At 70.4% G+C, this 51,825-nt stretch carries 45 protein-coding genes and 3 pseudogenes; 26 read left to right on the forward strand and 22 right to left on the reverse strand.

The window, feature by feature from the left end; translation table 11 throughout:
* Window positions 1-1,141, reverse strand: a 1,141-nt coding sequence (locus P1P75_RS09750) for an alpha/beta fold hydrolase (protein WP_319253593.1), incomplete at its 3' end; no start/stop codon positions are given.
* A 370-nt stretch (window positions 1,142-1,511) separates the two neighbouring features.
* On the opposite strand from P1P75_RS09750, the gene P1P75_RS09755 reads away from it, so the two are divergent.
* The 3 genes from P1P75_RS09755 (at window position 1,512) to P1P75_RS09765 (ending at window position 5,022) form a co-directional block, all read left to right on the forward strand.
* Window positions 1,512-2,801, forward strand: coding sequence for a histidine kinase (locus P1P75_RS09755; RefSeq protein WP_319253595.1), 1,290 nt, complete (start codon window positions 1,512-1,514; stop codon window positions 2,799-2,801).
* Window positions 2,798-3,490: a response regulator transcription factor gene (locus P1P75_RS09760; RefSeq protein WP_319253597.1), complete on the forward strand. Its 693-nt coding sequence runs from the start codon at window positions 2,798-2,800 to the stop codon at window positions 3,488-3,490. Before P1P75_RS09755 ends, P1P75_RS09760 begins: the two co-directional genes overlap by 4 nt.
* A 203-nt stretch (window positions 3,491-3,693) precedes the next feature.
* Complete coding sequence (locus P1P75_RS09765) at window positions 3,694-5,022, forward strand: PP2C family protein-serine/threonine phosphatase (protein WP_319253600.1); 1,329 nt, start codon at window positions 3,694-3,696, stop codon at window positions 5,020-5,022.
* A 51-nt stretch (window positions 5,023-5,073) separates the two neighbouring features.
* On the opposite strand, the gene P1P75_RS09770 is transcribed toward P1P75_RS09765, so the two are convergent.
* Window positions 5,074-5,667: a TetR/AcrR family transcriptional regulator gene (locus tag P1P75_RS09770; protein WP_319253602.1), complete on the reverse strand. Its 594-nt coding sequence runs from the start codon at window positions 5,665-5,667 to the stop codon at window positions 5,074-5,076.
* A gap of 155 nt (window positions 5,668-5,822) precedes the next feature.
* On the opposite strand from P1P75_RS09770, the gene P1P75_RS09775 reads away from it, so the two are divergent.
* On the forward strand, window positions 5,823-6,224 hold the full coding sequence (locus tag P1P75_RS09775) for a nuclear transport factor 2 family protein (RefSeq protein ID WP_319253604.1): 402 nt from the start codon (window positions 5,823-5,825) through the stop codon (window positions 6,222-6,224).
* A 981-nt stretch (window positions 6,225-7,205) separates the two neighbouring features.
* Here the strand turns inward: P1P75_RS09775 and P1P75_RS09780 are convergent.
* Window positions 7,206-7,445: pseudogene (locus P1P75_RS09780) on the reverse strand (leucine zipper domain-containing protein); the annotation flags it as partial.
* Window positions 7,446-7,542: 97 nt separating this feature from the next.
* Window positions 7,543-7,707, reverse strand: a complete 165-nt coding sequence (locus P1P75_RS09785) for a hypothetical protein (RefSeq protein ID WP_319253606.1) — start codon at window positions 7,705-7,707, stop codon at window positions 7,543-7,545.
* A 199-nt stretch (window positions 7,708-7,906) separates the two neighbouring features.
* Here P1P75_RS09785 and P1P75_RS09790 point away from each other — a divergent pair, with 199 nt between their 5' ends.
* The 3 genes from P1P75_RS09790 to P1P75_RS09800 all read left to right on the forward strand — a co-directional run bounded on the left by P1P75_RS09790 (window position 7,907) and on the right by P1P75_RS09800 (window position 14,797).
* On the forward strand, window positions 7,907-11,716 hold the full coding sequence (locus P1P75_RS09790) for a HEAT repeat domain-containing protein (RefSeq protein WP_319253608.1): 3,810 nt from the start codon (window positions 7,907-7,909) through the stop codon (window positions 11,714-11,716).
* Window positions 11,717-12,346: 630 nt separating this feature from the next.
* Entirely contained in the window at window positions 12,347-13,846 is a 1,500-nt protein-coding gene (locus P1P75_RS09795; protein ID WP_319253610.1) for an MFS transporter, read from the forward strand.
* A gap of 381 nt (window positions 13,847-14,227) precedes the next feature.
* Window positions 14,228-14,797: a TetR/AcrR family transcriptional regulator gene (locus P1P75_RS09800; RefSeq protein ID WP_319253612.1), complete on the forward strand. Its 570-nt coding sequence runs from the start codon at window positions 14,228-14,230 to the stop codon at window positions 14,795-14,797.
* 238 nt (window positions 14,798-15,035) lie between these two features.
* Here the strand turns inward: P1P75_RS09800 and P1P75_RS09805 are convergent, their stop codons facing one another.
* From P1P75_RS09805 to P1P75_RS09845, 9 genes are all read right to left on the reverse strand, one after another.
* A complete protein-coding gene (locus P1P75_RS09805; protein WP_319253613.1) occupies window positions 15,036-15,956 on the reverse strand; it encodes an SDR family oxidoreductase in 921 nt (306 codons plus the stop codon).
* Between the two features lie 163 nt (window positions 15,957-16,119).
* Window positions 16,120-16,587 carry a MarR family winged helix-turn-helix transcriptional regulator gene (locus P1P75_RS09810; RefSeq protein WP_319253615.1) on the reverse strand — a complete coding sequence of 156 codons (468 nt, stop codon included), beginning with the start codon at window positions 16,585-16,587 and terminating at the stop codon, window positions 16,120-16,122.
* A gap of 14 nt (window positions 16,588-16,601) precedes the next feature.
* Window positions 16,602-17,663 carry an alkene reductase gene (locus tag P1P75_RS09815; protein ID WP_319253617.1) on the reverse strand — a complete coding sequence of 354 codons (1,062 nt, stop codon included), beginning with the start codon at window positions 17,661-17,663 and terminating at the stop codon, window positions 16,602-16,604.
* Between the two features lie 82 nt (window positions 17,664-17,745).
* Window positions 17,746-18,651 carry an NADP-dependent oxidoreductase gene (locus tag P1P75_RS09820; protein WP_319253619.1) on the reverse strand — a complete coding sequence of 302 codons (906 nt, stop codon included), beginning with the start codon at window positions 18,649-18,651 and terminating at the stop codon, window positions 17,746-17,748.
* Between the two features lie 621 nt (window positions 18,652-19,272).
* Window positions 19,273-19,755, reverse strand: a complete 483-nt coding sequence (locus P1P75_RS09825; protein ID WP_319253621.1) for a hypothetical protein — start codon at window positions 19,753-19,755, stop codon at window positions 19,273-19,275.
* Between the two features lie 55 nt (window positions 19,756-19,810).
* Window positions 19,811-21,391, reverse strand: coding sequence for a DUF4157 domain-containing protein (locus P1P75_RS09830; protein WP_319253623.1), 1,581 nt, complete (start codon window positions 21,389-21,391; stop codon window positions 19,811-19,813).
* A 194-nt stretch (window positions 21,392-21,585) separates the two neighbouring features.
* Entirely contained in the window at window positions 21,586-22,080 is a 495-nt protein-coding gene (locus P1P75_RS09835) for a GNAT family N-acetyltransferase (RefSeq protein WP_319253625.1), read from the reverse strand.
* 404 nt (window positions 22,081-22,484) lie between these two features.
* Entirely contained in the window at window positions 22,485-23,201 is a 717-nt protein-coding gene (locus P1P75_RS09840) for a hypothetical protein (RefSeq protein WP_319253627.1), read from the reverse strand.
* Window positions 23,202-23,635: 434 nt separating this feature from the next.
* Window positions 23,636-24,028 carry an amphi-Trp domain-containing protein gene (locus tag P1P75_RS09845; RefSeq protein ID WP_319253629.1) on the reverse strand — a complete coding sequence of 131 codons (393 nt, stop codon included), beginning with the start codon at window positions 24,026-24,028 and terminating at the stop codon, window positions 23,636-23,638.
* A 474-nt stretch (window positions 24,029-24,502) separates the two neighbouring features.
* Between P1P75_RS09845 and P1P75_RS09850 the strand changes: the two genes are divergently transcribed.
* From P1P75_RS09850 to P1P75_RS09885, 8 genes are all read left to right on the forward strand, one after another.
* A complete protein-coding gene (locus P1P75_RS09850; RefSeq protein WP_319253631.1) occupies window positions 24,503-24,829 on the forward strand; it encodes a carboxymuconolactone decarboxylase family protein in 327 nt (108 codons plus the stop codon).
* Window positions 24,830-24,978: 149 nt separating this feature from the next.
* Complete coding sequence (locus P1P75_RS09855) at window positions 24,979-26,415, forward strand: DUF2252 domain-containing protein (protein WP_319253632.1); 1,437 nt, start codon at window positions 24,979-24,981, stop codon at window positions 26,413-26,415.
* 274 nt (window positions 26,416-26,689) lie between these two features.
* On the forward strand, window positions 26,690-29,335 hold the full coding sequence (locus P1P75_RS09860; RefSeq protein ID WP_319253680.1) for a LuxR C-terminal-related transcriptional regulator: 2,646 nt from the start codon (window positions 26,690-26,692) through the stop codon (window positions 29,333-29,335).
* A gap of 210 nt (window positions 29,336-29,545) precedes the next feature.
* Window positions 29,546-29,857 carry a hypothetical protein gene (locus P1P75_RS09865; protein ID WP_319253634.1) on the forward strand — a complete coding sequence of 104 codons (312 nt, stop codon included), beginning with the start codon at window positions 29,546-29,548 and terminating at the stop codon, window positions 29,855-29,857.
* Window positions 29,858-29,984: 127 nt separating this feature from the next.
* Entirely contained in the window at window positions 29,985-30,182 is a 198-nt protein-coding gene (locus tag P1P75_RS09870) for a hypothetical protein (RefSeq protein ID WP_319253636.1), read from the forward strand.
* 248 nt (window positions 30,183-30,430) lie between these two features.
* Window positions 30,431-31,090: a DUF308 domain-containing protein gene (locus tag P1P75_RS09875; protein ID WP_319253639.1), complete on the forward strand. Its 660-nt coding sequence runs from the start codon at window positions 30,431-30,433 to the stop codon at window positions 31,088-31,090.
* A 94-nt stretch (window positions 31,091-31,184) separates the two neighbouring features.
* On the forward strand, window positions 31,185-31,346 hold the full coding sequence (locus P1P75_RS09880) for a hypothetical protein (protein WP_319253641.1): 162 nt from the start codon (window positions 31,185-31,187) through the stop codon (window positions 31,344-31,346).
* Window positions 31,347-31,492: 146 nt separating this feature from the next.
* Complete coding sequence (locus P1P75_RS09885) at window positions 31,493-31,963, forward strand: SHOCT domain-containing protein (RefSeq protein ID WP_319253643.1); 471 nt, start codon at window positions 31,493-31,495, stop codon at window positions 31,961-31,963.
* A 195-nt stretch (window positions 31,964-32,158) separates the two neighbouring features.
* Here the strand turns inward: P1P75_RS09885 and P1P75_RS41980 are convergent, their stop codons facing one another.
* Window positions 32,159-32,302, reverse strand: a complete 144-nt coding sequence (locus tag P1P75_RS41980) for a hypothetical protein (RefSeq protein ID WP_369076332.1) — start codon at window positions 32,300-32,302, stop codon at window positions 32,159-32,161.
* Here P1P75_RS41980 and P1P75_RS41985 point away from each other — a divergent pair.
* On the forward strand, window positions 32,277-32,432 hold the full coding sequence (locus P1P75_RS41985; protein ID WP_369076333.1) for a hypothetical protein: 156 nt from the start codon (window positions 32,277-32,279) through the stop codon (window positions 32,430-32,432). The genes P1P75_RS41980 and P1P75_RS41985 overlap by 26 nt on opposite strands.
* A gap of 48 nt (window positions 32,433-32,480) precedes the next feature.
* A complete protein-coding gene (locus tag P1P75_RS09895; protein ID WP_319253647.1) occupies window positions 32,481-33,371 on the forward strand; it encodes an aldo/keto reductase in 891 nt (296 codons plus the stop codon).
* Window positions 33,372-33,915: 544 nt separating this feature from the next.
* Here P1P75_RS09895 and P1P75_RS09900 read toward each other — a convergent pair.
* Complete coding sequence (locus P1P75_RS09900) at window positions 33,916-34,929, reverse strand: LacI family DNA-binding transcriptional regulator (protein WP_319253649.1); 1,014 nt, start codon at window positions 34,927-34,929, stop codon at window positions 33,916-33,918.
* A 297-nt stretch (window positions 34,930-35,226) separates the two neighbouring features.
* On the opposite strand from P1P75_RS09900, the gene P1P75_RS09905 reads away from it, so the two are divergent.
* From P1P75_RS09905 to P1P75_RS09930, 6 genes are all read left to right on the forward strand, one after another.
* Window positions 35,227-36,540 (forward strand): extracellular solute-binding protein, encoded by a 1,314-nt coding sequence (locus P1P75_RS09905; RefSeq protein ID WP_319253651.1) that lies wholly within the window; start codon window positions 35,227-35,229, stop codon window positions 36,538-36,540.
* Window positions 36,541-36,629: 89 nt separating this feature from the next.
* On the forward strand, window positions 36,630-37,616 hold the full coding sequence (locus tag P1P75_RS09910) for a sugar ABC transporter permease (RefSeq protein ID WP_319253653.1): 987 nt from the start codon (window positions 36,630-36,632) through the stop codon (window positions 37,614-37,616).
* A 12-nt stretch (window positions 37,617-37,628) separates the two neighbouring features.
* Window positions 37,629-38,552, forward strand: a complete 924-nt coding sequence (locus P1P75_RS09915) for a carbohydrate ABC transporter permease (RefSeq protein ID WP_319253655.1) — start codon at window positions 37,629-37,631, stop codon at window positions 38,550-38,552.
* A 78-nt stretch (window positions 38,553-38,630) separates the two neighbouring features.
* Window positions 38,631-40,073, forward strand: a complete 1,443-nt coding sequence (locus P1P75_RS09920) for a GH1 family beta-glucosidase (RefSeq protein ID WP_319253657.1) — start codon at window positions 38,631-38,633, stop codon at window positions 40,071-40,073.
* Window positions 40,074-40,355: 282 nt separating this feature from the next.
* Window positions 40,356-40,751, forward strand: a complete 396-nt coding sequence (locus tag P1P75_RS09925) for a hypothetical protein (protein WP_319253660.1) — start codon at window positions 40,356-40,358, stop codon at window positions 40,749-40,751.
* 538 nt (window positions 40,752-41,289) lie between these two features.
* The gene (locus tag P1P75_RS09930) at window positions 41,290-42,204 is read left to right on the forward strand and encodes a hypothetical protein (RefSeq protein WP_319253662.1); all 915 of its coding nucleotides are present in this window, start codon (window positions 41,290-41,292) and stop codon (window positions 42,202-42,204) included.
* 478 nt (window positions 42,205-42,682) lie between these two features.
* Here the strand turns inward: P1P75_RS09930 and P1P75_RS09935 are convergent, their stop codons facing one another.
* From P1P75_RS09935 to P1P75_RS09955, 5 genes are all read right to left on the reverse strand, one after another.
* The gene (locus tag P1P75_RS09935; protein ID WP_319253664.1) at window positions 42,683-43,210 is read right to left on the reverse strand and encodes a peptidoglycan-binding domain-containing protein; all 528 of its coding nucleotides are present in this window, start codon (window positions 43,208-43,210) and stop codon (window positions 42,683-42,685) included.
* Window positions 43,211-43,378: 168 nt separating this feature from the next.
* Entirely contained in the window at window positions 43,379-44,071 is a 693-nt protein-coding gene (locus P1P75_RS09940) for a hypothetical protein (protein ID WP_319253666.1), read from the reverse strand.
* Window position 44,072: 1 nt separating this feature from the next.
* On the reverse strand, window positions 44,073-44,978 hold the full coding sequence (locus tag P1P75_RS09945) for a hypothetical protein (protein ID WP_319253668.1): 906 nt from the start codon (window positions 44,976-44,978) through the stop codon (window positions 44,073-44,075).
* A 38-nt stretch (window positions 44,979-45,016) separates the two neighbouring features.
* Window positions 45,017-45,562: a hypothetical protein gene (locus P1P75_RS09950; RefSeq protein WP_319253670.1), complete on the reverse strand. Its 546-nt coding sequence runs from the start codon at window positions 45,560-45,562 to the stop codon at window positions 45,017-45,019.
* Window positions 45,555-46,196: a hypothetical protein gene (locus P1P75_RS09955; protein WP_319253672.1), complete on the reverse strand. Its 642-nt coding sequence runs from the start codon at window positions 46,194-46,196 to the stop codon at window positions 45,555-45,557. Before P1P75_RS09955 ends, P1P75_RS09950 begins: the two co-directional genes overlap by 8 nt.
* Window positions 46,197-46,378: 182 nt before the next feature.
* Here P1P75_RS09955 and P1P75_RS09960 point away from each other — a divergent pair, with 182 nt between their 5' ends.
* The gene (locus tag P1P75_RS09960) at window positions 46,379-47,491 is read left to right on the forward strand and encodes a histidine kinase (protein WP_319253674.1); all 1,113 of its coding nucleotides are present in this window, start codon (window positions 46,379-46,381) and stop codon (window positions 47,489-47,491) included.
* Window positions 47,492-47,496: 5 nt separating this feature from the next.
* On the opposite strand, the pseudogene P1P75_RS09965 reads toward P1P75_RS09960, so the two are convergent.
* Window positions 47,497-48,698 (reverse strand): annotated as a pseudogene (locus tag P1P75_RS09965) (IS110 family transposase).
* Window positions 48,699-48,910: 212 nt separating this feature from the next.
* Here P1P75_RS09965 and P1P75_RS09970 point away from each other — a divergent pair.
* Both P1P75_RS09970 and P1P75_RS09975 read left to right on the forward strand, forming a co-directional pair.
* A complete protein-coding gene (locus P1P75_RS09970; protein ID WP_319253676.1) occupies window positions 48,911-49,591 on the forward strand; it encodes a response regulator transcription factor in 681 nt (226 codons plus the stop codon).
* A gap of 105 nt (window positions 49,592-49,696) precedes the next feature.
* Window positions 49,697-49,891: pseudogene (locus tag P1P75_RS09975) on the forward strand (DDE endonuclease); the annotation flags it as partial.
* Between the two features lie 35 nt (window positions 49,892-49,926).
* Here the strand turns inward: P1P75_RS09975 and P1P75_RS09980 are convergent.
* Window positions 49,927-50,514, reverse strand: a complete 588-nt coding sequence (locus tag P1P75_RS09980) for a DinB family protein (protein WP_319253678.1) — start codon at window positions 50,512-50,514, stop codon at window positions 49,927-49,929.
* Between the last annotated feature and the right edge of the window lie 1,311 nt (window positions 50,515-51,825).

Here is a 51,825-nt window from a genome sequence, read left to right on the forward strand (position 1 = left end):
AGGTGGGGCCGTGGGGGTAGCCGTCCAGATCGATGACGGCGTCGAACCGGCGGTCCCGCCGGGCTGCCTGGAGGGCGGCGGCACCCCCCATGGAGTGGCCGGCGACCGCGACCCGGCCGCCGTCCAGGCGTCCGGTCAGCGGGCCGGCGATCTCACCTCGGCCCAGACGGTCCAGCTGCGTGAGGACGAAGCTGAGGTCGGCCGCCCGAACGGCCGTCCAGTCGGCGGCCAGCGCGGAGTCCTTGTCCCGGTCCCCGGTGGAGGCGGTCCTGGAATGAATCGTTCGGCCGTCGGTGAGCACGACGGCGGCGGAGTCGTACGGGTGGTCGAGAGCGGCGACCAGATAGCCGTGACTGGCCAGTTCCTCCGCCCAGGCGGTGTTCTGGGTGCGTACTCCGCCCGATCCGGGCGAGAACAGCACGACCGGGAACCGTCCGCCGCTGTCGGCCACCGGGGCGTTGAAGACCGAATGGGTGCGGGCCCGGGGGAGGCCGTCGACCAGGAATTCGGGCAGGCCCACCCCGCGGGCGAGGGCGTCGGAAACGGTGCGCGCCTCGTGCTCCGTGCGTCCGAGGTACGGGGCCCGCTGCGTGCCCGCGGGGCTCTTCCGTGCGGGATACCAGAGCTGTACCACGACCGTGCGCCGGTCGTGCGGATCGGCGGTGAACGTCTCGGGGCGGCGAGCGTCGGTCCACTGCACCACCTGGGTGCCGACCGCGAAGCGGCCCGACGGTTCGGGGAACACCGGTACGGGGAAAGCCCAGGCGGCCACCGGGCCCGTGGCGATCAGGCCGACGCAGGCCACCGATCCCGGCAACGCCAGCCACCATCGGGCCCGCCACACCGGCCGGCCGGTCCGGCGTCGCAGGGGAGAGAGGGCGAACGGCAACGCGACGGCACCGCCTGCCAGTACCGGCAGCATCTGCCAGCGCATCCCCACCGCACTCAGCAGCATCGCGGACAGCGCGAGAGCCGTCCCCGCCGCGATCGTGACGCGTGGGCGGGCAGCGGGGGGAAGCCAGCGCGCCACCACCAGCGCGACGGCGCCCGGCAGGGCAAGCAATTCCAGAGGGGACATGTACAGTCCCGCGATGATCTCGTTCACCCGGCCATCCTCCGGGCGGGGCACGCGATGCCACATCGATCCGGAGTCGCCCTCGCATACGACCGGAGTCGCCGTCCGAGGCATGGCCGCTGTGCGGCCGCAGTCGTATCCAGGCAGGCCGGCTGTGCGACCTGAGTCGCCATCAAGCCCCCCAGGCGAACAGCCGCTTTGCGACCGCGGAAGTAGCGGGACTCCTCCTGCGGTCGTACCCCGGCGCGGTGCGATCAGACGGTGGGCTCATGTGCTTCGCGGGCCCGCGGCCTACCGTGACAGGGCCGCGTCCAGGCCGGGGGAGCACGCGGTGTGCGCTTCTTGTACCGGACCCGACCCGACCCGACCCGGCTCCGGAGTACGCGGTGGTGGTCCCGGCCCGGGCCACCATGACGCCTGACCGACAGGATGTGTGATGACCGAGGCCGCACCGGAGCCCGGCAACGCCCACCCGTCGCGCCACCGGTACCGCGTGCGGCGGGCGAGGACAGCCGTACGGCTGACGAGGCACGCCGGCCTGGCCTCCGTACGAGCGGCGCGACCGGTGAGAGCCGCCCGGCGCTGGGGCCACCGGCTGCCGCCAGTGGTGTGGGACTCGCTGTTGCCGGCGCTGCTCCTGCTCAACATCATGACCACGGGCGCGCCGGGAGAGCTCCCGGTGGCCGTGGCCCTCACCGCCGCCCTCGCGCTGCCGCTGGTGTGGCGGCGCCGGGCCCCGCTCACGGTGTTCGGCGCCGTGGCGGCCGCGGCCTTCGTCCAGTGGCTGATGGACGTCCCACTGCCGGCGGACGTCGCCCTGCTGGTGGCTCTCTACACGGCCGCGGCGCGCTCGGGCCGGCGCGGCGCGCTCGTCGCCGGTGCCGTCGTGGAGGTCGGGGCTCTGCTGGCCTGCCTGCGCTGGGCGACGGAGGGAGCGTTCCTGACCCCCTTCGTCGCGATGACCGCGATGGTCGTCGCCGCCGCGGTCCTGGGGGTGAACGTGCGGACCACGCGCGCCTACCTCGCGGCCCTGGAGGAACGGGCCGCACGCCTGGAGCAACAACAGGACCAGCAGGCGCGCCTGGCCGTCGCCGAGGAGAGGACGCGTATCACCCGGGAGATGCACGACATCGTCACCCACAACCTGTCCGTCATGGTCGCGCTCACCGACGCCGCCGTGTACGCGCAGCACCGGTCACCCGACAAGGCCACCACCGCGATGCTGCGGACCTCCGAGACGGGCCGGCAGGCCCTGACCGACATGCGGCGCTCGTTGGGCGTCCTGCGGACCGGCGAACCGGACGCGGAGCGCCACCCGTTGCCCGGCATCGCCCAACTCGAGACCCTCGCCGACCAGATGCGCGCCGCCGGGCTGCCGACCCGCGTCGAGGTACAGGGCGGCCACACCCACATACCCGCCAGCGCACAGCTGACCGTCCACCGCCTGGTGCAGGAAGCCTTGACCAACACCTTCAAGCACACACCCGCCGGCACACACGCGAACGTGCGGATACGGTGCTCGGCCGAGACCGTCACCGTGGACGTCACCGACGACGGCTCCTGCTCGTCCCTTCCCGGCGCCACCGCGTCCGGCCACGGCATCCCCGGCATGCGCGAGCGCTCCGCCGCCTACGGGGGGACGCTGGAGGCCGGACCGCTTCCGGGCGGCGGCTGGCGAGTGCGCACCCGCCTCCTCCTCGACAGCGGCGGGGCGGTGTCCCCATGACGATCCGCATCCTGATCGCCGACGACGAAGCACTGCTCCGTATGGCCTTCGGCACCATCCTGGACGCCCAGCCCGACATGGCCCCGGTCGGCGAAGCCGCGGACGGCATCCAGGCCGTACGCCTCGCCCGGGAGCTGCGCCCCGACGTCGTCCTCATGGACGTCCGGATGCCCGGGACGGACGGGATCGAGGCGACCCGGCAGGTCATCCGGATCTCCCCGCAGAGCAGAGTGCTCATCCTGACCACCTTCGACCTGGATGAGTACGCCTTCGCCGGACTCAACGCCGGAGCCTCGGGCTTCCTGCTGAAGAACACCAGGCCCGAGGAGTTGCTCACCGCGATACGCAGCGTGGACGCGGGCGACGCGGTGGTCTCCCCGCGCATCACCCGGCGCCTGCTGGAGAAGTTCCGCCCGCACATCCCCGACGGCAGCAGCGCCGACCGCGACGATCGGCTGAGCCGGCTCAGCGCCCGTGAGCGCGAGGTGCTCGTCCAGGTGGGCCGCGGGCGGTCCAACACCGAGATCGCGGCCACCCTGTACCTCGCGGAGGCGACCGTGAAATCCCATCTGGGGCGCATCCTGCACAAGCTGGAACTCCGCGACCGGATCCAGGCCGTGATCTTCGCCTACGAGAACCGCCTCGTCCACCCGTCGAGCCCGTCCGCCGCGACCCGGACACAATCCTGACCGCCGTCGGCGCCCGGCCCCCGCCCCTGCGGGACGTGCGTGGACACCCGCACGACGCTTCGGTGTGGATGTCCGCTAGGGGGATACCTGTGATGGCGAACGTCCGTTTTGGGCTTCTCGTTCTGTCCGTCGACGGCATGGGCCTCTCGGGGCGGTGGGTTCGCCGGGCGGCCGCGGGTGGTCCCCGTTGACAGGTTGACCGCATGGCTTCGCCAGAGGACTCCGCCCGTATGCTCCACGCCTTGCTGCGGGCCAGTCACCTGTCGGCGTTCGAGGAGACGCCGGCGCTGGTGGCCCGCCATGCCGGTGAGGCCGGGCTGCACCGGGCGCGCATCTATGTGGCGGACATCCAGGAACTGGTGCTGCGAGAGGCCACCGGGCAGGGCCTGGACTCCGGTGAGGGCGGGCGGGAGCTGCGGGTCGACGCCACGCTGGCGGGCCGGGCCTTCCGTGACGGGCAGCCGTACTCCACGCAGGTCGCCGACCGTACGGAGCACTGGTTGCCTGTGCTGGACGGCACCGAGCGCCTCGGTGTCCTGCGCATAGACACCGACGACGAACCGGACGAGCCCACCCGGGCGGCGATGGAGGACCTGGCGTCGCTGGTGGGTCTGCTGCTGGTCTCCAAGCGCCACCACAGCGACTCCTACGCCCGCCTCACCCGCGTCAACCCGATGTCGGTGTCCGCGGAGATGGAGTGGACACTGATGCCACCCCGGACGTTCGCGAACAGACGGGTGACCATCGCCGCGACGATGGAACCCGCCTACGCGACCGCCGGTGACGCCTTCGACTACGCCCTGGCCGGCCACACCGCTCACCTTGCGGTCTTCGACGCGATGGGACACGACACCTCGGCCGGACTGACCGCGAACCTCGCCATGGCCACCTGCCGCAACCAGCGACGCCAGGGCAACACCCTCGGGCAAGCCCGCGACGCCATCGAAGCCACCCTGCTCGAACAGTTCGCCCACAGCCGCTACGCGACCGCCGTCCTGGCCGACCTCGACCTCGACACCGGGCTCCTCACCTGGATCAACTGCGGCCACCACCCACCGGTCCTGATCCGCGGCCGACGCTGGACCACCCACCTGGCCTGCACCCCCACCCACCCGCTCGGCACCGACCTCGGCCTTCCCGCGACCCTGTGCCGCGAACAGCTGGAGCCCGGCGACCAGCTGCTGCTCTACACCGACGGCATCATCGAGGCCCGCGACGCACAGGGACGCGAGTTCGGCCGCGACCGCTTCGTCGACTTCGTCATCCGCCACCAGGCCGACGGCCTTCCGGCCCCGGAAACGCTGCGCCGCCTGGTGCGCGCGGTGCTCGAGCATCACGACGGCCATCTCAACGACGACGCCACCGTCCTGCTGTGCGAATGGCACGGCTCCCCGGAAGCCGCCGCACCCGCCGAGGACCAGGAGACGCCCGGCTCGGAGGCGGTACACCGGCCGGCTGAAGACGGCGTACGAGCGCGCGCGGGGGTCTGGGACGCGTCCGCAGACATGAAAGGGACGACCGATGGCGCGTAGCGCAAGGCGGGCAGCGGGGCAGGTGCCGACGTTGCCCCGGGCGGGGGAGGGTCAGTCGCCGGTCTCGCCGGGTGAGGTGAGCGCCGCGCGCGTCAGGCGCAGGAAGAGCGTCCTGCGCTCGTGCCGGACCGCTGGGTCCGGGCTCGTGTTCTTCAGTCCGTCCATGACGGAGAGGAGGAGGAGCGCGAGATCCTCGGCGGTGGTGTCGACGGCGGCGAACCGTACGTCCCCCGCTTCGGCGGCCTCCTCCAGCGCGACCGTCAGCCGGGCGACCAGGGCGGTCCGGGCTTCGCCGACGATGTCCTCGGTGATGGTGTGAGTGGCGTCGAAGAGTTCTCCGCCGTGGGCGCTCGAGGAGATCTGGGCTGTCAGCTCCGTGAAGTAGGCGGCGATCGCGGTGTCGATCATCGACAGCACGTCACCCTCCTCGGCGAGGGAGGCGTCCACGAGTTCCAGGGCGCGGGAATGGGCCCTTCGGGATCCCGCGCGGAAGAGTTCTTCCTTTCCGGCGAAATGCAGGTAGAGCGCGGCCCGGGACATTCCGGCGGCGCGGGCGATGTCCTGCATGGTGGTCTTGGCGTACCCGTACTGACGGAAAACGGTCAGAGCGCTGTCGAGAATGTGCCCGGCTCGGTCATCTGGCATGGCGATACGCTAGTCTCCTGGACTCATAGAGTCCAACTGGACAGTCTGCGACACTTTGTCAAGCAGAGCAGATGCGGGAGGGCACGGCCGCGCAAGGCGTCCCCTTCCCCGTCCGGCCGGAGGCTCGCCCGTCCGCAGGACCAGGAGTGAACTTCATGGCACAGACAGTCGACACCGCCGCCGACCGCGCGGTCGCCGAACGGATCCGCGAGGTGGAGCGGGCCCGGCTCCGCGCTCTCGTCGCGGCTGATGTCACCGAGGCGTTTGAGCTGCACGCATCGGACTTCCAGCTCGTCACCCCCGTCGGCGCGGTCCTCACCAGGGACGAGTACCTGGGAGCCATCGGCAGCGGCCACATCGACTACGTCGCCTGGGAGCCCGGCCCCATCGCCGTCCGAGTCCAGGGGAACGCCGCTGTCATCCGCTACCAGGCCGCGCTCGAGGTGGTCTTCGGCGGCCATCGGGTACCTGGCGCCCGCTACTGGCACACCGACACCTACGAGTGCGTGGAGGGCAGGTGGCAGGTCGTGTGGTCCCAGGCGACCGAGATCAGGTGAACCCGGACTGGTGGCCGGTGCCGGAGGCCGGCCCGCACCCTGAAGCGCGAACGCGGCGGACGTACCAGCGATGACGCCACCGTCCTCCTGATCGAATGGCGCGGCGGCGCCGACCACCTCACCATCCTGGAATGACAGCAGACCAGGGCCGGCCGTCGCGGACCGACCCACCTGAACCGACCGCCGGCTTCCATCCAGCCATGCGTGGCGGCTTCGCCGATCGGCTGCGGCCGACTGCCCGCGTGAGAACACACAAGCCCTGCGGCTACTGGTCCGAACCGCAGGACCCTGCGCGAGCGGCCGGCTCTCACGACCGACCGCTTGTCCACCGCCCGGGCGCCGGGTGCGCGAAGTGGGCGGTGAGCGGCATGCCCGTCAGCTCGCCCACATTGCCGCCCGCGAAGCCGTGGACCTCGGCGGCGTTGGCAGAGGTGGCATCCGAAGTCGTCCCGATCCGTGGGGGGTTGGGGGAGCCGCAAACTGGGTCTTTGGCGGTTTCACGGTCCTGGCCCGGGGCGCTTCGGCATGATGTGCGCCATGGGGCGGCGGCCGGTAAGGGTGGACGAGCTTGTCGAGTGCTGGACGATGCTCGATGACGAGCTGGAACCTGTGGCGGGGAAGCGGGGTGCGAGAGGGCCGGAGCGTGTGGCTACAGCAACGTCGTCCGCCCGAAGGGCAGGCTCGGCGGCGTCCGGTGCGTGTGACCGCAAAGAGAAGGGTCGTCCCGATGCTGGTCGTATCGGGGCGAGCCCGACAACGCGGCTTGGCGTGGCCCCTCTGGGGCAGTGCGTGACAGGTGTCGCCCGGCAGACGGTCGCCCGGCAGACGGGACTTCCGAAACACGCTCCAGGTGTGCCGTGCGGACAGGTTCGTGACGCGGCCGGCTGGTGTGTGGCCGCCGACGCCGGCGTGGACGGCCGTCCTGAGCGGGCCGAGGCGGTGTTCGCGGCGCAGCCGCACCACCTGTGCCGCGACGGCGGCCGGGGTGCGGGGGGTCGGTGGTGCGGGCGGCTGGAGCGGTCGCGCATCGCGGCCTCACCAAGTTGCCGGTAGCGGCCGGCCCGGCGTGCGGAGGTGGTGTGGCCGGCCTGGAAGCGTTCCGCGGCACGGCACAGTGGCCGGCCGTCGTACACGACGCACCGGGGCCGGACGCAGTCTGCCGGTCGGGGACAGCGGGGCATCACGGTGGGACGCGAGGGCCTCCTGCGGTCGGTCCTGGATGTCGAGATCCACACCGAGCCCAGAAGGCCCTCACCTGTTCAAGCACCCAGCACGCGTGTCACCGACGTCTCGGGACAGCACACCTGGGCCTGGGTCGTCATCGGCGTCCGTACAGTTCCCGCACGCATGCCGCGACGGCGCGCAGGATGCCGGCGCGGTCCCGAGAAGCGGTGTCCTTCAGTGCCAGACCGGTGACGGTCACCAGGGTGATCGCGAGGATCGCGAGCCCGGCCAAGGGCACCGCTGCCCACCAGATGTCCATGTGTCAGTCCTTCCCCAAGCAGCCTCGACCTCCCGGACGGGACGGCCACGAGCACCTTCTCCAGGACCTTCGACGGCCGGCCATGGACACCGGATCGCCGGATTTCCGGCCGCAAGCTGCCAGGTGGCAGGACCGTGACCCTGGGGCCGTCGGATCAGCCGGATCAGATCAGTACCGAGCGGAAAGGCCGGAAGCGAGCGTGAGGAAAGAGCACGCGGGAAGGCAAGCGCTGGCGCAGCACCTTGGGCAGCTCGGGGAAGCGCTGGACGAGAAGCGGAAGACGCAGAAGGCCGCGGTCGAGGAGGCGAACAGGCGCCGGCGCAAAGCCGCAGGCCGTCCAGAAGACGTGCCCTGGCCGCGCAGCGAAGGCGGCAAGGATCTGCCCCTCCAGACGGTCAACGGCTGGTTCCCCAAGCAGGAGCGCTTGAAGGAGCCCAGCCTGCCGCAGGACTTCGACGATGTGTGGTCCGTGGTCGCCGTGATGCTCGACTGGGTCACCCAGAAGGACAGTCGGTACGTGGAGGGCAGTCTGCGCCCCCGCTGGAAGAAGCTCTACGAGGACGCCCATCGCGGGACCGCCATGGACGAGGAGGTGCGCGGCTACCTCGCGGCCGCCCGGAAGGCCGCTGAGAAGCACCCGTATCCGAACCTCTCCGAACCACCTTCCCTGGCCGAGGTCTACGTGCGCCAGCGCAGCCGCGCTGCGGCACGGGACGGGCACGCCGGAGCCGGCGAGGGCTTCACCGCCGGAAGAAGCGGTACCGGCCTCGCCGTTCCTGGCGAGCCGGCCGAAGCGGTCTTCCGGAGGGCCGACCGGGTGTGTGTGCTCATCGCCGGTCCCGGAACCGGCAAGTCCACACTGCTGCGTGCGCGGCTGCGCGACACGGCCGGTGAATTGCTCGACGGTACGCACAACCCCGGGAAGTCCGGTCCGGCCGTCCCGGTATGGGTGAGCGCACGCGCCCTCGCCGGAGAGACGACGCAAGTACCCGATGTGCTCGCCGCCGCCACGGCAAGGCTCAGCCAGTTCGGGCGGCACCCGGAACTGACCCGAGACCGCTTCCTACAGCGGCCTTGGACCGGGGCGCACTGGCAGCTTCTCGTCGACGGCCTCGACGAACTCCCCAACGCGGACGAGCGCCGCGCCGTGTTGGAGAAGCTTGCCAACGCCGTCGCGGCAGAACCGCCGCTGTACCGGTGCGTCGTAGCGACCCGCCCTCTGGCCGAGGGCGAACTCAGCGTTCTTGACCAGGTCCTCGGCCTCAAGGCCCCGCACTATGAACTGCAGGCGTTCGCACCGCACGATCTGCACGACTACATGGAGAAATACTTCAGCACCCGCTGGCCGAGGCAAGAAGCCACCCACCGCGCCCGCCACTTCGCCGGTGCGCTGCGCAGGGCCTCCCTGGACGAACTGGCCCGTACCCCGCTGATGGCCTTCATGCTGTGCCAGCTCTACCTCGCCAAGCCCGAGCGCCCGCTGCCCGACGGCCGCGCCGCGGTGTACGAAGCGTTCACCGACCTGGTCTACGAGAACAACCACAGCAAGCGCGTCGCGGACAGCCACGAAGAATCGATCAAGCGCCTCGTGGAGAACGTCCAGAGCCCGCGGGCGCGCAAGGAAGCCGACGCCGCCGCACGGCGTGTCCACGAACGGCTGCCCGAGCTGATCGGTTACCTGGCGCACCGGAGGCTCTCGGACCACAGGACCCCGGTCACCGAGGCACTGGCCTCACACGAAGCCGTGCAACGCCCCGGCAGGATCCGTCCGGACCGTTGGGAGGCGTTCCTGGAGAACCTTCTCCGGCACACCGGACTGCTGGTCCACCACGCCGACGGCCTCGGCTTTCCGCACCAGACCTTCCTCGAATACCACGCCGCGGCGGAGATCCGGCACCGGCTGGCCGTCGAGCGGAGCCTGACCGGGGATGCCCTCATCCAGCAGGTATACGGCAAGCACTGGGCGGACCCCACGTGGCACGAGACCCTCGTCCTTGTCGCGGGAATGGTCGAACCGCGCCTCACAGGCCAGATCGTCGACCACCTCCTCGCCGTCGATCCGCTGTGGTTCGTCCGGCAGCCCGAGGCGTTCTCGGGCGAGACACCGCACCACATCGTGCTCGCCGCGCGCTGCCTCGGCGAGGTCCGTGACCCGGGCAAGCTCCGCGCCCAGTGTTGCGCCGTCGTCAACGCGGTGATTGCGCTGATCGAGCACATGGTCACGGACGAGACCTCCCCCTATTCGTCACTCACCCGTGCGGTCGAGGAGACGCTGCCGCCCGTACTCGGCCGGCTCGGCGCAGGCAACCCCGCCATCCGTCGGCGTTACCACGACTGGTACCAGGCACGCGGCCAGTTCCTGAACGTCACGAGGTTCGGGGAGGACTTCGTCTCGGTCCAGGTACCGCCGGCCGCGCGCGTCGGCGCGGCGCTGCTGCGCGACAACAGCGAGTTCCGCGAGAGCCTGGTCAGCAAGGCGGTCTTCGGCCCCGCTCCCGCCGACCGGGAGGAGGCGCTGCGCGCGCTCATCCAGGAATGGCCCGACGATCCCCAAGTCGCCGGGCTGCTCCGGGAGTTCGCCGAGACAGACCCTGACGGAAACGTCAGGAGAGGCTCGCTGCAGCTCTTCGCGATGACCCGTCACCAGGACCGGTCCACCAGCGACTGGCTGCGGACCTGTCTCACCGACCACGATCGGTACCTACGGCAGGGGGCGCTGGCCGCGCTTGCCGACGGCTGGAGCAACGAGCCCGAGACGTTCAACCTGGTACGCCGATTCGCGACCGATGACCGCGACGACTCGGTCCGCCTGACCGCGGTGGAATCCATCGCGGCCGGCTGGCCGCACGACCCGGACGCTGCGGCCGTCGTACGCGACCGCGCCGCCCGCGATCCGGACCCGCACCTGCGGTACAGGGTTTTCGGCATCCTCGTCCGGGGCTGGCCTGACGATCCGCAGACTGTGGCGCTGTTGCGTTCGGCCGCCGCCGACGCCGGAAGCGAGGGATGGGTGCGAGAGGCCGCGAAACGGGCGCTCGCCCGCGCCGAGCCGCGACCCGCCGACCCTGCCCCAGCCTGGTCGACGCCCTCGCCCGACGCGGAGGACGTGCTGCACGCCGCGCTGAAGTCCCTCGTCGTCGACCGGCGTACCGATGCGAAGACCCCCGTGCTGCTACGCGAACAGGCCCAGAACCACCCCGACGACACCGTCCGCGTGGCCACGGTGCGGGTACTGGCCACAGAATGGCACACCCATCCCGCAACGCTGCCGTGGCTGGGTGAGCTCGTCACCTCCGACGCAAGCGAGCCGGTGCGACAGGCCGCACTGCTGGCCGCCTACTTGGTCTGGCCGGACCATCCCGACGCCAGGGCACTGCTACGCGGCGTCGTCCAGGCCGAGGGCCCGTCGCGAGCCCGCGAACTGGCCGTCCTCGCCCTCGCCGCCGGATGGCGCAGCGACCCGGCAACCGGGTCGCTGCTTCGCAGGCTCGCAGTTGAGGGCAACGCCGAGTTCGTACGCGCGGCGGCGGTGCGGACGCTGGGAGCATGCTGGAGCGACCACCCCGGCACGGTCGAGCTGTTGCACGACAGGGCCGAGAACGATCCCGTACCCTACGTCCGTGGGACCGCCGTCCAGGCTCTCGTCACAAACTTTCGCACCCGGCAGACCGCCGTTCTGCTTCGCCGGCGCGCGATCGACGACCCGGACGACCACCTGCGCGCCACCGCCGTATACGACCTGGCGGCGGGCTGGCGCGACCCGGCGACCGGTGAGCTGCTCCGACGCATCGTCACCAGCGGAACCGGCCCGATCAGCCGAGGCGCGGCAGTCCAGGCACTGGCAGGCGGTTGGCGCGACGACCCCGTCACCGAGGAGCTGCTGCGCGAGCGGGCCGCCGACGACTCCGACTGGGACCTGCAGCGAGCGGCCGTGACGGCACTCGCCGCACGCTGGCCGCATGACCCGCAGATCCAGGCGCTCGCCGACAGCCTCTCCGACGAGTGGTAGCGCAGGAGCCATAGGTCTGCCGGTTCGGCACGGGGGCCGACATCGAATGCGCCGACCGGACCCACCCGAAAGCACCGCACTCGGGAGAACGGCCGTACGCCCCTGACACCGCACGGCATCCGCCACTGGTCCTGGGCATGTGATGCCGAGGACCGGGCCGCCGTCACCATCGCCCGGTGCCGAGACACCGAGTCGGCGCACATGGAGTGGCAGCGCCCAGATCCCCGCCGCGCTACGACGCCTCGGAGACAGCCACCTCGACCTCTACGAGCGGCTGCGCGCGACGGCCGTGTACGGCGCCGAGGAGCGGGGCCGCGATCTTGGATGGCATCGAAGCCCTCCACTGACGCTCCGCCCGTCGGCTCGCTCAACGCGGCTTCGCTGTCGTGCAACGACGGGCAACGTTTTGGGCGTTCGCGATCCGTACCGGCCTGTCGGCGCTGGCCGACACGGCGGTTTGCCTGTGTCGTGCGCCGAGACAGCACCGGTGGCCGGCGCGGGCGTCGATGTCCGATGGCCCACGGGCCGGAGCCCCTCCACTTGCACTGAGGAAACCGATCTGTTTTTCTATAGGGAAACAGATCGGTTTCCGACCGGTGCTCAGCCTATGACCAGCAGCAAAGGGAAGACATGACTACCACCTTCGATCGCGGGGCGCCCGCCTCCGGGAAAACAGACTCGGGCCGCCGCGGCTCACATGCGGTGCGCTGGCTGGTGCTCGTCGTGCTGGGTGTGGCGCAGCTCATGGTCACGCTGGACGCGACCGTCGTGAACATCGCGCTGCCCGAAGCGCAGCACGACCTCGGTTTCAGTGACGGCAGCCGGCAGTGGGTCATCACGGGGTACGCCCTGGCGTTCGGCAGCCTGCTGCTGCTCGGGGGCCGACTCGGTGACCTGTTCGGCCGGCGTACGACCTTCGTGACCGGCCTGATCGGTTTCGCGGTCGCATCCGTCGTCGGCGGCGCGGCCGGCAGCTTTGAGATCCTCGTCGCGGCACGGGTGGCCCAGGGTGTCTTCGCCGCGCTGCTCGCGCCCGCGGCACTGTCGCTGCTCAGTGTGACCTTCACCCAGCCGGCCGAGAGGGCGAAGGCCTTCGGCATCTTCAGTGCGCTGTCCGGTGCGGGCGCCGCGGTCGGACTGCTGCTCGGCGGCATGCTCACCGAATGGGCGTCGTGGCGCTGGGTGATGTACGTGAACGTCATCTTCGCGGGCGTCGCGCTGGTCGGTGCGTTGCTGTGGCTGGCCAAGCCGGTCGTCACCGAGCGGCCCAAAATCGATATCCCGGGCACCGTCGTGGTGAGCGCCGCTCTGTTCGGCATCGTCTACGGGTTCGCACACGTCGAATCCACCAGTTGGACGGACCCGGTCGCCCTCGGCTCCATGATCGTCGGCGTGATGCTGCTGGCCGTGTTCGTGTGGCTGGAACTCAGGGTTGCGCATCCGCTGCTGCCGCTGCGCGTCGTGCTGGACCGGACCCGAGGCGGTTCGTTCCTGGCCGTGTTCGTCACGGGCATGGGGATGTTCTCGATCTTCCTGTTCCTGACCTACTACCTGGAGGCCAGCATCGGCTACTCGCCGATCGAGGCCGGTCTCGCCTTCCTGCCGATGGTCGCGGGCATCGTCGCCTCGTCGACCACGGTGCCTTCGCTGCTGCTGCCCAGGGTCGGTCCGAAGGTCGTGATCAGCGTCAGCTTCCTGGTCGCCGCATCCGGTATGGCCCTGCTGACGCAGCTCGCGCTGGACAGCGGCTACGTCGCCGACATCATGCCGGGCATGATCCTGCTGGGCCTCGGTATCGGCGGTGTGATGACCACCGCGTTCCAGGGTGCGACCGCGGGCGTGCACCACGAGGACGCCGGCGTCGCCTCGGCGCTGATCAACACCGGCCAGCAGGTGGGTGGCTCGATCAGTACGGCGCTGCTGACCACGGTCGCCTCGTCGGCCGCGACCGACTACCTGTCCTCGCACAAGCCCGGCGCGCTGACCGTGGCACAGGCCGGGGTCGAGAGCTACACGGCCACCCTGGCGTGGGGCGCCGGGATCTTCGTGGTCGGCGCGGTACTCACGGCGTTCCTGATGCCGAACAAGGCTCTGGCGCCGTCAGAGGGCGAGCCCGTGATCGCCCACTGAGCCTGATCCCACCGAGATCGGGCTTGCCGCAACCACGGTGGGGAACACCCTGCCACCTGCGCTGACTGGTGTCCGTAGGGCGTAGACAGCGCAGGAAGGCGGGGGGCTGCCCTGAGATGATGCCCGCTTGTTCCAGGGTGCGACGGCGGTGCCGGCGGCCGGTGTCGCCACCCGCACGGTGTCGGGGGGCGACGGGCCGACCCCGGCCCCGTCGAGGATTGTGGCGCGGCCTCGCCCAGGCGAAGTCCGAGCAGGCCGTCGCCCATGCGCAGCGGAACCGTACTCGCATGCCCGCTCGGCTGCCGACGGCACGAAGATCGCCCCGACGACGTTGCAAACCGATCGGTTTCAATTTCGTCCATATCGCGTTAACCTCGCAGTGTGACCACCGAAGTGAAGTCAAGCACCAGGGAGCGGCTGCTGGATGCGGCGGCCACCCTCACCTACCGAGACGGTGTCGGCATCGGCGTCGACGCGCTGTGCCGGGCGGCCGGGGTGTCGAAGCGTTCCATGTACCAGCTGTTCGAGAGCAAGGACGAACTGCTGGCAGCGAGCCTGGAGGAGCGCGCCTCCGCCTACGTGGCGACCCTCCTGCCCGCGGCGGACGACGGCCGTTCACCCCGCGAGCGAATCCTGCACGTCTTCGCCCAGCTGGAGGAGCAGGCGGGCGCGCCCGGCTTCCAAGGCTGTCGGTACCTGGCTGCTCAGATCGAACTCAAGGACCAGGCCCATCCCGCGAGCCAAGTGGCCCACCGGGTCAAAGGGAACCTGACAGGGTTCTTGCGGGCCGAGGCGGAACAGGGCGGGGCGAGCCACCCCTACCTGCTCGCCAGGCAACTCATCCTGGTCTTCGACGGCGCCAGTGCCCGCGCGGGAATCGGAGCCGACGATCTGACCGGGCTCGTCACACCCACGGTGGCCACCCTGCTCGACGCAGCGGGCGTGCGCTGACGCATCGCCCGGACCGCTTCGCCGAGGCCACACCGGTCTTGCCCCGGCGGCCTTCGCGGCCCGTGAAGCCAGGGGTGGCATGTGAGGCGGGGGCGGCACACGTCCACACCTCCGCGGCCGCCCCGATCCGTGGGCCGCGGCGGGCGGTCACGGCCGGCCTGAGGGTGCGATGCCTCCTCGCGCAGGCAGCGGGCGGTGACACCGTCGTTTCTCGTCGACCGCTCGGGAGGCGGGCCTGTCACCGGTGGGGTGTTGGGCGCAGCTCGTCGGTGAACCGGGCGAGGGCCTCCTCGGCCGTGGGAACGGGGCCGAACAGCTGCTCCTGACGGCTCGGGTCGGCGACGTAGCGGCCGGTCTCGAACCAGTGGAACATCGCGGCCATGTCCTTGACCAGGGGCACGAAGCGGCCGACGACGGCTCCCGCGCCGCGGGCGACGGCGGACGGTACGGACCGCACCTTGATCTCCCTTCCGGCCTGGCGGCCCATCACGTCGGCCACCTCCCGCATGCTGACGGGACGGTCCCAACCGATGTCGATCCGTTCGCCGGCCTCGGCTGCGACGTCGACCGCGGCCGCCAGGTACGCCGCGAGATCGGACGTGTGGACGAAGGTCAGCGGGACGGTGGCCTTGCCGATCCACACCATGCGGCCCTTGTCGACGGGGTCGCCCGCCATGCTCGTGACCTGGTCGAGGAACGCCCCCGGGCGCAGGGCGACGAACGGGACGCCGAGCTGTTCGAGCCTGTCCTCGGCGAGCTTCTTGTGCCAGAAGTGCGGGACGTCGGGCGTCTGGTCGCTGGTGAGGATGCTGGTCAGGACGAACCGCCGGATGCCGGTGCGGTGGGCGGCCTCGGCGAGGTTGGCGTTGCCGATGGTGTCGATGTCGTTGGCGTTCTTCCCGCCGCGGGTGTAGCCGGCGGCGGTGGTGACGACGGCGTCGGCGCCGTTCATGGCCGCGACGAGCGAGTCGACGTCGAGCATGTCACCGCGGGTGATCTGCACGCCCCGGCTTTCGAGTCGGCCGGCGTCGCTGGTCGGCCTGACGAGGGCGCGGACGTTCTTGCCACGTGCCAGGAGTTCGTCGACGACCTTGCTTCCCAGTGAGCCGGTCGCCCCGACGACGAGGACGCAAGGGTTGGTGGAGTCGGTGGCAGGCATGGGGATCACACTTTCCGTCGGGTCGAGGTGGGGTTGGCGGGGCCAAAGCGGTGCGGCTGGGTCGGTATGCGGGCGGCCGGCGGTGTGGGGGCGCACCGGAGTTCCCTTCGGGGCGCCCCCACCCCGCCTGCCGTGAGCGGCTCGCCCAGCCGCACCCAGCGATTCAGCCGGATTCCTCTTCCGGCGGCGGGCGGCTGGTGATCGCGTCGGTGATGGCGTAGGCGGTCTCGACGAAGGCTGCCGCCTGCTGCTCCGACAGGCTGCCCGCGGAGATCTCTTCCAGGTTCTGCCACAGGGCTGCGATGGGTTCGCGCATGGCGCGGCCCTTGCCGGTGAGGTGGACCACCATCACACGCCGGTCGTGCTGGGCCGGCTCGCGAACGAGCAGGCCCGCTTCCTGCATGCGGCGCAGGGACTTGGAGACGGTGGAGTGGTCCAGGCCGACGGCTTCGAGAAGTTCGGACTGGGTCTGGCCGTCGCGGTCCAACAGCTGCATCAGCAGCAGCTCCTGGCCGGGGTGGAGGTCCATGGCGCGGAGCAGGACGGCGGCGCGGGCGCGGTGGGCGCGGGCGAGCTGGAAGATCGCGTAGCTCATCGGCCCTGCGGCGGCGGTCGTGGGGATGTCAGGCATGGTCTGTTGTGTCCTCAGCCGGTGTAGGTGGGGTAGTCGGTGTAGCCGACCGCTCCGCCGCCGTAGAAGGTGGCCGGGTCGGGGGTGTTCAGCGGCGAGCCGGCACGCAGCCGCTCGACCAGGTCCGGGTTGGCGAGCGCGAGGGCGCCGACGGACACGAGGTCGGCCGTACCATTCTCGATGTCCTTGGCGCGGGCGGGCAGGTCGGTGCCGCCCCGATTGAGGATCAGCGTGGTCGGCCACAGTGCGCGCAGAGTGCCCAGCAGCTCCTCGTCGCCCGCGTGCAGCACGTGGAGGTAGGCCAGGTCCAGGGGGCGCAAGGCGTCCAGGAGTGCCGGATACAGCTCGGTGGTGTCGGACTCGGCGATGTCGTTGTACGGGTTGCCGGGGGAGATGCGCAGGCCGGTGCGGTCGGCGCCGATCTCGTCGGCCACGGCGGCGGCGACCTCGACGGCGAAGCGGATGCGGCCCTCGACCGAGCCGCCGTAGCCATCGGTGCGCTGGTTGGTGTTGTCGGACAGGAACTGGTGCACCAGGTAACCGTTGGCTCCGTGGATCTCCACACCGTCGGCGCCTGCCGCGACAGCAGCCGCTGCGGCGCGGCGGAAGTCCTCGACGGTCGCCGCGACCTCCTGCGTCGTCAGAGCACGGGGTGTCGGCATCTCCTGGGGCCCGGACGCGGTGAACATCGCGCCCTCCGGCCGGATCGCCGAAGGAGCGACCGGCCGGCGCCCGTGGGGGGTGTTGTCGGGGTGGGCGATGCGTCCGGTGTGCATCAGCTGGATGACGATCCGGCCGTCGGCCGCGTGAACGGCGTCGGTGACCTTGCGCCATCCGGCGATCTGGTCGTCATTGTGGATGCCGGGGGTGAGGAGGTAGCCCTGTCCGTCGGGGGAGGGCTGGGTGCCCTCGGTGATGACGAGCGCGTGCGAGGCCCGCTGGGCGTAGTACTCGGCGTTCAGCTCGGTCGGTACGCCTTCGGATGTGGAGCGGTCACGGGTCATGGGGGCCATGACCAGGCGGTGCGGCAGAGATATGCCGCCAAGAGTGGTCGGCGTCCACAGGGAATTGAGCATGAGGGTTCCTTCGGCATGGCGGTGACCGGCTGGTCACCGCAAGGGCAGTGGGTGGTCGTGGGGAAGTGGTGGGAGGGCGTGCTCAGCCGACGGTCAGGACGAGCTTGCCCCGCACGTGCCCGGCGTCGCTGACCTGCTGGGCCGTGGCCGCCTGGTCGAGGGGGTGGGCGGTGACGGTGGTGACGAGCTTGCCGGCCGCGGCGTCCTGGGCCAGGGCGGCCAGGTGTGCGGTCGAGCGTTCCTGGATTCCCTGGGAGAAGGTGACGCCCAGCTGCCGTGCACCGAAGTCGGCGATGGTGACGATGCGCTCGGTGCCGCCCCTCAGGGTGATGGAGTCCTCCAGCGCTCCCTTGCCGGCCAGGTCGAACACCGCGTCCACGCCGTCGGGGGCCAGCTCCCGAACCCGCTCGACCAGGCCCTCGCCGTACACGGTCGCGGTGGCGCCCAGAGAGGTGAGGTAGTCCTGGTTGGAGGGGCCTGCGGTGGCGATCACGCGTGCTCCGCGGGCCGTGGCGAGCTGGACCGCCAGGGTGCCCACCGCTCCGGACGCGCCGTGCATCAGCACGGTCTCCCCGGCGGCGACGCCCAACAGGTTGAGGACCCGTTCCGCCGTCTCGCCGGCCACCGGCAGCGCGGCCGCGTCCTGCCAGTCGAGGCCGGCGGGCTTGGGGGCCACGGTGGTTGCCAGCGCGTACTGGGCGTACGAGCCGGTGTCCGACCAGCCCAGCACCTCGTCGCCGACCCGGAGGTCGCTCACGCCCTCACCCAGGGCGTCCACCACTCCGGCGAACTCGCCACCGGGCACGGCGGGGAAGGTCGTCGGGCGGACGGCCTCCAGCATCCCGGAGCGGATCTTGCCGTCCAGCGCGTTCACCCCGGCGGCCTTCACGCGGACCCGGACCTGGCCGGGGCCGGGCTGCGGGACCTCGATGTCCGCCTCGTGCAGCACGTCCGGGCCGCCGAACTGGTGGAAGACGATTGCTTTCATGATGACTCCATTTCCTTCGCCTGAGAGTGTGGCTGGCCACATGATTACCGTAACAGGGAATCGTGTGGCTGGCCAAGTATTGGCCATCGTGACGACATGTGACGGCGTGACTCTGTAGGGTGAGGAGTCCTTGCAGGGTCATGGCGCCGGGGCTGACTGGGTTCTGGGCGCCGAGGGCCCGGAGTGTGGTCGGCAGGGAGTCAGGCAGGGCGGCGCGTAGGTCAAGGCGGCGCGGCTTTCGACGTCACGCGGGTGCCGGCTGTGGTTCCTCCGGCACTCCAGCGACCTTGCGGGCCGGCTCCGCAAGAGGGGTGGCGGTGGGCGCCACGCGCAGTGGCGGTTCGCCGGCGCGCCGTTTCGTGCGCCGAGGTGACGGCGCATCAGGAATGGTCCGCGGCAACCGAAAGGCGGCTGGGTGGCATCGCGTTTCGGCCGTCGGATGGCGTGAACAGGCCGCTATGGGCGGGGTCCATCTCATGCCCAGGGAGGCCGAAGTGGTCGCGGACGTGGCAGCGCGCCTCGCGCGCGGGTGGGGCACGGACCAGGCCTGACCAGCGATACGCCCATAACGGACGCCTTGCTGCCGGCCCTCGGGGTCGCCCCCGAGGGCTGCGGTGTCCCTCAGCCGTACGCCGCCGTGTCCCACTCCCGTCCCTGAATGGTTCCCGCCAGCCATGACAAGTCGGCCGACCGGATCTCGAGCACGGCGGACGGGACGCGGTCGGGGTCCTGCCACAGCGCTCGCCAGGCGTCCAGGAAGGCGGCCTGCCAGGCGGTGGCGTCGGCCGGGTCGAGGCCGCGTGCGCGCAGTTCGGCCTCTACGGCCCGCCGAGCCGCGTCCTCGTCGAAGGGCATACGGCGCCGGGCGGTCACGGAGACCGCCGCGATCACCCGGTCCGCGTACTCGGCCAGGGCGACCGGGTCCCAGTACGCTCCCGGCCCGGCCTCGCGGTCCAGCCGCTCGGGGTCGGTGTCGGCCAGCAGTCGCATCGCGAAGGCGGCGGACGCGGACGGTTCCCCGGCGTCGGGATGGATCGCAGACAGGGTCAGCTCGACGGTGTTGTCGCTCACGCGCGTGACGCGCACCCGCCACAGACTCGCCAACGAAGGCTCCCTTCCTCGTGAGTGCCGCCACCCATCCCATGCGGGCGGCCGCCCGTTAGGTGGTGATTCTGCCGGTAGCGATCAGATTGGCCAGGGTGGCCAGCTGCGCGTCGCTGTTGATGCGCTCGGCGAACGTGACGGCACCTCGCTGCTGGCCCCGGCCGCCCTGCCGGGGCGGCCGGAACGGCATCTGCGAGAACGTGTGGATCACGGACTCCGCGGCACCCAGAGCACCCGCCTGGTCCACCAGGCCCCGGAACTCCCCGCTGCGGGCGCCGCCCGCGCCGATCGACTGGAGGAAGACGACGTCGCCCGCGTCCCATCTGCGGTTTGCGGTGACCTGGACCAGATCCGGGAGGGTGATGGTGGCGGCGGCCAGTGCCTGGCCGAAGTAGGTCGGTTGAGGGTCCGTGAAGACGAACGGGAGTGCGGCGGCCAGGACCTGCCAGATCCCGGTCGTGGGGTCGTACCGCTTGAAATTGATCGTGAGGGACCGGACGAAGTACGGGGCGAAGGACTGCTGGTACTGCGAGGTCTGGGGGTTGGCCGTCCCGTAGTCCACGTCGACGCCGAAGTAGACGTAGTGGCGCGGAGCGTTCCACGCCAGGGCGGAGTTCGCGGCTGCCACGGTGACCAGCTCCCGCTTCAGCACGCTCTCGACGCCGGCCTCGTACCGGCTGTTGTCCCGCTTGGAGGCGGGCACCAGGTTGTTCTGCGTTCCGGGACCGCCCGCCTGCATATTGATGAGATGGAAACGGATCCAGAAGTTCGTAAGACCGAGCTGGCGGACGTAGGTGTACCCCGTGGGATCGACGGCCGGGGGCGAGCCGGTCAGTGAGCCGTCGCTGATCATCTCGATGGACGTCGTCCTGCCCGCGGAGTCCACGACGGGGTAGATGAACGAGCCCTGCGGAACGGCGTTCGTGTTGTAGGCAACGCGCTGGACCTGCCGCCGCCGAGCGGAGCCCTCGCCCGTCCGCCCCCGTTCGGATGCCGCCCCCTCCCCGAGGCCGGTGCTCCGCTGCACGGGGGCGGGCCCCGACATCACCCGGGCGGCGTTGGCCTCGGCGGCCCGCTCGAAGGCGTCACCGGGTGTGCTGACCCGCAGTCCGTCGCCGGTGTCGGTGCCGGCGACCGGCCCGCTTCGCTGCTGGATCACATGGGTCAGCTCATGGGCCAGGGTGTGCTTGTCGCCTCCGCCCTCGCCGATGACCACATGGCTGCCGGAGGTGTAGGCGCGGGCCCCGAGTTGGGCGGCCGACCGGCGGGCAGCACTGTCGACGTGCAGACGTACGTCGCCGAAGTCGGCGTCGAGCCGGGCCTCCATCTCCTGCCGCAGCGGGGCGTCAAGCGGACGGCCCCCACTGCGCAACACCGCGTCGACCTCGGGGGCGCGCTGGACGGCCGTGCCGTCCGAGTGTCCGCAGCCCGGACCGTGCTCGTGGCGTTCGTCGGCGATGAGCTGAGCCAGTGCCCGGTTGCCCACCGTTCGTTGCAGGACGCCGAGGGCGGCAGGTGACAGCTCGCCGGTTCGGCCCAACGCGGCGGTGCTCGCGGCGGCCGACCGGGCCGGGGCCGGACGCCGGTCCCGTTCCTGCTGCGGGCCTTGGTCCTGCGTATCCTGCCGCGCCCGCATCGCCGCTCTCCCTCGCCCTCAGCCGTGTACAGTCCCACCACGCTTCCGTCCTCACGCCATGTACGCCAGGGTCGTTCGGGCAATCTTGCGGGCAGCATTGGTGACGCTGCGCAGGGCCTGGCGTCGGCCGAGTGGGCCAGGGGACGCCCGTCGTCCCGTACAGGTGGAGCACGGCGTCCACCGTGAGCACAGGTCTATGGCAGGAGGCCGCGCTGGTACCAGGTGCCTGACTTGCCGCCGAGATCGGCCGGGGTAGCGGGGCCAACCGGGACGAAGCCGGCCTTGGTCAGGACTTTCTGGGACGCGGCGTTGTCGTGGGAGGCGGCCGCCCTCAGTGTGTGCAGACCGTGCACCGCTGTCGCCATTCGGCACAGCTCCTGGACGGTCGCGGTCGCCACGCCGCGGCCGGCGACCTGCTCCGCGACCCGGTAGCCGAGTCCGGCAGTGCCGTTCTCCACGTCGTACAGGTTGAACCTGCCGAGTACCGAACCGTCCTCGGCGACGAGCACGTAGAACGCGCAGATGCCGGCCTCTTGCTCGGTCAGCAAGGCGTGGTACCGGTCGGTGAACCGGTCGAAGAAGTCGTCGCCGCGGTCGGGGATCGACGCAGCGAAGTAGCCGCGGTTCGCCAGCTCGAAGGCCAGGACCGCCGGGGCATGGCCGACATGCAGCCGCTTCAGCTCGGGCACCGCCCGACTGTACCCAGACCGTGCGCTGAGGCCACCTGAGTTTCCGCCAGTGGCAGACAGACCCAATACCAGGACATCATCTACCGATCTGGGGTTGGAGTAGGTCTGTGCGGATATCAGGTGACCACGCTGGTCCACCTGTGGGTCATGTGGCGTTTCGGATCATTGAGCGCAGTCGTTGTCGCGATGTTGGCGGGTGCCGCCGACTGGCTGTTGGTTCCTGGTGAGGTGGGAAGCCGCGATCACTTGCGGCTGCCTGGGGGCCACGCACCGGGCGAACAGCGCACGCGATGGTCATGTACGGCGGCTGTGGTCCGCCCACCGTTCGCCGTCCTTGGGGGACCCGGCCTCGTACGCCCCAGCATGGTGATCTTCACAATGACCTGGACCTCGTGACGGTCGTGTCAGTTGGGGGAGGGGCGCTGGTGGCGCCGGTACCAGAGTGCGCCGACCGCGGCGGATGCCGTGGCCAGGGCGATGCCGAGGACCGGCCATCGGCTGTCGGCGAGGCGCAGGCCGGTCAGGAGGGTCACGGCGGTCACTGCGAGCGGCACGAGGAGGGAGAGGAGCGCGCGGAGTGCGGCCGCCACTGCTTCCGGTTCGGGGCGGGACGTCCGGTTGCGGCGGCGGGCGGGTGCGGTGTCGGCGAAGTAGTAGGCGAGGGCGCGGTCTGCCAGACGGGCGTCGGCGCGTTGGTAGGTCACTGCCATGTACGGGAGCCAGACGAGGGGGGCGACCAGTCCGACCAGGAAGACCGTGCCCAGGAGCATCCACCGCCAGGCTTGGACGGTGACCCGGCGGAGGCGCCGGCCCGGTGTCCGGCCCGCGTCGTCTGGCCTGAGCACGCCGAGGAGGTGAGCCATCCTCAGGGTGACGTGCCACAGGGCCGTCCATCGCTTCCAGCGGACGGGGCCGTCGGCGGCGTGTCCGGTGCCGGCGAGCGCGTGCTGCGCCCGCCCGGTGTCCTCGTACACGCCTTGCAGGACGAGGAGTTCGCCGGCGCGGGCGCGCGCCGTGGGGTCGCGGCCGTCGAGGGCGGCCAGCTCCAGGACGGTACGTGCCTGGCGGAGCAGCGCTGCACAGAACGCGACAGGGATGAGGACGAGGAAGGGGCCGCCCACGAGGGATCCTTCCGTTACCACGGCCCGTCTGCCGCGAGCGATCACCTGGGCCCGGAGCTCCGTCTCGGTGGCGGTGGGGTGGTTCCGCCGGAGTGAGGCGATTGCTTCGGGCACGGCCGGAGCGATGCGGCGGACGGCGAAGTCGGCAAGGCGTTCGGGAAGGTGCCCGGGATCGGTGATGACCGACGCCAGCAGCGAGCGTTCAGGGGAGGGACCCTCACGTGAGCTCGTACTGCTCAGCTTCTCCCGGTGCGGCACAGACGGCATCCTTCACGGATAACACCAATTGTGAGGTGAATGGGAACTTTCCCCCTTTCCCTCGTACCCCGACCGCGGATTCTCGGCTCGCATGCGTCTTCACTGATCGAGAGGGCCGAGCAGGGTGTGGCGTGACGGTCCTGTCGGTACGTGGTGCCTCGCCCGGCCAGGTGCTGTCAGTCCGCGGTGCCTCGCGCGGTTGAGGGCTTCTTCGCCACGGGCCGCTTGGCACCTTTGCTCCTGTTGCCGCTCGTAGCGCTGGACCCTGGCTTTGCGGCCGCGTTCTTGCGCGTCGTGGCCTTCTCCGCGCCTGCGGCCGGCCGCGTCGGCGCTGCCCGGGTCGGTGTGGTCGGCCACTTCAGCTCGATCTCCAGCTCGATCTGCCCACCACCGATCTCGACCTCCATCTCACTGTGGAGGCGATCGGGTATCCGCAGGCTCAGCGTTCCGGAACCGAGTTCCAGCTCGGCATCCCCGCCTTCCCGCAGCGCGGTTGCCAGTGCCGTGAGTTGGTCAGCGGCCTCAAGGCGTGACAGGGAGCGCTTCTGCTCGAACTTGAGGTCCTTCATGGTGTCTCCGATCCGCATACGGCCTGGGTGACCGTCCGGCCCCACCAGCGCTGTTCGTGGGTTTCGGCCGGTCGGGCTACCTCCAATCTCGTCCTCCCCGGTTCGCTGCGCACGCCGGGGGCAGGGGTGAAGGTTCTCGATGGACAGCGCGCAAGCCATCTGTGCAGGTCATGGTGACGTTGTCGCGCGTGCGGACACGTGACCGACGAGGGCACCTGCGGTACGCGAGCCACGGCGCCGGGTGCCGGAACGCCAGGAGCACCTGTCGGCTCGGCCCGCCCGGGGCCCCATCACCCAGCGAGCCGATGCCGCCCCGCCCCGCACACCGGCCGCCGAGGCGTGCCGAACCGTCGGCGCGCGATGAGCGCGAGGCCTGGATGGGATCTACGGTTGGGGAAGGCTTCACCTGTGCGGAACCCGGTTCCCGACGCGTCGCACCCTCGCGTCCCGACACTTCCCAGGAGGGCATTCGCCATGTCCACCGCTTCGGACACCCCCGTCCTGGACACCCTCGCCGCCATGACGGTCGACTCGATCGAGCGCTGCGGGATGGCCCCGGACCTGCTCGTCCTCACCCGCATCGCTGCGCTCGCGGCCTCGGACGCCCCGCCCATCTCCTACGCGGCCCATATCGACCCGGCCATCAGAGCCGGCCTGACCGTCGAACAGCTGCAGGACGTCCTGGTCGCCGTCGCACCCATCGTGGGCACCGCCCGCGTCATGACGGCCGCGGGCAACATCGCCAAGGCCTTTGGCATCGCCATCGCCGTAGCCGATGCCGAGATCGAAACGCAAGGCTGACAACGACCGTCATCAGGCGCCGATGATCCGGGCGGCCGTCATCGGACAGAAGGCCACATCGGACAGTAGGCCAAGGAGCGACCCGCCCCGCACCACGCGCCCTGTGCCGGGCGTCTCCTTGGCCGCAGCATCAGGCAGGAGCGTCTCCGATGTCCCAGAACGCGACCACGGCGATGCGCGCCGCACCCCACACCACGCCGCAAGAGCGTGCGGCTCTCGGCAAGGAGGCACGACGCCGCACGCCGCGGTCGGACCACGCCGTGTACAGGCCCTCTCCCGACCGGCCGGACCCGCTGACGATCCTGCAGACCCAGTCCGAGGCGCGGGTGCCCGAACTCGTCCCGATCCGCTATGGCCGGATGACGGAGTCACCCTTCCGCTTCTACCGGGGTGCCGCCGCGATCATGGCGTCCGATCTGGCCGACAGCCCCAGCTCGGGACTCACGGCCCAGTTGTGCGGCGACGCGCACCTGTTGAACTTCCGACTGCTCGCCTCGCCGGAACGGCAGTTGGTGTTCGACATCAACGACTTCGACGAGACGCTGCCGGGCCCCTGGGAGTGGGACGTCAAGCGCCTCTCGGCGAGCCTCGTCATCGCGGGCCGGGCCAACGGCTTCGACGACGACGAACGCGCCCGCATCGTGAGTGCCACGGTCCGCTCCTACCGCAAGGCGATGATCCACTTCGCGGCGTCAGGCAACCTCGACGTCTGGTACACGAAGATCGACGCGGACCTCCTGGAATCACTGGCCTCGGGCCGACTCGACGCGACGAAGCGAGGCCGCAAGAATCTGGCCCGCGCGCTGGCGAAGGCCCGCACCCGCGACAGCCTGCAGGCCTTCGACAAGCTCACCGAGACGGTCGACGGCCGGCCCAGGATCGCGGCGGATCCCCCGCTGCTCGTCCCGGCAGGCGACCTGCTGCCGGAAGTGGAGCGCAGCGCGCTGGAGCGCCAGTTCCGCGCTCTGATCGAGCGGTACGGACGCACTCTCGCCTCCGACCGGCGCGCGCTCCTGGAGGACTACCGACTGGCCGACGTCGCCCGCAAGGTGGTCGGCGTCGGCAGCGTCGGAACCCGATGCTGGATCTTCCTGCTCCTCGGCCGGGACGACCAGGACCCGCTCTTCCTCCAGGCCAAGGAGGCCGACACCTCGGTGCTCGCCGCACACGTCGGCGCGAGCCGGTACCGCAATCAGGGCGAGCGGGTCGTCTCGGGCCAGCGGCTGATGCAGGCCACCAGCGACATCTTCCTCGGCTGGGAGCGGGTGGACGGGTTCGACGGCAGGCAGCGCGACTTCTATGTCCGCCAGCTGCGCGACTGGAAGGGCATCGCCATACCGGAGCGGATGCGGCCCAAGGACATGCGTGCGTTCGGCGAACTGTGCGGGGCCACGCTGGCTCGTGCGCACGCGCGGTCCGGCGACCGCATCGCGATCGCGGCATACCTGGGCGCCGGCGACTCCTTCGACCGCGCGATCGCCACCTTCGCGGAGTCGTACGCGGACCAGAACGAGCGTGACCACCAGGCCCTGGTCGACGCGGTGCACGCGGGTCGGCTTCCCGCGGAGGAACTGCCGACAGCTTGACCGTCGACGCCCACCCGGCTCGCCCCGAGCGAGTGGATACCCTCCGCTATCGCCGCGAGGCCGGTCGTCATCGCCGAGCACCGGCCGTGCCGGCCGGGGCATAAGGGCTGGTGAACAGGCCAGTGCCCACCGTGCCGCGCGCCGCGGGGGAGAGACTGGGATCCTGTGTGGAGGGAGCGCCGTCCGTGACGTGACCCTGGCGGACAGGGGTGTGAGCGCCGTGGCCGAGATCTACGAGAACGCCCAAGCACCGACCCATCCGGCAGTTCTGGCAGTGCCGGCGGTTCCCTTTGCTGATCCCCGGGGAGACCCGTTCCTGCGCACGCGGTTCGCGCTTCCGGCCAGGCCCGCCACGTTCCTGCGGCGGCAGCGGCTCATCGACCACCTCGACCAGGCTCACCAGACGCCGCTGACCCTGGTCAACGGCGCGGCAGGAGCCGGCAAGACCCTGCTCACCGCGGACTGGGCCGCCGGACAGGGGTCGCCCGTCGCCTGGCTCACCGTCGAAGTGGGGGACCGGCGCCCCGGGGTGTTCTGGGCATACGTCCTTCAGGCTCTGCGCGCTGGTGGCGCACCGGCCTCCGAAGCGGTCAAGGCCCCCTCGGACGCGACGCACGTGGACCAGAGGCTGCTGGCCACACTCGCCGCCGAGCTGAACGACGGCGACCGGCCCGTGATTCTCGTGCTCGACGAGTACGACTGCCTGACCACTGCCGAGGTCACGGAGCAACTGGAGTTCGTCCTGCACCACGCCGGACGGGGCCTGCACCTCGTCCTCGTCACCCGGACCGAACCCCTGCTGCCGCTGCACCGCTACCGGGCCGCCGGCGAGCTGACGGAAGTCCGCGCCGCCGAGCTGGCCTTCACCGCCGAGGAGGCCGTCGCGCTCCTTGAGCTGCACGGTCTGAGCCTCCCGCTCCACGCCGCGGCCGCCCTGGTGGACCGCACCCGGGGCTGGGCCGCCGGCTTGCGTCTGTCCGCCCTGGCCGCTCGGGAGAGCGCCGACCCGGAGCTCTACCTGAAGGAGTTCGAGGCGGACCGCAGCACGGTCGCGGACTTCCTGCTGGCGGAGGTCCTCAAGGGGCAGCCGGAGGAGACCCAGGACCTGCTGCTGCGGGTGAGTGTCCTGGAGCGCTTCTGTCCCGACCTGGCCAACGCACTGACCCTGCGGACCGACGCCGAGCCCATTCTCGCCCGGCTGCACCGCGCCAACGCGTTCGTCGAGCACCTCGGGCACTCGTGGTACCAGCTCCATCCGCTGTTCGGGGAGATACTCCGGGCCCATCTGCGCGAGCGCCTGCCCGGCCTGGAACCGGAACTCCACCGGCGGGCCGCGCACTGGCTGCGCCGTTGCGAGTTCCTGCCGGAGACAGTCGCCCACGGAGCCGCCGCGAGCGACTGGGACTTCGCCGCCGGCGCCCTCGTCGACGACCTGGCGATCGGACAGCTCTTCACCGGCCTGCGCTCAGGTGACCTGACCGAGTTGTTCTCCCCGATGGGGCCCGAAGCCAGAAGCCCCGCAGCCGACCTCGTGCGCGCGGCCGGCGACCTGTCCCGCTACGACCTCCAACGCGGGCTGGCCCGCCTGCGCAGCGCCGAGGAGCACCTGGCCGACGACGCGCCCGAGCTGGCCGCCGCCAAACTGAGTTTCGCGCTGCTCGAAGCGCTGGCCGCCCGGCTGACCGGATGTCCCGCACTGGCCGAAAGGGCCGCCGAGAAGGCCGACGAACTGCGGCACGAGCTCCCGGCGCATCTCCTGGACAAGCATCCCGAACTCAACGCTCTCCTGCTGACCCATCTGGGTTCGGCCCGCCTGTGGGCCGGGCGCTTCGAGGACGCGCGCGCCGTCCTCACCGAGGCAGCCGGCAGCCCCGGCGGGGCTGCCACAGCGCTGCCTCGGGAGGACTCGCTGGAGCACCTGGCTCTGCTCGACTATCTGAACGGCTGGCCGGGCCGGGCGGAGCGCAGGGTTCTGGCGACGGCTCCGCAGGACGAAGGGCTCGGCCCGCCCCGGCCGTCCGGCTCCGGCATCGGACAACTGGTCCTGGCAGCCGTGGCCGTCGACCGCCATGAGCTGGGCCGGGCTCAAGCCCTCCTCGACGAGACGGCCCAGCTCCCCTCGGGAACGCGTGACCCCGTGATGGCGGCGGGACGCGCCCTCACCACGGCGCGCCTCCTGCTCGTCAGGGGCAAGGCAAGAGCCGCCGCGGAGGCGGCGGACCCGGCCGTCGCCGCCGCCGTGGTCTCGCCGTGGGCGGCAGGCTACGAAGCGCTCTTCGTCTCCGCCGCCCACCTGGCCGAAGGACGGCCGGACGAAGCCGCCGAGGTGCTTCAGGGCATGACCGGTGACCAGCCGGTGTGTGCCGTGGAGGCCGCGGCCATCCAGGTCGCCGCAGGCCGTGCCTCGGCGGCCATCGACCTGCTCGACAGCATCCGCACCGGTGGCCGGCCCGGCCCGGCGGTGACGGTGAGGGCGGCGCTGGTGAGAGCGCAGGCGGCGCAGAGCGCGGGAGACACCGCCACCGCCCGCAAGCTAGTCACCCAGGCGCTCCTCGACGCCCGCAGGGAGCGGCTGCCACGTCCGTTCCTCGATGCGGGAGCGTGGATCCGGCCCCTCCTGGCCACGCCTGCGCTCCAGGAGCTGGCAGCGGGCTGGCTCACCCCCGGCCTGCCGCGACGCGACGGGCAACCCCGGCCGAAATCCCTGTCCCCGCCGCCGCTGGTCGCGGTGGAGCTGAGCGGACGCGAGCGCGACGTCCTGGAACGGCTGGCCCGGATGATGTCGACGGAGGAGGTGGCCGCCGACCTCTATGTGTCGGTGAACACCGTGAAGACCCACCTCAAGAGCGTCTACCGGAAGCTGGCCGTGAACCGGCGGGGTGACGCCGTGCGCCGCGCCCGTGACCTCCGCCTGCTGTGAAAACGCATGGACGACAGGTCCGGCGCCCGCACCTCACGGGACGCTGTTCTCCCCCGTGGCGGGTGAGGCACGAGGGCCGTACCTGGATGCGATGGGCAGGAGAGCCGGGCGGGCGAAGGCCGCTGCCGGCCGCCTCCGCCGGAGGACCGGCCGACTTGGCGAGGTGGACAGCGTGAAGCACTGGCGGGCTCTGATCGTCCTGGGTACTGCGTGTTTCTCGGCACCGGCTGCCTGGGCTTGTTCCGCCGTACCGAGCTGCTGCCGCTGCTGCTCACCGGCAGGGTGCTCCGGGGCGCACGCGTGCATACCCTGCTGTCCGGGGCGCGGCCGGCGCAACGGGCCGTGGACCGCCGGGCCATGCTGCTGGTGGGCCGGCGACGAGTGGCGGATCGTCAACGCTGCCGTCCCGCCTGCCGCCGCGGTGACAATCAGCCCGCTCCCGGGCCGCGACCGCAGGTCGGCCCGGTGCTCGGCCTGCTGATCATCTCTTTCGAAACGTTCTCGAGCACCGATGGCTCGTGAACCGCAGAGTCCGCTGCCAGGCCACGGTCACCTGTACCGGGTGAAGCCCTACGGGAAGGTGCCGGCGCACGATCGTGGGAAGAGGGTGCCGTCCGCCTGTCCCGGGCACGCCATGGGAGGACAGCTCGTGCGCTACGAGATCCGAGTCGAGGGACATATGTCGGAGACGCTGGCCAAAGCCTTTCCGGAGCTGGGCCACGTGGTGATGTCCGGCCAGACCGTCCTCTTCGGCCCCGTCGTGGACGAAGCACACCTGTACGGGCTGCTGGCACGCTGCCAGTCACTGGGCCTGCATGTCCTGGAGATGAGACAGCTGCCGGAGTGACGGGACCGGGGTATGCGGTGCAGGACGGGAGCCTCCAGCCTGCTCCGCCCGGATCCGGCCACGGCGGCATGCGGCTTCCGGCGAGGTCCAGCTCGTCCTGGCCGGCGTAGGACTGGGCGAACTCGGCGACGTGACGGTGGGGGCAACCCTGGATCGATCAGGTACTCGCACACCACCCCTCCACCGCCCCCTTCGCACCGCTCCGTCCGCGCTCCGGAAGCGTCCGTTCGATCACACGAGGAGGAGTCATGACCATGCCGCGTAGTCCGGCATCAGGCAGCGGACAGGAACACGAGCCCGACGGGGCGGCCCCTGGTCCGACGGACGATCCCGCGCTGGCACTGGGACGGCTCGGCCGCTCGGGCGGCTGGCTTCTGGGGTCGGCCGTCGCGACGCTGGTACTGGGCGTACTGGTTCTGGTCTGGCCGGACGCGACACTGCACGTTCTGGCGGTCCTCATCGGCCTGCACCTGCTGGTGACCGGGTCGTTCCGCTTCGTGGACGTCTTCGCACGGACCGGGCACGAACGGCTCCCTGGGCTACTCCTGGCCGTGCTCTACATCCTCGCCGGAGTGCTGTGCCTGCGGAACCCGCTGCAGACGATCAACGCGCTCTCACTGATCGTCGGGGCCGTCTGGCTGGTGTCCGGCATCCTCACCCTCTATACGGGCCTCGCCGCCGAGGATCTGCCACACCGTGGCGTCGTCCTGGGCGCCGCGGTGCTCGGCATCGTCGCGGGGGTCGTGGTGCTCGCACTGCCGGCCGAGTCGGCCCGCGCCCTGACCCGACTGCTCGGCCTGTGGCTCATCCTGCTCGGCCTGGGAGAGGCGATGGTCGCTCTCGCGTGGCGGGCCGCACTGCGAAGGACACACCCCAAGGAGGCGCGGGCCCCCGCCGGGACGGCCTGACACCAACCCCGCCGTTCCGGCGGGCGCGGCGGACACATCGGATCGGTGGGTCGCCTCCCTCCACCGCCCACCGTCATTCCGAGCGGCGGTCGCCATGACCAGTTCGGTCGGCTGGGGCCTGGCTCCCCCGTTTCCGGTCCTGCTGGTCGCGGTGTTCCTCGCCGCCGTTCCGGGACTCGCCGTCGGCCGGTACGTCGCCTCCTGCAGCTGGTGCCGGACGCCGCCGTCTCCCGCCGTCTGCGAGAACGAACCCTGACCTGCCGCACGAGCGCGTCGATCGCGTGCGGCGCTGCCCGAAGATTCACCCGCATCGGGTGAGGCCATCGGTCCCTGACCGGGTCCACCCTGAGGCAACGCACAAAAGGGACGGCGGCTCGTCGAGCGCCGGGACGGAGAAGAGATATGAGCGCGCAGACCTATCTGGCGTACGACTACCCCATGTTGAGCGTGTTCTGGAGCATGCTCCTCTTCTTCCTCTGGATCATGTGGTTCGTCCTGCTCTTCCGCGTCGTCTTCGACATCTTCCGTGATGACGAGATGAACGGGTGGGCGAAGGCCGGCTGGCTGGCGTTCACCGTCCTGATGCCCTTCCTGGGCGTCTTCGTCTACGTGATCGCCCGCGGCAAGAACATGGGTCGTCGGGAAATAGCGCAGGCCCGAGCACAGCAGGAGGCCTTCGACGACCGCATCAGGGAGGCCGCGGGCGGCACGGGCCGACAGAGCAGCGCCGACGAACTCGGCAAGCTGTCCGAGATCCGCGCCCGAGGTGACATCACGGACGAGGAGTTCCGCAGGGCGAAGGAACTGGTCCTGGCCGGCCACGGCGCCGCGAACCCCGCCGGTTCGACCGCCGCCCGCACTCCCAGCCGCTGAGCGTCGGCCGGCACACCACGAAGCGAGGCGCGAAATGACCGCCACACATACCCGGCCCGCTGACACGACGAAGCAGGAGTGGGCAGCCGGCCTGACAGCCTTCGCGGCCGTGATGCTCTTCCTCGTCGGACTGCTCGACATCTTCCGGGGCATCATGGCTGTCGCCGAGGACGACATCTTCGTCACGACCCGCAACTACGCGTTCGCGTTCGACCTGACCAGTTGGGGTTGGATCCACCTCTCCCTCGGCGTGCTCGCCATCATCGTGAGCATCGGGCTGCTCAAGGTCTCCATGTGGGCGCGCGTGTCCGGCGTGGTCATCGCCGGACTCGTCATCATCGCCAACTTCCTTTCGCTGCCGTACTACCCGGTGTGGTCGGTCGTGATGATCGCCCTCTCGGGCTTCATCGTCTGGGCCCTGTGTGTGGTCCAGCGCGACAACCTCTTCGACCTGTCCGAGGCCGAGTAGACCCGCGCGGCGACGCGAGGAACGTCAGCGGCTGGAGATCGAGGTGGCGTGCGGGCGCGCGAGGTGCCGCCACCGATCGGAGATGTTGGACACGAGCGCCGGCAGGGCGAGAACTACGCCTACAACCTGCGCGCCACTCAGCAGCTCAAGAAGCTCGCCGCGGCCAAGGGCATCATCGCCGCACAGCTCGCACTGGCCCGGCTGCTCGCCCGGGGCGACGACGTGGTTCCGATCCCCGGTACCCGCAACGCCGCGCGCCTGGAGGAGAACACCGGTGCCGTCGACGTCGAACTCACCGACGCAGACCTCGAGCACATCACGATCCTGCCCCAGGTTCCGCGGGCAGCCGCTACCCGGCCGCCATGCTGGCCGCCATGTCGACCGACTGACGCTCAAGCACGGGGACAGGTCGTCGGCCCGGAGCCGGTCCGTAGGCTGGCGCTCATGAGTATGAACGGGGAGTACCTGCGCGTCACACCTGCGGAACTGGATCGGGCCCTCACCGATGCTGAATGGGCGTGGGACCTCGCTGCCGCGATTCAGGACGCGCAGGTCAGCGAACCCGCGCCGGCCGAGGCGCGGCACTTCACCACGCACCAGACGTGGCACATGCTCGGGTTCCTCCTGAAACGCTCGGCCTTCCCCGTCGACATCGTCCATGGCGAGGAAACTCTCGCCGCCGACGACTGGGGCTACGAACCGCCGCGATACCTGACCCCGGACCGGGTGCGGCTCGCCGCTGAGGTCCTGCAGCGGACCACGTACGACCAGCTCATCCAGGGTGTCGATCCTTCCGAACTCACCAAGGCCGAGATCTACCCCGATATCTGGGACTCGTCGGACTCGTTGGAGTGGGCAGGCGACCTGTTCACGCCCCTGAGCGAGTTCTTCCGGGGTGCCGCGTCCGCCGGTGACGCGATGCTGCTCTGGATCGACTGACCGACCCAGGACGGTTCAGCGGTGTCCGGACGCGGTGGTGCCTGCCACGACGGGGGAGACGCGGCAGGCACCAGGACCAGTCTGGCACCGCCTTCGAGGCCTGACCAGGGTGTGTCGGCGGGCGTCAGCGCGCGATCGTAGGTCGTTCGTCCTCCACATGAAGGCCAACGGGACCCGCACCCCCAAGATCTTCACACTCACCACGCGGTCCCGGGCCCCCGGTGTGACATGGCGCGCGACGCGCAGACACTTTTTCAAGCCGATCAGCACACGCGGCGCTACCACCCGGGTGTTCATCTGGTACAGCTCCAGGTCAACGGCCGCACCCACGGGGAAGCGTCGTTCACGCTGCACTGCTGAGGGCAACCGCCCCGGTGGCGTACCGGCCGTGGCGCGGCCACCCCCACGGGGCTCCCGCCACCAGAAACGGGAACCTGCATCCGCGCGGGTGTCGGCTCGGCGTGTGATGGCCGGGCGTGAGGCCGGCGGTGACCCGGTCAACCGGTTCGTATGCTGTCGCCGGCGGGACAGAGTCATGGCGGCGTCACGACGACTCGCGCACCACCAACTCGGTCGGGAGTGTCACCTGTTGCCGGTCTGCGCCGTGCCGGGTGATGTCGGTCAGGATCCGGGCCATGGTCCGGCCGAGTTCCTCGACCGGTTGACGGACGGTGGTCAGCGGGGGGTCGGTGTGGCGGGCGAGGACGGAGTCCTCGAATCCGATGACGGCGACATCGCCGGGCACCCGGCGCTTCTGGCGGCGCAGTTCGGCCAGGGCGCCGACGGCCATGAGGTCCGACGCGGCGAACACGGCGTCCAGGTCCGGCGCACGTTCAAGAAGCGAACGCATCGCTCGACGGCCCCCCTCCTCGCTGAAGTCGCCGGGCTCCGCCAGGGATTCGTCGGCTCGCATTCCCGCCTCCTGGTGGGCGTCGCGCCAGCCGGCGAGCCGGCTCCGGCCGACGTCCATGTCGAGTGCCCCGGTGATGGTGGCGATGCGGCACCGGCCTCGGCCCAGCAGATGCCGAACGGCCGCGGCGGCGCCCCCGGCGTTGTCGGAGTCCACGTAGCTGAGTCCTTCCCGCTCGTCCCGGCGGCCCGCCAGCACGGTGGGGAGTCCCATCTCCTCGAGTATGCCTGGCAGTCGGTCGTTCGCGTGGACCGAGACCAGCAGGACGCCGTCGACCCGGCGGGTCGCCACCGACGCGGTCAGCTGGTCGCGCTCCAGCTGGTCACGGACGAGCGTCAGCTGCAACTGGGTGCCGGTCTCGGCCAGTGCCGCGCTCACGCCGCGGATCAGAGCGGCGAAGAACGGTTCGGCGCCGAGCCGGCTCTCGGACTCCGGGATCACCAGGGCCACCGAGTCGGTGCGGCTGGTCACCAGGCCTCGGGCTACCGAGTTGGGCACGTAGTTCAGTTCTTTGATCGCCGCCAGGACCCGCTCGCGGGCGTCCGCGCTGACGAGGTCCGAGCCGTTGATGACGCGGGACACCGTGGTCCGCCCTACCCCGGCGTGGGCGGCGACCGTTTTGATCGTGGGCTGGCGATTCCCTGTCATGTGCTCCTCCGAGCGGCTACCGCGACGGCAGCGCCGCGGACGTGACCAGCGGCAATTGTGGCAGACGCCGCGGCGGCGACTGCACCCTGTGGGGTCACGAAGCGAACGCCGGGCGCCAGGTTCGGCGAACGAATCGTTTTCAAGTCATTGACATACGCGCGCTCTGCCACGAGTCTCTCAACCGCCGGTGGGCACGTTCCCACCCAGTGGTGGGTACGTTCCCACCCCTGTTGTGCCGCCTCAGTCCCACCCAGATCGTCACTCCGGTGCGTCAGCGCCGTCGCTTGGAGGAAAAGCATGAGCACTGTCCACAGGTCCGCGCGCACCAGAGCGGTCGGGGCCCTCGCGGCCGTCGGTGCGCTCGCACTCGTCGTCGGCTGCGGGGGCAGCGACGACTCGGCGACGGGCGGCGGCAAGAAGGACGGCAAGGTCACCATCACCATGGGCATGTTCGGGGTGATGGGCTTCAAGGAGACCGGCCTTCTCGAGCAGTACGAGAAGGAGAACCCGAACGTCGACATCAAGGCCGAGGTGGCCGGTGACGAGCAGACGTACTACACCGCCCTGCAGACGCGGCTGGCCGCGGGCAAGGGACTGAAGGACATCCAGGGCATCGAGATCGGCCGGGCGAAGGAGATCGTCGACACCCAGTCCGGCAAGTTCGCGGACTTCTCCGACGCGGCGGGCACCGACCACTTCCTGCCGTGGAAGCAGTCCCAGATCACCACCGAGGACGGCAAGGTGCTCGGCCTGGGCACCGACATCGGCCCGATGGCCGTCTGCTATCGCAAGGACTACTTCGAGCAGGCCGGCCTGCCCACCGACCGCGAGGAGGTCGCCCAGCTGTGGGCGGGCGACTGGAAGAAGTACGTGGAGGTCGGCCGCACCTTCAAGAAGGACTTCAAGGGCGACAAGGTCGCGTACATGGACGCGGCCAGCGGCCTGTTCAACGCCATGGTCTACGGCTACCCCGAGCAGTACTACAACGCCAAGGGCGACCTGATCTACGACACCAACCCGGCCGTCAAGGAAGCCTGGAACCTCGCCGCCGACGCGGCGGAGGCCGATCTGACCGCCAAGCTCCGCCAGTTCCAGCCCGGTTGGGACCCGGGCCTGGCGAACGGTACGTTCGCCACGGCCGTCTGCCCGGCCTGGATGCTCGGCCACATCGGCGAGAAGGCCGGTCCGGCGAACAAGGGCAAGTGGGACGTCGCCAAGGCACCCAAGGGCGCCAACTGGGGTGGCTCCTTCCTCGGCGTGGTCGAACAGAGCCCGGTGAAGGAGGAGGCCAAGAAGCTCGTCGCCTGGCTGACCGCGCCCGAGCAGCAGGCACACATCTTCAAGAAGCAGGGCAGCGTCCCGTCCTCGCAGAAGGCGCTGGAGACCCCCGAGGTTCAGAACGTCACCTCCGAGTACTTCAACAACGCCCCGATAGGAAAGATCTTCGGCGCTGCGGCCCAGGACATCCCGGACAAGCAGGTCCTCGGCCGTAAGGACGGCACGATCAAGGACACCTTCTCGCAGGGTCTGACCCTGATCGAGCAGCAGGGCGCCAAGCGGGACAAGGCATGGAAGACCACCGCGGAGCGCATCGAGAAGGCGGTCGGCTGACCCGACGCCCTTCCGGCCGCCCAGGGCCCGCCCGACATCACCGGCGGCCCTGGGGCCGGTCACATCTCTGCTCTCAGGAAGGAACACCGGTGGCCACCTCCACCCCCAACGCCCAGGCCGGCGCGGGGCCGTCCCCCCAGCCGGACCGGGAAGGCGCCGGTCCGCGGCTCGGCGCGCTGCTGCACCGGCTCGACGTCAAGGGCGCGCCGTACGCGTTCGTCGCCCCGTTCTTCGTCGTGTTCGCCGCGTTCAGCTTCTACCCTCTCCTCTACACCTCCTGGATCTCCCTGCACCGGGTGGAACTGGCCACCCTCGACGTCATGGAGTGGGTGGCGTTCGACAACTACGTCGAACTCTGGAACGACGCCCGATTCTGGAACGCCACGGCGAACACCATCACCATCGGCGTCATCTCCACGGTGCCGCAACTGCTGATGGCACTCGGTCTGGCCCACCTGCTCAACTACAAGATGCGCGGCTCACTCTTCTTCCGCATCGCCTCGCTCGTCCCCTACGCCACCTCGGTCGGTGCCGCCGCCCTGGTGTTCACCATGCTGTTCGAACGCGACTTCGGCATGATCAACTGGATGCTCGGTCTGGTCGGCATGGACCCGGTCAACTGGGAGGCCGACAAGTGGCCCGCCCAGGTCGCGATCTCCACCATCGTCATCTGGCGCTGGACCGGCTACAACGCGCTGCTGTACCTGGCCGCCATGCAGGCCATCCCCGCCGATCGCTACGAGGCCGCCGCCATCGACGGCGCTTCGCGCTGGAAGCAGTTCACCCACGTCACCGTGCCGGGGATCCGCTCCACCATCGTCTTCACCATCGTGCTCTCCACCATCGGCGCGACGCAGCTCTTCGGCGAGCCACTGATCTTCGGCCAGGGACCCAACGGAGTGACCGGGGGAGCGGACAACCAGTACCAGACGCTGGGGCTGCTGCTCTACGAGGAGGGCTGGAAGAACTACCAGATGGGCCGTTCGGCGACCGTCGCCTGGGCGATGTTCCTGCTGCTCGTCGTCGTCTTCGTCGCGCAGCGCCTCATCAAGCGCCTGCGCTCCCGCACGTCCTGACCAGGAGTCGTCATGACCACAGAAAGCCTCCCGGTCCGCACGGACACGCCGGCCCGGACCGCCACCAAGAAGCCGGCCGCGCGCGGCGGCCGCCGGCTGCTGGGCCAGCGCGCCGGCCGCCAGCACCACGCCGGTCCGCTCGCCTACGTCCTGCTGACGGTCACCGCGATCCTGTCGATCTTCCCCCTGTACTGGACGATGGTGGCCGCCTCGACCGACAACACCCGCGTCAGTCAGACGCCGCCGCCGTTCCTGCCCGGCCCGAACCTCTTCAGCAACCTCGCCCGCGCCTGGGACGAGGCGGCGATGGGCAAGGCCATGATCAACAGCCTGATCGTGGCCGGCGTCATCGCCCTGTCCACGGTCATGTTCGCGACGCTGGCCGGGTTCGCCTTCGCCAAACTGCGCTTCAAGGGGCGCAACGTGCTGCTCATGCTGGTGATCGGCACCATGATGGTGCCGCCACAGCTCGGTGTCGTACCGCTGTTCATGATGATGTCGGAGCTGGGCTGGTCGCAGGAGCTGCCCGCCGTCATCTTCCCCACTCTGGTGAGCGCGGTCGGCGTCTTCTTCATGCGGCAGTACCTGTCGGAGGCGTTGCCTGACGAGCTGGTCGAGGCGGCCCGCGTGGACGGTGCGCACTCGCTGCGGATCTTCTGGAGCATCGTGCTGCCCGTGGCGCGCCCCGCGATGGCCGTCCTCTTCATGATCACGTTCGTGCACGCCTGGAACGACTTCTTCTGGCCCTTCGTGGTGCTCGACATGACGAACCCGACGGTGCCCGTCGCCCTCACACAGCTCAGCGCCGGATACGTCCGGGACCAGTCCCTGATCATGGCGGGCGCGCTCCTCGGCACGCTGCCGCTGCTGGCCATGTTCATCGTCTTCGGCCGCCAGATCGTCAGCGGCATCATGGCGGGCGCCGTCAAGGGCTGACCGCCGCACCTGCCCCGTCCCCAAGCTGACGCCCGCACACCACCCAACAGCGAACAGCCCCGTCGTGAAAGGACTTTCGTGGTCACCGCAGCACAGCAGCAGACCCCTTCCGCCCCGGACGCATCCCGCAGCTTCCCGAAGGGCTTCCTCTGGGGCTCCGCGACCGCCTCGTACCAGATCGAGGGGGCCGCCGCGGAGGACGGCCGCACGCCGTCCATCTGGGACACCTACGCTCGCACCCCGGGCCGGGTCCGCAACGGCGACACCGGTGACATCGCCACCGGTCACTACCATCGCTGGCGCGAGGACGTCGCCCTCATGGCCGACCTCGGCATCGGCGCCTACCGTTTCTCCCTCGCCTGGCCCCGGATCCAGCCCACCGGCCGCGGCCCCGCGGTGCAGAAGGGGCTCGACTTCTACCGGCGGCTCGTGGACGAGCTGCTCGACAAGGGCATCCAGCCCGTCGCCACCCTCTACCACTGGGACCTGCCGCAGGAGCTGGAGGACGCCGGCGGCTGGCCGCAGCGGGCCACCGCCGAGCGGTTCGCCGAGTACGCCGCCCTGGCCGCCGACGCACTGGGTGACCGGGTGAAGACCTGGACCACCCTCAACGAGCCCTGGTGCAGCGCCTTCCTCGGCTACGGTTCCGGCGTGCACGCCCCCGGCCGCACCGACCCGGTCGCAGCCCTGCGCGCCGCCCACCACCTCAACCTGGCCCACGGTCTGGCCGTCCAGGCACTGCGCGACCGCATCCCCGCCCAGGCCCAGTGCTCGGTCACCCTCAACATCCACCACGTCCGCCCTCTCACGGGCAACGACGCCGACGCCGACGCGGTCCGCCGCATCGACGCGCTGGCCAACCGTGTCTTCACCGGACCGATGCTGCGCGGCGCCTATCCGGAGGACCTGTTCAAGGACACCGCGCCGCTGACCGACTGGTCCTTCGTCCACGACGGCGACCTCCAGCAGATCCGTCAGCCGCTGGACTTCCTCGGCGTCAACTACTACACGCCCACCCTCGTCTCCCGGGCCGACGGCAGCGGCACCCACACATCGGACGGGCACGGGGGGAGCGCGCACAGCCCGTGGCCGGCCGCCGACGAGGTCGCCTTCCACCAGCCCCCGGGCGACACCACCGCCATGGGCTGGGCCGTGGACCCCAGCGGCCTCTACGACCTCCTGCGCCGCCTGGCGTCCGATTTCCCCGAACTGCCGCTGGTCATCACCGAGAACGGCGCCGCCTTCGACGACTACGCCGACCCCAGCGGCCATGTCAACGACCCCGCCCGCATCGCCTACCTGCGAGGCCATCTGGCCGCCGTCCACCAGGCCATCGCGGACGGCACCGACGTGCGCGGCTACTTCCTGTGGTCGCTGCTGGACAACTTCGAGTGGGCGCACGGCTACAGCAAGCGCTTCGGAGCCGTCTACGTCGACTACCCGACCGGAAACCGCATCCCCAAGGCCAGTGCCCGCTGGTACTCCGGCGTCGCGCGCACCGGAATCCTGCCCAGTGCCTGACCGGGCGGGGTGGACGCCCCGGCGGTGCCCGGCCCAGCACGCCGTTGCCCGCGCCGACACCCGCTCACTTCGTCTTCGACGTTCACCAAGCCCGCGCTCGCCAGGTCCGACCGGCCGTCTCGGGCTCCTCTTCGCCCGTCGCGCGGTGCGCGGGCGATGGCAGACGGGCTTCGACCGTGTCGGGAGCGGAGGCGAGGGTGGGATGATCTCCTCCTCTCCGGTACGCCTGGCGACGCCATGTCTGCCGGATCGCCGGTGACCGACGAGGAAGACGAAGGATCGATGACGCTGAACGTGGGCCAACGGGTGCGGCTGGCGGCGGACCTCCGGTTGGCCGGGTCGGTGACCCCAGCCGGGGAACCTGCGCAGGAGTGGGCCGCGTCCGCTGCTTCTGTGGCCCTGGCGGCAGGCATCGAGGGCACTGTCGAGCGGGTGGACGAGCATCACCGGCAGCAGAGCCACGAGGTCCGTGAGTACCTGCGCCTCAAGTCGCTCCTCGACGACTTCGGCCACCAGATGCCGCCGGAGAGCAGAAGACAGCTGGAGGAGCAGGTAGGGGGCCTGGAAGAGCAGTGGGCCGCCTACCAGCGACGCACGCTCCGCGTCACGGTCCGCGTCCGGCTCGACAACGGGTTCGTCCTCGACGAAGCCCCCGAGGAAGCCTTCGTCTCTGCCTGACCCAGGCGCCGCGGCGCTCGCCGCTCGCACTGCCGGGCGTCGCCGCAGCGAAGGCCGCCTGCCCGCGGCCAGGGCGCGCGTTGTCTCCCGGACCGGGCGGGTCCACGTGGCCTCGGCGACGAGCCCCAGGGCCGACGTGGACGAGTTCGATCGTCCTGAAGGGGGAGCGGCTGGCGATGTCGGTGGGACGGTCGAGGGCATCCAGAAGGCCGCCGAGTCGCGGTCGCTCGTGAGGATGGCGAGCGAGGCAGGTCTCGACGGCGGTGCGGATGTGGGCGTGCGACAGCGGCATGGGCGTACCTCACAGCGGCGCGGAGCGGCAGGAGTCGGGGCGGGGTGGGTCGTCGGTGTCGGCTCAGGCGCGTTCCCTCCCCCAGGTGCTGACCGTGCCGACGGCATGACGTCCCCCCATCGCGCCGCCCCCCGGTTGCGGAACGGCGGGCGGCGAAGCTGACGGCGAGGCAACGCTCCATGGCCATAAGCCGTCTCGTCAACCGAGATGGCGCTGAGTCGGTGCCCATCGGGAACGGAGCGAAAAGTGTTGATCGGCCTGCTGACCGCCGTTGCGGCATCCGTCTGTTACGGCACAGGCTCCGTCCTGCAAGCCATCGGGTCCCGCAGGTCCGCGCGGAGCGCTGCGGCCACCACAGCCAGCACCCAGTTCGGGGGGCCCAGCCTCTCCTCCACCGCGAAGGCCGCGATGACCTGGGAATTCGTCCTCGGTACGGTCCTGGATCTCGTGGGCTTCGCACTGGGTGCGCTGGCTGCTCGGCTACTGCCCCTGTTCCTCTCGCAAGCCGTGATCAGCGCCAACCTGATCGTCACCGCCGTGCTGAGCGTCAGGCTCCTGCGTATCCGGCTGACTCGCGCCGAGTGGACGTCCATCGGCGTGGTCTGCGCGGCGCTCGTTCTGCTCGCGACGGCGGCGGGGGAGGAGGGAAGTGGACACGGCATCCCGATCGCCACGCACTGGTGGCTCCTGGCGATCTCGCTTGCTCTGATGGCGGGCGGCACGCTCGCGGTACGCCTCCTCGGTCCCCGCGCCGCGATTCTTGCCGGACTGCTGTCCGGACTCGGTTTCGGTGCGCTCGGCGTGGGCGTCCGCGTCCTGAACGGCGTCTCCCCCTTCGATCCGGCCGCCGTTCTGACGGATCCCGCCCTGTACGCGATCGTGACGGCCGGCGCAGGTGGGATGTACCTGCACACCGTCGCCTTGCAGATCGGTTCGGTCAACGGGGCCACGGCGGCCCTGGTCGTGGGCGAGACCGTGCTGCCCGGCGCGATCGGTGTGCTGTGGCTCGGCGACGCCTCACGGGCTGGTCTCGCCTGGATGGCGATACTCGGCTTCGTCCTGGCGGTGGCAGGCGCGGTCGCAGTGGCATGGTTCGGCGGGCCCACTGCGCACATGGAGGAGCAGCCGCAGCAGGCGGCAGAACTGACTCCCACGGGCTGAATACCCGACGCACCTGTGCCGCGTGGAGGACGCCGCGGGCACCGGCCGCTCGCCCCGCCCGGCACGCCTTCGCCCTCCGGCGGCGACGCCCCGCACTGGTCGGCGCGCTCGTGGCGGCGGCCTGCTGAGCGCCGCGACCGTGACCTACAGCCTCCGGGACGAGGCCCCGGCCGCCGCATCGGCACCGCCCAGCTGCGAGAAGCCCACGGTGTACGAGGACGAGAGGTACGGCCGTGGCTACACGGCGGGCGAGAACGGCACCTGGGACTTCACCCTCCAGCGAGGCGACGTCGGCAGCCAGGTCCGTGAACTCCAGTGCCTGCTGCGGTACCTGCACGGCATCACCGAAGTGCGCGAAGTGGACGGCGACTTCGGCCCCATGACGCACGGAGCCGTCGTCGCCTTCCAGAAGCAGGCGGGTCCGGACGCGGACGAAAATCGTCGGCCCGCGGACGTGGCGCGCGCTGCGCGCGGGCCGTCAGTAACTGATGGTCTTCACGCGGTGGAAGATGCGGGTGCCGGTGCTGTCGTAGACATGGACGCCGTCACCCTGCATGACCTTGTGGAAGTGGTAGGCGCCGCCGTCCTGGGACTTGGTGGTGTCGCCCCGGTGGAGTTCCACGAACCCGAAGAGGCCGGCGCTCTTGTAGCGCACGGTCGAGCCGACCCAGGCGAGCCGGTCGTCGGCCTTGCTCCAGGTGGCGTCCCCGACCATGCCGTCGGCGGCGAGCCCGCGGCTCTGCTGCCACTTGATGGTGGCTGCCTTGGTCCTGGACCCGAAGTCCCCGTCGACGTCCTGGAAGTCCAGGTAGTGCTCGGCGACCAGGATGGCCTGCCAGAGCACGACGATGTCGGTGTTCGACGACTCCCCGCAGCCGTAGCACAGCGAGTTGCCGAGCTCCTCGAAGTGGTCGCCGAAGTCGTCGGTGAGGGCGCCGTCGCCGTCGACGAACGTGGTCCCGTAGGAACCGGAGTTGCCCGCGTAGGCCGCCTGCGCCGAGCTCATGGGAAGTACGGTCGCCATCGCCGCGCTCAGCGCGACGAGCCCAAGCTTCCACCCTCTGTTCATGTGTCCCCCTCGGATCGGATCAGCTGGTTGTGCTTGCCACGCACAGGATTGCCCGAAGTGACCCCTGGGAGACCCTGCATTGTTCGAGGTTCCCCAGGCCCCGCTTCAGCTGTTCTGGGTGCGTTCAAGTCGGCGGGCCTTGACATGCCTGGAGGGATGGGCCGGGTCTCGGACCGCCCCCGGTCCGCGGGTCCGCCCGATGCCGGGCAGCGGGGACAGCCGTTCGGCGACGCGGGCGAGAGTGTCGCTGTCCGGCCCGGCGGCGATGTGGAAGTGCGACCGCTTCACGGGATCGAGGTCGCCGCCCCATACGACCGTGCCTTCGCAGTCCAGGAGGATGTCCCGCACGATCAGTTCGTGGTGGGGCCACAGCTCCTCGGAGCCGCCGAGGGGGTAGGCGGCAGGGTGGAGGCAGAGTCCGGTGCCGGAGAGGTAGGTCGATTCGAACTCCGCGGCGACGGTCCGCCTCGTGGTGTGGCCGCTGATGCCGCCGCCCTGGCCGTTGTCGAGTGGGGCGATCTCGTAGTGCCAGCGACGCGCTACGTGCAGGAGGACGGTTGCCGCCGTGCCGTTACGCAGGTCCACGGAGGCTCTCGAGCCCTCCACGAGGTGGGTGCTGACGGCGTCGGGGGTGATGGGCCAGCCGTTCACGGATCTGTCCCGGATCCACTTGGCGCTCTGCCTGTTCAAGGCGGCGCCCGGGGCGGCGGCAGCCGGGCCGGCCTGGGTGGTCCAGACGGCCACGGCGGTGGCGGCTCCGGCGACGAGGGCGCCCCGGCGCGTGATGGTGCTGCGCACGCTATTCCCCTTCCATACGTCGGGTGAAGACGGTGTGCATTCCCTCGACGAACGAGGCGAGTTCGCCCGAGGGAATGTTCTCCGGCCACTGGCCTTCGTCCTCGGGCAGGAAGAACCTCTTGCCGAAGTCGAATGCGGAGAAGAACTCGAAATCCAGCAGGATGTTCCGCACGGTCGACCGGAACGTGCTCGCGCTGCCGCCGAACCGGGTCTCGTAGAAGTGGGTGAACCGCTTCGCGGAGCGGTTCGGTCCATCCCAGAAGTGATACGTGAACAGGGCGTCGGACAGCAGTCTGTCGTCCCCGTTGCCGCCGTTCTCGCCGTCCGTGCCGTGCAGATACTGGGAGAGGTTGTAGGCGTCGACGTCGGCGACGAGGTTGTCACTGCTGAACCGGGATTCCACCGTGGCGGATCCGACGACCTGGACGCAGAAGTCCTCGCCGGACATCGAGCGATGGTTGTCACGCCACTGCGTATAGGCGTTGAGGATGTCACCCGCCCATCCGCAGCCTTCTCCCACGGTCGCGTCGGTCCCGCTGCCCGGGCGGGAGTAGTGGCCCTCGGCGGCGGCACCGAAGTGCGCGAGGGTGATGTCGTGGTTCGCCCGCGGATCGTAGTACTTGCGCCTGTCGCCGGGCTCGATGCCCGCGGCCGCGCAGGCATCCAGGACCTCCTTCCAGATGGCGCCGAGGATGGCGTCCCATTTCACGTCGTGGTAATTGGGTTCGGCCCAGCGCAGGAAGGCGAGAGTGTTGTCGATCACCGCGTGGCGGGGAGGTCCGTCGCCCATGGCGGAGATGGCGCCCTCGATGCGCTTCACGTGGTCGATGTAATTCCGCAGGCCCAGGTCGGCAGTGTCCGTGGCGTCGAGGCGCCACACGCCTGCGTCGCCGCTCCTCCGGAGCACGGCTCGAGCGCATGTTTCAGGACTGCGGACGGCGGGACTCAGCGACCCCGACGTCGGCGGCGGTAGTAGGCCGCCGTGACCACCGTGAGCAGCGGACCCCAGGCCAGCAGGGGGAGATAGCAGGCGGTCATCAGCCAGTAGTGGCCCTCATCGGGGGATCCGGCGGCACCCATGTTGTCCGCGTCGTTCCAGGCGAACGCGCCGGTGACCGTGATGAGGGTGACGAGAGCCGCACCGAGCGAGGCGGGGATCACCGCCGCCATGACGGGGATTCCCCGGCCGCCCAGGGCCGGCACCCAGTGCGGGAATTCCTCGCCCCATCTGTGGACCAGGCCCAGGGTGAGCAGTCCGAGTACCTCGGCCAGCACGCTGAGGCCGATGAGGTAGAAGGACCCGGCGCCGGGGAAGTTTCCCGGGCCAAGGAACTCGTCGGTGAATCCGGAGTCCCAACCCAGGGCGATGGCGATGCGCCAAAGCCCGGACGGCACCAGCGTCAGCGCGGCGGCGTGCGCCGCCAGGCGGACGGAACGGGGGACTTGGGGTGCGGCCGTGACGGGCGTCCCGGCGACCAGGGTGTCAGCCACGGCGGATCGCCGCCTCGGACTGCGCGGGAGACTTGGTGATCTCGGCGTGGACCACCTTGAAGCCGCCCCTGATCACGGTCGTGAACGGTGCGGGGGCCATGCACGAACCGGCCTGCGGCCTTACGGGCCAGCCGTTCTCATCGACGTTCCCCGGGTCGACGTTCACCACCCCCCAGGAGAAGCCGAGCCGGTCCGGCTCGCCCTTGCCGCCCTGCTGGACGCTGATGCCCAGCCGGGCGCCGACCTCCTCGACATTCGACTTCGTCACGACCGCGGTCAGGGTCGCCGTCCGCCCGCTGGTGACCAGGCAGTCCACCCGGGCCTCCGCCCACCCCGTGGCTCCGCCCCGGGGGGTGTGGGAGAACTTCAGCGTGCCCCGGGCATCCGTGGGCAGTCCCTCGGGGGCGTTGGGGGGCACCGGCCGGGTGAACGGCGTCTGTTCGGCATGGATGGTGAAGCGGATGTCGTCGTCGATCGACTCTATGTAGGAGATGCGCGCATCCCCATGGACGCTCGCGGTCTTCGCCGGCTTCTTCTCGACGGACGCAGCCGGGGCCGCAGGAGCGGGCCCGGCAGCGACCAGTCCGGCGAGGACGGCGACGGCTGCCGTAGCGCCGATTGCGGTGTCGCGCATGATGAACTCCCGTGTCCTGGAGGGTGTTTGTGTTGCCGTGGTCGGTTGAACGGCTCAAGCTTCACCTCCGGCACCCCCGCCGTCCCATCCGCCGATCGGCACAAAGATCGCGCCGCCGCCCGGCCCTTCTATGCCGTTCGGCAGAGAGCCCCGCCATATCGCACACCCGTACGCTGATCACCATGTGGGAATCAACCGGCCCGGCCGTCACGGTGATTGGCGCTCTGCCGTCGCTCGCGGCCGCGGGCACGCTGGCGTGGCCCGTCGGCGGCCCCCGTGCCGCGGTTCGTCAGCGGCTCGGCCGCCTCGCCCGCCCGACCGCGGTCTGCGCGGTCCTCTCCTTGACCACCAGCTTCGCCCTGCCGAAGGCAGGTTTCGGCTCCGGCTGGAAGCTGGCGGAGACCGCCGTCCTGCTCCTCCTCGTGGCCGTGGTCACCCGCTGGTCGCCCCTGCGCGAACTCAAGTCGGCCCTCCCGCTGGCCGCCCTCGCGGTGACCCTCTGGCCGCTGCCGCTGGTCACCGGTGAGTCCTTCCTGGAATCCATCGGAATCGCCACCTTCTGGCTGCTTCCCGTAGCCGCCGCGGTGGCGGCCGGCGTCTACCCCCGCCGCCAGGAACAGCGTCGCCGGAGCGCGGTGGCCGAGGCCCGCAGCGCCCAGCGTCTTCAGCTCTCCCGCGACCTGCACGACTTCGTCGCCCATGACATCAGCGGGATCGTTGTCCAGGCCCAGGCGGCCCGCTTCGTCGCCGCCACCGACCCCTCCCGGGCGGTGCTCGCCCTGGAACGCATCGAGAAGGCGGGCCTGAGCGCCCTGGCCGCGATGGACCGGACCGTGCAGATGCTGCACGGTCCGGAGGCACCCACCACCGAGCCGCTCCCCGATGTGTCCCAACTGCCGTTGCTGATAGAGAACTTCACCTCGGCGGGCGCCACCGAGGCGCATCTCGACCTACCTTCCCTGGTCACGGAGGCGCTCTCCCGCGAGGCGGGCTCTGCCGCGTACCGCATCGTCGTCGAGGCGCTGACCAACATCCGCCGGCACGCCCCCGACGCCTCCCGCGCCACCGTCGCGTTCACCCCCACGGCCACCACTGTGGAGATCCGGGTCACCAACGACCGCGGTGCCCGCCCCGCCCCGGCCCGCCGCCGCGGCTCCCGGGGCGGCCTCGGCCTCCCCGCTCTCACCGAGCACGCCCAGGCCCTCGGCGGAACCCTCTCGGCGGGGCCGCACGGCGAGGGCGGCTGGCAGCTCACCGCCGTCCTGCCTGTCGCACTCCCGAAAGAGTCTCAATGACGAAGTCAAGCCGCCTGCGTGACCGGCGAGGCGGAGGTGAACGCCCGTCCGTCACGCAGCAGGGCCCACAAGACACTCGCCCGTCGGCGGGCCAGAGCGATGACGGCCTGGACGTGCTTGCAGCCCTGGCCACGCTTCTTGAGGTAGAAGTCCCGGTTCGGGCCCTCGCGGATGATGCTGGTCTGCGCGGACATGTAGAACACCCGACGCAGCCGTCGGCTGTAGCGCTTGGGCCGGTGCAGGTTGCCGGTGCGCCGACCGGAGTCACGTGGCACGGGCACGAGCCCGGCCGCCGAAGCCAGATGGCCGGCGTCCGCGTAGGCGGCCAGGTCGCCCGCGGCGACGACGAACTCAGCCCCGAGTATCGGGCCCATGCCGGGCAGGGACTCGATGATCTCCGCCTGCGGGTGGCTGCGGAACGTCTCCCGGATCTGCTTGTCGATCCGCTTCAGCCGGTCGTCCAGATCCAGGATCTGAGACGCCAGGTCGGCGACGATCTGCGCGGCGACATCTTCACCGGGCAGCGCGGTCTGCTGGGCTTGAGCGGCTTCCAGTGCTATCGCGGCGACCGCGTCGGCGCCCCGGACGCTGCGGTTGGCCAGCCAGGCCGTCAGCCGGGCCCGGCCGCGGCGGCGTATGGCGGCCGGGGTCTGGTAGCCGGTCAGAAGGATCAGCGCGCCCTTGTGGGCCGAGTAGTCGAAGGCCCGCTCCAGTGCGGGGAAGACGCCGGTCAGTACGTCACGCAGGCGGTTGATCATTCGCACCCGGTCGGCCACCAGGTCGGCGCGGTGGGCGGTCAGCAAGGCGAGGTCGGCGGCCAGCTGGGCGGGCACGTCGATGGCGGCGAAGTCCCGGCGCTGGCGGGAGGTTTCGGCGATGACGTAGGCGTCACGCGCGTCGGTCTTGGCCTCGCCCCGGTAGGCGCCCGACATGCGGTTGACCGTGCGACCGGGCACGTAGACGGCCTGCTGTCGTGGGCCGCGAGCAGGGCCAGCAGCAGCGCGGAGGACGTCCCGGAGATGTCCACCGCCCAGTGGACCTGGTCCGCCAGGTCGAGGATCTCGCCGAGCGCGGTCAGGATCGCCGACTCGTCGTTGTCGACCTTCTTCGACCACAGCGTGGCGCCGGTCTCGTCGACCACGGCCGCCCAGTGGTGGCCTTTACCGGCATCGACACCGGCCCAGACCTGGTCTTTCCGCTTGCTCACGTGCCCCTCCTCGTTCCGCACGGCATGCCGTCGGCCCGAGGAACACCCCGCTGTCATCTCCGTAATCAGCGACCGCACGAAGCGCGCACATCTCAATCAGCAGCCAGGGCGCCCCGGAGAGCCGGGCGGCCACTCCTTCGAAGCCACTGAAGGCAAGAACCCATAAGCCACACCCGGCCCTCCCGGGCCGCCTAACAACTTACGGAGAGCCCATGACGACGCCCCTCGGTCCGACCCGCATCCTGATCGCCGACGACCAGGAGGACGTACGCAGCGGCTTCCGCCTGATCCTGGGCTCGCAGCCCGACATGACCGTGGTCGGCGAGGCGGCGGACGGCCTCACCGCCATCGAGCTCGCCCGCACCCTGCGCCCCGACCTGGTCCTCGCCGACATCCGGATGCCGGGCCTGGACGGCCTCGAACTCACCCGGCGCCTCGCGGGCCCCGGCGTACCCGACCCGATGCGTGTCCTCGTCGTCACCACCTTTGACCACGACGACTACGTACGCACGGCACTGCACGACGGCGCCTGCGGATTCCTGCTGAAGCGCTCGGGTCCCGGGCTGCTGATCGAGGGGGTCAGGGCGGCGATGGCCGGGGACATCCTCATCAGCCCCCAGATCACGGTCCGGCTGCTCCAGACCCTCGCCCCTGCCCCCGCCCCGGCAGCGCCCACGGCCCTGTCGCCTCTCACCGCCCGGGAGGACGAGATCGCCCGGCTGGTCGCCGAGGGCCTCACCAACGCCGAGATCGGCGAGAAGCTCTTCATCTCGGCGGGCACCGCCAAGACCCACGTCGCTAACGTCCAGGCGAAGCTGAAGGCCCGTAACCGGGTGGGTATCGCCGCCTGGGCCTGGGAGAACGGACTGGCCGGTCCAGTCCCACGAGAGTAGGGCGAAGGCGCGAGGCGTCCGGGCCGTCGACCCATCTGAACACCCATCGCACCCATGGACGGCGCGTCGCGCACGCAGTCGGCCACGACTGGCTCAGATCCCCAACTACCTTGCTGCAGCCCGGCCTTGAATCCGGTGGAAGGCATCTGGTCCCTGTTGCAGCGAGGACGGGTGATCAACACCGCATTCGCCGATCCCGACCACCTCACCCACACTCTCCGGCGAGGCCTCGCCCACATCCAGCGCCACCCCGAACTGATCGACGGCTGCCTTGCCTGCCTCACCCAGGCAGGACTGCCCCCGACCCCAGACCACCCGAAGCTGATCCCACAAGGTCAGTCACCCTGGATCGGCGCGGCCGACCTGGCAGCCTGCTCGACCTTCGCGCAGTGGGCTGCACGGGCTTCCTCGTCGATCTGCTGCTCGTTCTCGGCGCGCACCCCGGTCCGGCCGTCGAGGCCCTCGCGCAGGATATCGGCGTGCCCGGCATGCCGGATGGACTCGCCGAGGACATGGACCATGATGGCGAACAGGTTCGTGTTGGGATAAGGCTCCGGCCACCACGGCACGTGGCCGGGGGCGTCGAGGGCAAGCTCGTTGATCGTCGCGTCGGAGTGTTCCCACGTGCGCCGGTAGAACCCGACGATCTGGTCGCGGGTCTCGTCCTCGGCCGCCCACTGATCGCTGCCGTTGTAGTCCTGCCACCGGGGCAGCGGTTCCGGGGAAGGGCGGTCGAAGACCTCGCCGAAGTACCTGGCCTCGACGGTGGCCACGTGCTTGACCAGGCCGAGGAGGTTGGTCCCGGTCGCTGTCAAAGGTCGGCGGGCGTCGTATTCGGCCAAGCCGTCGAGTTTCCAGAGCAGCGCCTCGCGGTCCCGTTGCAGTCTCCGGTGCAGGTTGTCTTTCGCGAATTCATCGATCATGCGGCAGGAGCCTGCCATGGGCTGCTCGTGGTCTCAAGATCCCCTACGAACTGAGCCTGTCCCGCAACACCGTCCGCCGCTTCGCCCGTGCCACCACCTGGCAGGAACTGGTGCCGCCAGGGTTGAATGCACGAAACTCGCAGGTCGTCCCGGCCTGGTTCTGTTCCACTCCTTTTTCCTGGTCGGCCGTCCGGACGACGCACTCTGGCCTCTGCTCCGTCGGCAACTTGGTCCGTTCGGACGCCGGAGTGGACCGCCGGAATCCCGGTGGGCGTCCAGATGCACCGCATTGCAGTGATCAGATCGCCGCGTTCACCGACACCGGACACTGCAATGCCAATGGCGCGGGCATCAATCGCGTGATCAATCACGACGCCGTGCCGCGGTCGGGTTCCGCATCGCAACGAACCAGCGGCGACTACTACGCACACGCTGTGGCACAACCCCGCCGAATCCGTGGATACCTCCACACCGCTCAGCGAGCCGGAGACGTCCCAGGGTGAATGGCCCGGCGTCTTCACCCCGGCCGACCGTCGGCGACGAGGAGGCCGGGGCTCCCTTCCGCGCTCCTGCGCACGGTCACCGATGCCTGACCGCACAGCCCCGCACGTCGGGCACCGGCAGGGTTGTGGGGAAACTCAGTGACATCCCTCACGTGCCCGGCCCCCATCAACGTGCCGCGATAGTACGTGGCGTGTGGCCGACATAGGTGGATCTGGTCTATGGAAGCAGGCATACGCGGCACTTCGGCCGGGATCATCGGCCCGGGTCACCGGTCTCGTGCCGCTGAGCCGCCCGTGCCGTCCTTCTGACGGAGTGTGAGGCGCCGTCGGCGTCCGGCGCGGCGGCCCGGCACAATCCCGGCCCGGATTCAAGGGGCGCCCTCGTCTACTAGGCGAGGTAGTGGTGGCCCCCGTTGCCGTGTCCTCACGCGGCTTTTAACAATGACGGCCCGCAGGGCGTCCCCGCAGGTCAAGCGCAGTGTCTGTGCGAGACCGAGCCAGCCGGAGGCGTCAGGAGAGTCGACCGAACGAGGTCCGCATGAGGAACCACCGGAAGCACCGCAGGAAGACGCGCCGCCGGCCCATAACCGTCGCCGTCCTGGCGATCAGCGCGGTGGCTGTGCCGTCGGCCGCCATGGCGTGCATGGGCGACGGAGGAGCCGAGGCCATCATCGCCACGTCCAGTGATCCCTGGACGGACGGGGGGAAGGCTTGAGGTCCTCCTCCGCGGCATCAACCCCACGGTCATCAACGCCTTCGTGCGCGAGATCCAGACCCCCGCGGACTACCTCCTCACCCAGTCCGTCGT

It is taken from the genome of Streptomyces sp. ID05-39B (assembly GCF_033794725.1).
Lineage (GTDB): Bacteria > Actinomycetota > Actinomycetes > Streptomycetales > Streptomycetaceae > Streptomyces > Streptomyces bobili.

Bases quoted from the DNA above. Each gene is read 5' to 3' on its own strand.
- P1P75_RS09820 (WP_319253619.1), bottom strand. From the start codon at position 18,651: ATGAAAGCAATCGTCTTCCACCAGTTCGGCGGCCCGGACGTGCTGCAC.
- P1P75_RS41980 (WP_369076332.1), bottom strand. From the start codon at position 32,302: ATGATGACGAGTCCGGCGATGACCACGCCGGACACGCGCGCCCACATG.
- P1P75_RS09815 (WP_319253617.1), bottom strand. From the start codon at position 17,663: ATGCTCAATTCCCTGTGGACGCCGACCACTCTTGGCGGCATATCTCTG.
- P1P75_RS09795 (WP_319253610.1), top strand. From the start codon at position 12,347: ATGACTACCACCTTCGATCGCGGGGCGCCCGCCTCCGGGAAAACAGAC.
- P1P75_RS09875 (WP_319253639.1), top strand. From the start codon at position 30,431: ATGACCATGCCGCGTAGTCCGGCATCAGGCAGCGGACAGGAACACGAG.
- P1P75_RS09955 (WP_319253672.1), bottom strand. From the start codon at position 46,196: ATGCGCGACACCGCAATCGGCGCTACGGCAGCCGTCGCCGTCCTCGCC.
- P1P75_RS09885 (WP_319253643.1), top strand. From the start codon at position 31,493: ATGAGCGCGCAGACCTATCTGGCGTACGACTACCCCATGTTGAGCGTG.
- P1P75_RS09830 (WP_319253623.1), bottom strand. From the start codon at position 21,391: ATGCGGGCGCGGCAGGATACGCAGGACCAAGGCCCGCAGCAGGAACGG.
- P1P75_RS09775 (WP_319253604.1), top strand. From the start codon at position 5,823: ATGGCACAGACAGTCGACACCGCCGCCGACCGCGCGGTCGCCGAACGG.
- P1P75_RS09880 (WP_319253641.1), top strand. From the start codon at position 31,185: ATGACCAGTTCGGTCGGCTGGGGCCTGGCTCCCCCGTTTCCGGTCCTG.
- P1P75_RS09760 (WP_319253597.1), top strand. From the start codon at position 2,798: ATGACGATCCGCATCCTGATCGCCGACGACGAAGCACTGCTCCGTATG.
- P1P75_RS09765 (WP_319253600.1), top strand. From the start codon at position 3,694: ATGGCTTCGCCAGAGGACTCCGCCCGTATGCTCCACGCCTTGCTGCGG.
- P1P75_RS09900 (WP_319253649.1), bottom strand. From the start codon at position 34,929: ATGACAGGGAATCGCCAGCCCACGATCAAAACGGTCGCCGCCCACGCC.
- P1P75_RS09845 (WP_319253629.1), bottom strand. From the start codon at position 24,028: ATGAAGGACCTCAAGTTCGAGCAGAAGCGCTCCCTGTCACGCCTTGAG.
- P1P75_RS09850 (WP_319253631.1), top strand. From the start codon at position 24,503: ATGTCCACCGCTTCGGACACCCCCGTCCTGGACACCCTCGCCGCCATG.
- P1P75_RS09810 (WP_319253615.1), bottom strand. From the start codon at position 16,587: ATGCCTGACATCCCCACGACCGCCGCCGCAGGGCCGATGAGCTACGCG.
- P1P75_RS09970 (WP_319253676.1), top strand. From the start codon at position 48,911: ATGACGACGCCCCTCGGTCCGACCCGCATCCTGATCGCCGACGACCAG.
- P1P75_RS09805 (WP_319253613.1), bottom strand. From the start codon at position 15,956: ATGCCTGCCACCGACTCCACCAACCCTTGCGTCCTCGTCGTCGGGGCG.
- P1P75_RS09960 (WP_319253674.1), top strand. From the start codon at position 46,379: ATGTGGGAATCAACCGGCCCGGCCGTCACGGTGATTGGCGCTCTGCCG.
- P1P75_RS09855 (WP_319253632.1), top strand. From the start codon at position 24,979: ATGTCCCAGAACGCGACCACGGCGATGCGCGCCGCACCCCACACCACG.
- P1P75_RS09925 (WP_319253660.1), top strand. From the start codon at position 40,356: ATGACGCTGAACGTGGGCCAACGGGTGCGGCTGGCGGCGGACCTCCGG.
- P1P75_RS09785 (WP_319253606.1), bottom strand. From the start codon at position 7,707: ATGGACATCTGGTGGGCAGCGGTGCCCTTGGCCGGGCTCGCGATCCTC.
- P1P75_RS09905 (WP_319253651.1), top strand. From the start codon at position 35,227: ATGAGCACTGTCCACAGGTCCGCGCGCACCAGAGCGGTCGGGGCCCTC.
- P1P75_RS09935 (WP_319253664.1), bottom strand. From the start codon at position 43,210: ATGAGCTCGGCGCAGGCGGCCTACGCGGGCAACTCCGGTTCCTACGGG.
- P1P75_RS09915 (WP_319253655.1), top strand. From the start codon at position 37,629: ATGACCACAGAAAGCCTCCCGGTCCGCACGGACACGCCGGCCCGGACC.
- P1P75_RS09755 (WP_319253595.1), top strand. From the start codon at position 1,512: ATGACCGAGGCCGCACCGGAGCCCGGCAACGCCCACCCGTCGCGCCAC.
- P1P75_RS09980 (WP_319253678.1), bottom strand. From the start codon at position 50,514: ATGATCGATGAATTCGCGAAAGACAACCTGCACCGGAGACTGCAACGG.
- P1P75_RS09770 (WP_319253602.1), bottom strand. From the start codon at position 5,667: ATGCCAGATGACCGAGCCGGGCACATTCTCGACAGCGCTCTGACCGTT.